Source organism: Rhodopseudomonas sp. B29 (genome assembly GCF_000333455.1).
In the GTDB taxonomy this organism is placed as follows: domain Bacteria; phylum Pseudomonadota; class Alphaproteobacteria; order Rhizobiales; family Xanthobacteraceae; genus Rhodopseudomonas.
Genome location: NZ_BADD01000456.1, coordinates 1 through 41,818, shown reverse-complemented (window position 1 = coordinate 41,818; position 41,818 = coordinate 1). Strand labels below are relative to the sequence as shown.

Annotated in this window: 34 protein-coding genes and 2 pseudogenes; 8 read left to right on the top strand and 28 right to left on the bottom strand. The window is 65.4% G+C overall.

The features are described 5' to 3' along the window. The 17 genes and pseudogenes from I5M_RS16350 to I5M_RS16280 all read right to left on the bottom strand — a co-directional run. Positions 1 to 430: pseudogene (locus I5M_RS16350) on the bottom strand (transketolase); the annotation flags it as partial. A 4-nt stretch (positions 431 to 434) separates the two neighbouring features. Beyond that, entirely contained in the window at positions 435 to 1,427 is a 993-nt protein-coding gene (locus tag I5M_RS16345) for a GDP-mannose 4,6-dehydratase (protein ID WP_022722374.1), read from the bottom strand. Positions 1,428 to 1,463: 36 nt separating this feature from the next. Then, a complete protein-coding gene (locus I5M_RS16340) occupies positions 1,464 to 2,120 on the bottom strand; it encodes a class I SAM-dependent methyltransferase (RefSeq protein ID WP_031336670.1) in 657 nt (218 codons plus the stop codon). Next, positions 2,120 to 3,415 (bottom strand): nucleotide sugar dehydrogenase, encoded by a 1,296-nt coding sequence (locus tag I5M_RS16335; protein ID WP_022722372.1) that lies wholly within the window; start codon positions 3,413 to 3,415, stop codon positions 2,120 to 2,122. The genes I5M_RS16340 and I5M_RS16335 overlap by 1 nt, the downstream gene beginning before the upstream one ends. Continuing rightward, a complete protein-coding gene (locus I5M_RS16330; RefSeq protein WP_022722371.1) occupies positions 3,412 to 4,347 on the bottom strand; it encodes a Gfo/Idh/MocA family protein in 936 nt (311 codons plus the stop codon). Before I5M_RS16330 ends, I5M_RS16335 begins: the two co-directional genes overlap by 4 nt. Positions 4,348 to 4,351: 4 nt before the next feature. Beyond that, entirely contained in the window at positions 4,352 to 5,035 is a 684-nt protein-coding gene (locus tag I5M_RS33735; RefSeq protein ID WP_244432021.1) for a PfkB family carbohydrate kinase, read from the bottom strand. Continuing rightward, positions 5,032 to 5,901 (bottom strand): adenylyltransferase/cytidyltransferase family protein, encoded by an 870-nt coding sequence (locus I5M_RS33730; RefSeq protein ID WP_244432020.1) that lies wholly within the window; start codon positions 5,899 to 5,901, stop codon positions 5,032 to 5,034. Before I5M_RS33730 ends, I5M_RS33735 begins: the two co-directional genes overlap by 4 nt. Positions 5,902 to 5,905: 4 nt before the next feature. Beyond that, positions 5,906 to 6,910 carry an NAD-dependent epimerase/dehydratase family protein gene (locus I5M_RS16320; protein ID WP_022722370.1) on the bottom strand — a complete coding sequence of 335 codons (1,005 nt, stop codon included), beginning with the start codon at positions 6,908 to 6,910 and terminating at the stop codon, positions 5,906 to 5,908. After that, the gene (locus tag I5M_RS16315) at positions 6,910 to 7,923 is read right to left on the bottom strand and encodes an NAD(P)-dependent oxidoreductase (RefSeq protein WP_022722369.1); all 1,014 of its coding nucleotides are present in this window, start codon (positions 7,921 to 7,923) and stop codon (positions 6,910 to 6,912) included. Before I5M_RS16315 ends, I5M_RS16320 begins: the two co-directional genes overlap by 1 nt. Next, positions 7,907 to 8,707 (bottom strand): transaldolase, encoded by an 801-nt coding sequence (locus I5M_RS16310; protein ID WP_022722368.1) that lies wholly within the window; start codon positions 8,705 to 8,707, stop codon positions 7,907 to 7,909. Before I5M_RS16310 ends, I5M_RS16315 begins: the two co-directional genes overlap by 17 nt. Next, entirely contained in the window at positions 8,686 to 9,264 is a 579-nt protein-coding gene (locus I5M_RS16305; RefSeq protein WP_022722367.1) for an HAD-IIIA family hydrolase, read from the bottom strand. The genes I5M_RS16310 and I5M_RS16305 overlap by 22 nt, the downstream gene beginning before the upstream one ends. Next, positions 9,258 to 9,842: an SIS domain-containing protein gene (locus tag I5M_RS16300; protein WP_022722366.1), complete on the bottom strand. Its 585-nt coding sequence runs from the start codon at positions 9,840 to 9,842 to the stop codon at positions 9,258 to 9,260. The genes I5M_RS16305 and I5M_RS16300 overlap by 7 nt, the downstream gene beginning before the upstream one ends. Before the next feature lie 302 nt (positions 9,843 to 10,144). Next, positions 10,145 to 10,903: a hypothetical protein gene (locus I5M_RS34445; protein WP_376738686.1), complete on the bottom strand. Its 759-nt coding sequence runs from the start codon at positions 10,901 to 10,903 to the stop codon at positions 10,145 to 10,147. Positions 10,904 to 11,132: 229 nt separating this feature from the next. Further along, a complete protein-coding gene (locus I5M_RS34440; protein ID WP_376738685.1) occupies positions 11,133 to 11,684 on the bottom strand; it encodes a flagellin in 552 nt (183 codons plus the stop codon). A 7-nt stretch (positions 11,685 to 11,691) separates the two neighbouring features. Continuing rightward, a complete protein-coding gene (gene flgK / locus I5M_RS16290) occupies positions 11,692 to 13,557 on the bottom strand; it encodes a flagellar hook-associated protein FlgK (RefSeq protein ID WP_031336665.1) in 1,866 nt (621 codons plus the stop codon). A gap of 38 nt (positions 13,558 to 13,595) precedes the next feature. Continuing rightward, the gene (locus I5M_RS16285) at positions 13,596 to 15,395 is read right to left on the bottom strand and encodes a flagellar hook-basal body complex protein (protein ID WP_022722364.1); all 1,800 of its coding nucleotides are present in this window, start codon (positions 15,393 to 15,395) and stop codon (positions 13,596 to 13,598) included. Between the two features lie 287 nt (positions 15,396 to 15,682). Then, entirely contained in the window at positions 15,683 to 16,057 is a 375-nt protein-coding gene (locus I5M_RS16280) for a hypothetical protein (RefSeq protein WP_022722363.1), read from the bottom strand. Positions 16,058 to 16,304: 247 nt separating this feature from the next. Here I5M_RS16280 and I5M_RS34250 point away from each other — a divergent pair. Further along, positions 16,305 to 20,540, top strand: a pseudogene (locus I5M_RS34250) (ATP-binding protein). 114 nt (positions 20,541 to 20,654) lie between these two features. Further along, positions 20,655 to 20,957: a hypothetical protein gene (locus I5M_RS16270; protein WP_307706393.1), complete on the top strand. Its 303-nt coding sequence runs from the start codon at positions 20,655 to 20,657 to the stop codon at positions 20,955 to 20,957. 11 nt (positions 20,958 to 20,968) lie between these two features. Here the strand turns inward: I5M_RS16270 and I5M_RS16265 are convergent, their stop codons facing one another. The 4 genes from I5M_RS16265 to I5M_RS16250 all read right to left on the bottom strand — a co-directional run bounded on the left by I5M_RS16265 (position 20,969) and on the right by I5M_RS16250 (position 26,490). Further along, on the bottom strand, positions 20,969 to 22,507 hold the full coding sequence (locus I5M_RS16265) for a caspase family protein (protein WP_083909594.1): 1,539 nt from the start codon (positions 22,505 to 22,507) through the stop codon (positions 20,969 to 20,971). A gap of 169 nt (positions 22,508 to 22,676) precedes the next feature. Continuing rightward, a complete protein-coding gene (locus I5M_RS16260) occupies positions 22,677 to 24,173 on the bottom strand; it encodes a glycosyltransferase family 39 protein (RefSeq protein ID WP_244432019.1) in 1,497 nt (498 codons plus the stop codon). A gap of 249 nt (positions 24,174 to 24,422) precedes the next feature. Further along, a complete protein-coding gene (gene msrB, locus I5M_RS16255; protein WP_022722359.1) occupies positions 24,423 to 24,920 on the bottom strand; it encodes a peptide-methionine (R)-S-oxide reductase MsrB in 498 nt (165 codons plus the stop codon). Between the two features lie 118 nt (positions 24,921 to 25,038). Continuing rightward, a complete protein-coding gene (locus I5M_RS16250; RefSeq protein WP_022722358.1) occupies positions 25,039 to 26,490 on the bottom strand; it encodes an FAD-binding oxidoreductase in 1,452 nt (483 codons plus the stop codon). 90 nt (positions 26,491 to 26,580) lie between these two features. On the opposite strand from I5M_RS16250, the gene I5M_RS16245 reads away from it, so the two are divergent. Next, positions 26,581 to 27,111, top strand: coding sequence for a histidine phosphatase family protein (locus I5M_RS16245; RefSeq protein ID WP_031336657.1), 531 nt, complete (start codon positions 26,581 to 26,583; stop codon positions 27,109 to 27,111). 15 nt (positions 27,112 to 27,126) lie between these two features. On the opposite strand, the gene I5M_RS16240 is transcribed toward I5M_RS16245, so the two are convergent. Beyond that, positions 27,127 to 27,726, bottom strand: a complete 600-nt coding sequence (locus I5M_RS16240) for a hypothetical protein (protein WP_031336655.1) — start codon at positions 27,724 to 27,726, stop codon at positions 27,127 to 27,129. Positions 27,727 to 27,846: 120 nt separating this feature from the next. Between I5M_RS16240 and I5M_RS16230 the strand changes: the two genes are divergently transcribed. Then, positions 27,847 to 28,287, top strand: a complete 441-nt coding sequence (locus I5M_RS16230; protein ID WP_022722355.1) for a hypothetical protein — start codon at positions 27,847 to 27,849, stop codon at positions 28,285 to 28,287. A gap of 67 nt (positions 28,288 to 28,354) precedes the next feature. On the opposite strand, the gene I5M_RS16225 is transcribed toward I5M_RS16230, so the two are convergent. Further along, positions 28,355 to 28,861: a ferritin-like domain-containing protein gene (locus I5M_RS16225; RefSeq protein WP_022722354.1), complete on the bottom strand. Its 507-nt coding sequence runs from the start codon at positions 28,859 to 28,861 to the stop codon at positions 28,355 to 28,357. Positions 28,862 to 29,301: 440 nt separating this feature from the next. Between I5M_RS16225 and I5M_RS16220 the strand changes: the two genes are divergently transcribed. Next, positions 29,302 to 30,393, top strand: coding sequence for a UPF0104 family protein (locus I5M_RS16220; protein ID WP_022722353.1), 1,092 nt, complete (start codon positions 29,302 to 29,304; stop codon positions 30,391 to 30,393). A gap of 57 nt (positions 30,394 to 30,450) precedes the next feature. On the opposite strand, the gene I5M_RS16215 is transcribed toward I5M_RS16220, so the two are convergent. Beyond that, positions 30,451 to 30,942 (bottom strand): DUF4760 domain-containing protein, encoded by a 492-nt coding sequence (locus tag I5M_RS16215; protein WP_022722352.1) that lies wholly within the window; start codon positions 30,940 to 30,942, stop codon positions 30,451 to 30,453. A gap of 213 nt (positions 30,943 to 31,155) precedes the next feature. Here I5M_RS16215 and I5M_RS16210 point away from each other — a divergent pair, with 213 nt between their 5' ends. Further along, positions 31,156 to 33,177 (top strand): hypothetical protein, encoded by a 2,022-nt coding sequence (locus I5M_RS16210; protein WP_022722351.1) that lies wholly within the window; start codon positions 31,156 to 31,158, stop codon positions 33,175 to 33,177. 107 nt (positions 33,178 to 33,284) lie between these two features. Here the strand turns inward: I5M_RS16210 and I5M_RS16205 are convergent, their stop codons facing one another. Continuing rightward, positions 33,285 to 33,908, bottom strand: coding sequence for a DUF2147 domain-containing protein (locus I5M_RS16205; RefSeq protein WP_022722350.1), 624 nt, complete (start codon positions 33,906 to 33,908; stop codon positions 33,285 to 33,287). A gap of 282 nt (positions 33,909 to 34,190) precedes the next feature. Continuing rightward, entirely contained in the window at positions 34,191 to 35,219 is a 1,029-nt protein-coding gene (locus tag I5M_RS16200; RefSeq protein ID WP_022722349.1) for an NAD(P)/FAD-dependent oxidoreductase, read from the bottom strand. A 162-nt stretch (positions 35,220 to 35,381) separates the two neighbouring features. Here I5M_RS16200 and I5M_RS16195 point away from each other — a divergent pair, with 162 nt between their 5' ends. Continuing rightward, a complete protein-coding gene (locus tag I5M_RS16195) occupies positions 35,382 to 35,837 on the top strand; it encodes a thioesterase family protein (RefSeq protein ID WP_022722348.1) in 456 nt (151 codons plus the stop codon). 149 nt (positions 35,838 to 35,986) lie between these two features. Here the strand turns inward: I5M_RS16195 and I5M_RS16190 are convergent, their stop codons facing one another. Then, positions 35,987 to 36,307, bottom strand: a complete 321-nt coding sequence (locus tag I5M_RS16190) for a 2Fe-2S iron-sulfur cluster-binding protein (protein ID WP_022722347.1) — start codon at positions 36,305 to 36,307, stop codon at positions 35,987 to 35,989. 89 nt (positions 36,308 to 36,396) lie between these two features. Continuing rightward, positions 36,397 to 36,753 (bottom strand): Hpt domain-containing protein, encoded by a 357-nt coding sequence (locus I5M_RS16185; RefSeq protein ID WP_022722346.1) that lies wholly within the window; start codon positions 36,751 to 36,753, stop codon positions 36,397 to 36,399. A gap of 401 nt (positions 36,754 to 37,154) precedes the next feature. On the opposite strand from I5M_RS16185, the gene I5M_RS16180 reads away from it, so the two are divergent. Continuing rightward, positions 37,155 to 41,818: negative regulator of septation ring formation (locus tag I5M_RS16180; protein WP_022722345.1), on the top strand; the 4,664-nt coding region annotated here is incomplete at its 3' end.

Genomic DNA, 41,818 nt, shown 5'->3' with positions numbered 1-41,818 from the left:
TATCGACGTCGCTGCGCTTCAGGCGCTCGGCATAAGCCTGCCCGACCGCGATGCCGAGGCCGTGGCCGAGCGAGCCGGTGGACGCAGCGATGCCGGGCGTGCCGTAGTCCGGATGCGCCCCGAGCCGGCCGCCGGGCTTGCAGTAGAGATCGAGATCGGCGCGCGACAACAGCCCCTGCTCTTCAAGGATCACGTACTGGATCATGCAGCCGTGACCCTTGGACATGATGAACACGTCGCGGCCGGGCGTCATGGCTTCGTTGTAGATGAAATCGGTGATCTCGGTGCAGCTGAACGCCGGCGCGATGTGCAGCGCAGTGACTTGCTGGCTGATATCGAGAATACGGCGGCGGTAGCGGCGGCAGCGCGCCCGCGCGGCTTCGTTGTCGAAGCTGTTGCGGCGGTCCGTCGTCGCTTGCGTCTCGCTCATCGCCTCACCCGCGCAACACGTAGTCGGTGGGCCATCCGCGCAGCTCATCGATGTATTTGCGGCCCCACGCCACCATCTCGGCGAGTCCCTCGTCCCAGCCGATTTGCGGCTCCCAGCCGAGGTCACGCTTGATCCGGCTGGAGTCGAGCCAGTAGCGCGAATCCTGACCGAGCCGGTCGCCGGTGACTTCGCAGAGCTGCTCGAACGGCATCCCAAGCGCGCCGGCGGTGCGCTCCACTACTTCGCGGATCGAGGTCGGCTGCGCCGGGCCGGCGTTGTAGATCACGCCGAGCGGTGCCTTCTCGGCGACGAGATGAATGGCGCGACCGAGATCGCGCGCGTGGATATAGGATTTCTCGGCGCGGCCGCCGCCATGCAGCGGCAGCTTGTTGCCGGTGAGCCCGCACCAGATCGCCTTCGGGATCACCCGGTGCAGCAACTGCCCCGGACAATACGCGTTCGACGGCCGGATGATATTCATCGGGAATTTGAGGAACTTGGCCACCGACTCCAGATACATGTCGAACGCCACTTTGGACGCAGCATAGGGGCTGGTCGGCTTGATCGGCTCGTCCTCGTTGGTCGCATGCTCGACGGAGCCGTACATCTCCGAGGTCCCGATCTGGATGAAGCGCTCGAGCCAGTCGCGCTTCATCAGTTCCTCGGTGAGACGCGCCAGCGCCATAGAATTGGTTTCGAAGAATCGCCACGAATGCTTCCAGCTCACCGCACCCTCGCCCTGCGCGGCGAAGTTGACGATCACCTGCGGCTTCTCCTTGTCGAGCAGTTCGAGCAGCAGGTCGAGCTCATAGGTGACGTGGCGGGCGTGATACACGTAGCCGTCGCGCTTTTCGATGTTCAGCGAGAACGGTTCCGGCCGCAGCGGATTGCGGCCGACGCCGATCACCTTATTGGGCTGCGCGTGATCCAGGAGATACAGCGCGGTGTGGATGCCGAAGCTGCCGCCGCCACCCAGAATGCAGTAAGTCTTTGCCATGGCCCTCGTCCGGCGAGCGCAGGCCCGCGAATCATCTCAGTCGATAATCGTCCAGTTCCAGTCCCCGGTATACCCGGCCTCGGCGAACAGCTTCAGCCACTCGTCCGGATAGTCGTGATATTCCGCCGTCAGAACCCAGCTTTCGAACACCGCCTTCTGTTCCGGCGTGTGATAGCTGTCGACGACGACGAACGACCTGCCGCGCGACACGCGCTCGATCTCCGCCATCGCCGTCACCGCGCGCGCGCGCGGCAGATTGTGGATGGTGTTGAGCGAGAGCACGCAGTCGAACGACTTGTCGGGAAACGGCAGATCGTCGGCGGTTCCCAGATGCAGACGGCCGATCACCTCGTCGGGCGCGTGGTCCAGCGCATAACGCGAGACGTCCAGCCCGAACGCCTGCAGCCCCGGCAGTTCCAGCATCAGATCGTGCACCAGAAAGCCCTTGCCGCAGCCGATATCGAGCACCCTCATGCCGGGCTGCAGCGCGTAGTGCGCGATGATGTCGCGCGCCACCGCGCGCCAGCGGCCGTCGTAGCGATAGCCGCCATAGCCGTAGTCGCGCGGGCCGTCCCAATACATCTCGCCATACTGCTTGGCCTCGGCGATCACCGCAGGATCCTTGGCGTCGAGGCGCTTCTGGATGTTGCGCTTGGGCTTCGGCAGCGACCGCAGCAGATCGATTTCGGCCATCATGCGCCTCCCCGCCTCGGCTCGTTCACGCCGCGGCCGAGCGTGTAGTACGTCAATCCGGCCGCCGTCACGGCATTGCCGTCCAGCACCGCATAAGGGTCGAGCACCACCCGGCCTGCAAGCCGCGCGGCGATGTCGCGTGGCGACACGCGCGTATACTCCGGCCACGGCGTCAGGATCATCAGCGCATTGGCGCCGTCGAGCGCGTCGAGCGGCTGCGCAAAACCCTGCGCACTCGCACGCGCGACAACACCGGCCTCGACCATCGGATCATGCAGCCGCAGCGTCACGTCCTCCGGCAATTGCGCCAGTGTCGCCAACGACGGTGAGTTCTTGATCGAGCGGGTGTTCTCTTTATAGGCCAGCCCCCACACCGCCAGCGTGGCGCGCGGATGGGCGTCGAGCACCACGCGCCGGATCGTCTGCAACGCCCAATCGCGGCGGTGCCGGCTGTTGGCCTTCCAGGCCGACACCACGCCGGCGTCTGCGCCGTGCGCCGCAGCGATGCGCTCGACGGTGGCGAGATCGCGCTCCAGATTGCCGCCGGCGATGCCGAGCCCGGGCTTCAAGTAAGCATGCGGCCCGATTCGCTTGTCCAGCTTCAGAGCCGGCACGATCTCGGCCCAGTCGGCGCCGATCGCCTCGCACAGTTCGGCCAGCGTATTGGCGACGCTGACAGACGACACCAGGCAGCAATTGATCGCGATCTTGGCGAGTTCCGCGCTCTCGTAACGCATGGGCAGCACCGGACAGCCGAACGCGCCGAGCACCGAGGCAAAAGCCGGCGGCAGCGGCGCGGCGGGGTCGGCGCAGCCGACGATGAACCGCTCCGGCTGCAACGCGCGCTCGACCGCGCGACCGAACACCAGCGTCTCGACCTGATAGTAGCGCCGCGTCGGCTCGGGCGCCGGCAGCGCCCGCGTAAACCCCGGCTCGACCTGTGACAGCACCACCATCACGGCATCCGGCTTCAGCACCGGCGCGACGCGATCGATCAGTGCGCGGATCGCGCTGACATCGCTGCGGCCCTCGTCATCGGTTGGGATATCGGGCGCGACATACACCACGTCGCAGTCCGCCAACGCAGCGACATCAGCGGTGAAGTTCAGCCGATCGCCATGATCACGCACCAGGTCGTCGAGCTGCGGCTCGAACACCGGCAGCCGACCGGCGCTCAGCGCAGCGACGAGCGAGCTGTCCGCATCATAGCCGACGACGGCGAAGCCCTTCGCGGCCGTGGCCACTGCAGACACCAAACCAAGATGCGTCATGCCGGCGAAACCGACGCGGGTCATCGCGACGCTCCGATCTGCGCGATCGCATCGTCACCGAGCCGCGCCAGCGTGCGATGCAGCCACAGGTCGGTAGACAGATCGGTCGGTGTGCCGGTTTCCACCAGCCGCTTGAAGTGCGCGTATTCGAGGTTCCAGGTCGGATCGGCCTGATTGAGCGCAATCCGCTCCTCCGGTGGCCGCCCCGCCGGCAGCACGCGGCTGCGCCGGGTGAACACCGTGGTGTCCCATTTGCACAGCGACTCGATATGCGCCGAGCCGCGCTCGGCGAGGATGTCGCAGGTGAAGTGGTTCTTCCACATCAGCATGGTCATCTCGAGCTCGATCCGCGGCCGCACGGTCTCGCTGGCGATCACCACGTGATCGGGCGCCTTGTTCTCGTAGGCGTGCGCGGCGCTCAGCGCGAACTCGCCGCCGACGTCGCCGAACCAGAACCGGCAGGTGTCGAGCAGATGCGAGCCGAGATCGGGCAGCACGCCGGCGCCGCTGTCGCGCCAAGCCGAGTCGCGTACCAGCCGCGCGGTGCCGTTGCCGTAGAACATCCGGCACGAATAGATCGTACCGAGTTCGCCCGAAGCGATCAGATCGCGCATCCGCACGAAATGCGGTTCGAAGCGATGATTATAGGCGGTGTAGAGCACCACGCCCTTGGCCCGCGCCTCGGTCTCCAGCGTGGTGATGTCGCCCTCGCTCCGCACCCAAAGCGGCTTCTCGACAAGCGCGCTCTTGCCATGACTGATACAGAAGCGCAGCAGGTCGAGCTTGGGGTCGTCCGGCGTACACAGCAGCACCGCGTCATAACGATCCAGCGGCACGTCGGCGAGCTGCTTGTAGTCGGCATCGCGGACCGGATCGACGCAGGCGACGAAATCGGCGCCGGCGGAGGCGCGACGTTTGGGGCCCTGCACACCCATGCCGACGACGACCACACGCATCGCGCTATCCGAAATCCAGATGCTTGGCGATGAGGTCGAGACGTTGATGCATCGCTTCAGCGGAGACCGGCGCGTTGCCATCGACTTCGCATTCGCACGCCGCCGCGATGGCGCCCAGCACGCCCGCAATGGCGTCGTTACCGGTCACCAGCATCGCCAGCGTCGAATAGGCCAACAGCGCATCGCCCGCGCCGACGGGATCGACGAGGCGATCGACGAAGCTGTCGATGACGTAGAAGCTGTCGAGCGCCTCGTGATTGCCGTTGCGGCACACCAGCATGCCACGCTCGCCGAGCTTGAGCATCAGCAGCCGGCATCCGGCCTTGTCGTAGAGCTGCGACGCCAGCGGCCGCACGCCGGAATCCTGATCGCCGAGCGCGAACCGCGCCTCGCGCTCGTTCGGCGTGATCAGATCGAAGCCTTCGAAATCGGTGATGTTGCCCCAGCGGCTGGCGACCTGGCTGTCGGCGACCTTGTAGACGCCGGGGCGCAGCGCGCGGATGAATTCGGGAATGGTGCGACGATTGAAGACACCGTGGCGGAAGTCCGAATAGACCACCGCCTGGGTGTCGGTGTTGGCGACGGCGTCGATCATCTCGCCGAGGATGTTGTCGGAGATCGAACGGTTGTCGAGCGTGTCGACCTTGAGCAGCCGATAGCCGCCGACCGTGATGGCGTTCTTGTTCACCGTCGGCCGGGTCTGGTCGACGATGAAATTGCGACGATGCCGGCCGCCTCCAGATCGTTGGTGACAAAATTGCACAGTTCGTCGTTGCCGAGCACCGGGTGAAAGGTGACGTCGGCGCCCGCCGAGCGCAGATGTTTGGCGACGATCGCGGCGCCGCCGACGAAATCGAGTTTGCGCTCGAACAGCACGCTCATCGTCGGCGTCTTGGTCTGGCCGCCGATCATGGCGCATTGGGTGTAGCTGTCGACGATGGTGTCGCCGACGACGTGGACTTTGCGGCCGGCCATGCCGTCGATCGTGGCGTGCAAATCGTCGAAGCCGAAGCCGTAGCGCTCCATCACCAGCTGCAGCTTCTCGTGCTGCACCGAGGGCGGCGCCAGATTGATCAGGTTCGACGATGAATACACCACGTCGCCGGGCGTGAAGATCATCTCGCCGCCGTAGCTCTCGACCACCGCGGCCTCTTCGGCGGTCTTTGGCGGCATCCCGGCGGCGTTGTATTCGAAGCCCTTGGCGAAGTAGTCGGGCCGGATCACCGCCAGATTGGCCAGCGGCTTGTCGTTATGGTCGATCACGACGTAATCGACCATCTCGAAGGCGGCCAGATTGGCGGCGCGCAGCTCCTGCGGAATATGCGGCCGGTGCGCGCCCTTGGAGATGTGGCGGTCGGCCGTCAGCGAGCACACCAGCACGTCTGCCTTGCTCTTGGCGTAGAGCAGATGCCGGACGTGGCCCGGATGCACGACGTCGAACACGCCGTGGCACATGATCACCTTGTGCTCGCGCGGCGGCGGACCGAGCAGCGCCGCGAGTTCATCGGGCGTCTTCAGCTTGTGGCGATAGCGCTCGGTGAGTGAGATCGACATCGCCTCACGCCTCGCCCATGTAGCGGAACCAGGTCTGCGTCGCCTTGGCGATCGAGGCCGGCTCCCACAGCGGAGCATCGCGCCAGCGCTCGATATCGGCCAGCATATTGGCGACGCCTTGCTCGAACGGCACGGTCGGCTTCCAGCCGAGCTGCGTGGTGATCTTGGCGATGTCGGCGTGGGTGATGTCCGGCTCACCCGGCCGCTTCGGCACGTACACCACCTCGCCGCCGAGAATTTCGACGAGCCGATTGATCGATTGCGGCGCGCCGGCGCCGACGTTGAAGCGCTCGCCGGAAATCGGCGTCAGCGCCGCCGCGACGAACGCCTCGGCGACGTCGCGCACATAGATGAAGTCGCGCGTCTGCGTGCCGTCGCCGACCACGGTGAACGGCTTGCCGGCGAGCTTCTGGCGCAGGAACACGCCGAACACGGCGCCGTAGACGCCGGTGGTGCGCACGCGCGGCCCATAGGCGTTGAAGATGCAGATGGCGTTGACCGGCAGGCCATAGACCTTGTGCCAGTGCATCACCGCCTGCTCGCCCTGATACTTCGACAGCGCGTAGGGATACATCGGCTGGATCGGATGATCCTCGCGCGTCGGCGTCGCGGCGAGGCCGTAGCACGACGACGACGCCGCATAGACCAGCTTGTCCACGCCGGCGGCGCGCGCGCATTCCAGCACCCGCACGGTGCCCTGGACGTTGACGTCCATGTACTGCGTCGGCTTTTCGATCGACGGCACGATGTCGCCGATCCCGGCGAGATGGAATACGTAGCGCGCCCCGGCGAACGCCGCGTCGCCCGGCTCCAACGTGCGGATGTCCTTCTCGATCACCGTCACCGCATCGCTCGGGTGATGCGCCAGATTGGATCGGTGGCCGCCGCTCAGATCGTCGACCACGCGCACCGCAAAGCCGCGCTCCACCAGTACGTCGACCAGATGGCTGCCGATGAAGCCGGCGCCGCCAGTGACGACCGCGACCGGCTTGGTGATCGCCTCGCCCATCATTTCGCCTGAATACGCTTCAGGCGCCGGACGTTGAAGTAGCGGTCATCCTCCATGCTGCCGGGCAGCTTGCCGGCGCGGAACGCCGCGCACAGATCGCGGACCGCGTCCTCGATGGTCTTGTTCGGCCGGAAACCGAGCACCCGCGTCACCTTGTCGGAATTGATGTGGTAGGAGCGGTTGTCGTCCGACGGCGTGGTGACGATGCCGATCGGCGCCTTGTCGGGAAATTCCTCCTCGACCACCTTCTTCACCAGCAGCGCCAGGTCGGCGATGCTCATGTTCTGGAAGCCGATGTTGAAGATCTCGTTCTGGATCTTCGCCGCCGGCGCAGTCATCAACAATTCGACGGCGTCGCAGTAGTCCTGCACATGCAGATTGGGCCGCATCTGCGTGCCGCCGAACACGGTGATCTTGTTGTTGGTGATGGCGTGGTTCGTCAGGATGTTGACCGACAGATCGAGCCGTTGACGCGGGGCATAGCCGCACAGCGTCGCGGGGCGGAAGATGACGCCGGTGAAACTGTCGTCCGTGTACTTCTTTAGCAGCGGCTCGCACATCCCCTTGTACTTGTTGTACAGCGTCAGTGGCACCAGCGGATGGTCCTCGGTGACGTCCGGATCGTCGGACACGCCATAAACCGAACTCGACGACGCGTAGACGAAGCGCTTCACGCCGGCCCGCTTGGCGGCGATCACCAACGGCTCGAAGGCATCGAGGTTGATCTCGGTCGACAGCCGCTCGTCGAGTTCGAAGCTGGCATCGTTGCTGATGCAGGCGAGATGGACGACGCAGTCGATGCCGTCCATCGCGGCAGCGAGCTTCGCGGTGTCGCGAATGTCGCCTTCGATGAGGCGGAACGCCGGGTCGTCCTTCGGCAGGAAGTCCGAACCGAAGTAACAGATGTCGTAGACGGTGACCTTGTAGCCGCTGCGCAGCAACTGCGGAACCAGCAGGCTGCCGGCATAGCCGGCGCCGCCGGTGACGAGGACGGACTCAAACAGACGGGTCATGATCGGACATTTCCTCGACGAGATCGGCGGGTACCAGGGGCGGAGACGACGCCACGCGCGGCGGAGTGGCGATGGCGAAGGCGGACGCCACCGCGTCGCGGTGGAACATCTGCACCGTCTCACGCGAATAGTCGTCGAGGTTCTTGCCGATCAGCGACAGCTTGGCGAGGACGTCGTTGGTGACGGTGATGATCTGCGCGCCGGCCTCCTGCGCATGGAAGATGTTGAGTATCTCGCGCGGCGAGGCCCACAGCAGCTCGGCGTTCGGTCGTTCCGCCAGGAGCGCCCGGCAGGCGCGCATATGCGGCACCGGATCGACGCCGGTGTCGGCAATGCGGCCGGCGAACACCGAGACGATCGCCGGCACTTGCGGATGCAGCGCCGCGGCGACGGCCTCGACCTGCGCCAGCGTCATGATCGCGGTGACATTGAGTACGACGCCCTCGCCCGACAGCGTCTCGATGACGCGCCGCGACGATCGGCCCTGCGTGTCGGTCACGGGAATCTTGACATTGACGTTAGGCCCCCACGACGCGATGCGGCGCGCCTGCGCGATCATCTCGTCGAAATCGTCGGCGAACACTTCGAACGACACCGGATAGTCCGGCACCGCAGCGATCACCTCGCGGGCGAATTCTTCGTAGCCGACGATGCCGGCCTTGCGCATCAGCGTCGGATTGGTGGTGAAGCCGCGGATCAGCGGATTTTTCGACATCGCCACGATGCCGCCGAGATCGGCGCCGTCGGCGAAGATTTTGATGGTCAGATCTTCGAGGCGAGGCATGGTGCCATTCCTTCGTGCTGATCGGCGGCCAGGATGTAGGCGGTGGCGTCCCGCAGCGAGGCTGCGGTGTAGTCCGCCTCGGCGGGCGGTGGCTCGGCGGTGTAGCCGAGATCGATAAACACGGTGCGGCAACCGGCGGCGCGCCCGGCGGCGATGTCGCCGGCGCGGTCGCCGACCATGAAGCTGCGGCCCAGCGCAATGCCGAGGCGATCGGCGGCGGCCGTCAGCATGCCCGGCTGCGGCTTGCGGCAGGCGCAACCTTCGTCCTGGCGATGCGGGCACAGCTCGATATCGTCGATCGGCAGCGCGGCACGCATGCGCGCGTGCATCTCGTCGACTACGGCCCGAGAGACGCGGCCGTTGCCGATGTCGGGCTGATTGGTGACGACGACGAGCAGATAGCCGGCCCGCTTCAAGTCTCGCAGGCACTCGGGTGCGCCGTCGTCCAGCTTGAACTGAGCCAGCGTCGCCGGCGCGTAGCTGCGGCCGTCGCGAAACTGCGGCACCACCAGGACGCCGTCGCGATCGAGAAACACCGCGCGCGCCGGGCTCACCATTTGGTGCTCCTGCGCTGCAGCGCCGGGTGGCTGACGAGGCAATGCCAGACCACCGCCTGGAACGCCTCCGACAACGGCGTGACACGGGCCGGATTGACCTGGGGAATCACCACCACGACATCGCCCTGCGCCGCGGTGTGGCCGGTGTCCTTGCCGACGACGCCGAACACGCGCGCGCCGCGCGCCTTGGCGAAATCCACCGCGCGGACGATGTTGGTGCTGACATTGGCGGCCGCATCGCCGCCGCCCACCGAGAAGATCAGGATGGCATCGGCGGCGCCGAGCCGGCTGACTTCGAGCCAGCCGGAAAAGATGGTGTCCCAGCCTTCGTCATTGGCGCGGGCGGTCAGCTCGGCGACGTTGTCGACCGGCGCGTAGGCCTCGATCCCGCACAGCTTGCGGAAATCATTGACGGCATGACTGCAATTAGCCGCGCTGCCCCCGACGCCGAGCACGAACAGCCGCCCGCCGCGCTCGCGTAGCGCCGCAAGGTCGCGCGCCAGCAGCTCGACCTTGACGAGGTCGATCGCGTCGCAGATCGCGCGCGACTCGCCGAAGAAGTCTTCCGAGTGACTCATCTGTCTTTCGTGGACGGCTCGCGCCGGCTCCCATAGCCACACTCATCACGCAGAACTCGCTTCACACAGGACTCGACTCGCACAGAACTCGATTCACGCAGTTCTCACCGCCACGCACGCTTCGCTGCGAAGCTCCCGGCGGAGGCCGAATCACCGGCGAGGCGCAACGAGAATCAAGACTTTCTCGTGCGCTGATTCGGGCAAGATAGTCGTTTTACGTGGGCCAGCAAACGCCAGAAACAATTGCCTCGGAATCCTGCGCACCCTCGTCGACGTCACGGCGATGCAGGCCCGGTCGCGCTTTAGAGGAACTTGACGAGGCTCATCTGATACAGTTGCGCGGTCGCCTGATAGGAAGCCTGCAAGCTCGTCTGCAGCGCCAGGATCTTGGTGGCGACCTCGTCATTGTTTACGCCCTCGATCTGGTCGAGCATCGTCTGCGCCAGCACCTTGGTTTGTGTCTGGCGATCGCCCGTCGCCTTCACGGCCGCCTGGGCACCGGCAAGATCGGCCTGGATGTTCTGGATCGACTGGTTGCCGGGCTGCGTCGCCAGATTCTGCGCGACACGCTGATTGAGCGAGGCGACCTTGCCGTTGGCATAGGTGTCGGTCGCCGAAGTCGTGAAGGCGGCGAAGACCGCAACGGTCTTCAATTGCTGCTGCAGCGCCTGCTCGTCGGCGCGAATGCCGTATTGAACCGAGACGCCGGTGTCGATCTTGGCCACAGCCGTGCCGCGCGCCGGGTCGGACGCGGAGTCCTGCTCGCCATTGTACCAGAACACGGTATCGGCCTTGGTGCCGGCGGTCAGCGTCGTCGCAGTACTCAGCGGGCCGCCGCCGGTCACCCGCATCGGCGGCTGCTCGAAGAATTCGTTGCCGGCCTGGATCGCCGAAGCGGCGACCATCGGACCGTTGGCCAGCGCCTTCACGGCCGTCGTCAGCGCATCGTTGAGATTCGACGCGGTCTGCGTCGGCGTCGTGCCGATGGCGAAGCTGTTGGCCGGCAGCGGAGTGGCAGACGACGCCGTCAGCGTGATGTCCTCGCTGGTGCCGTCGGGCATCTGGAACGTCAGCTTGACCTGATCGCCGGCATTCGGGATCGACGCGTTTGAGATCGATCGACATCGATTTCGTGGTCGGCGGCGCCGCCGGCTGGGTCGTTGGTGGCACCCGCGATCGTCGTCGAGATCGCCGTCAGCTTCATGCCGAAAGGCACCGCGGAAGCCGGGACCGCCGGCGTCGCATCTTGCTCGTTCAACGTCAACCGACGTCGCCGGGGTGCCGATCGCGTTAAGTAATGCGGCCGGTCCCGCCGGTGCCGAGATCGGCCTGCGCGCGCTCGGCGATGACCTGCTTCAGTCCGGCAATGCCGGCGCCGTTGCCGTTGAGGATCTGATCGGCGGCCGTCACCGGCGACGCATCGGTGGCACGGCCGCCGAACAGATAGCGATCGCCCGACTGTGCATTGAGCATGTCGACGGCGTCGTAGAAATCCAGATTGGCCGTCTTCTGGCCCGGTGTCTGGCCGTTGTTGTCGAGCGTGTTGCCGGCGCTCACCGCCGCGCCCTTGACCTCGTTGCTGATGTCGGCGAGCCGCTGCAACGACAGATTGGCGACGTTGATCCGGGTCGACACGTTGGTCATCGTGTCGCTGTAGCTGGAGATGCCGGCGATTTGCGAGCGCAGGCCGATCGCCAGGCTGCGACCGGAGCCGTCGCCCGCGTAAGTGCTGGAAATCTTGCCGCTGGAGAGCTGCTGCGTCAGCGTATCGAGCTGACTGCGCAGGTTGAGGATTCCAGAGCCGATATAGGACGTCCGTCCGCTGACACCATCGATCGCCATCGCCGCCTCACATCGACTGCATCAGAGCTTGATACATCTGGTTGATGGTCGACATCACCCGAGCGTTCGCCGAATAGGCGTTCTGCAGCTCGAGCAAATGCGCCATTTCCTCGTCCATGTTGACGCCCGACGAGGAGGAAAACTTCTGCTGCAGCGTGTTCAGCACGACGGTCTGGCCGTCGGACAATTGCTGCGCGGCCTGCGCGTTCGAGCCCTGCTGGCTGACGAACTGCTGCATGTAGCTCAGCAGCGTGCCCTTGAACGGCGCGGTGTCGGAGCCGACGCCGGTCTTGGCCGAATACAGGTAGTTGGTCGCCGTCAGCTGCTTGGTCAGAAAATCCGGCCGCGTGGTGTCGCCGGCGGCGGTGGACGTCGAATAGGTCACCAGCTTGGCGTTGTCGGTGATCAGGCCGGGATTGACCGCGATGCGCTGGGCGAAGCCGGTCATCTGCGAGCCGGACGAGCTGATCGTTCCCGAATAGGACGAGCCGCCGTCGGTGAACAGCGGCACCTCGCCGCTGCCACCGGTCAGCGACGTCACCGTCGAGGTCACCGAGGCCGAATTGATGGTCGAGAAGCCGGCGTTGTTGAGCACCGTGACGTTGGGCGAGGTGCCGGTGAACTGCAGGTTCTTGGCGTTCAGCGCGGCATTGAGCTGCGCCGTCACCGAGCCCGACAGGCCCGAAAAATCGATGCCGACGACGTAGTCGTTAGGATCGAGCGTCGCAGTCTGCGGCAGCGGCAACACGGAGGGATCGTCGACCCGCATCACGCTGACGGTGCGCTGCGACCCAGTGGTGGTGTCAGTGTAGCTGATATTGATGGTGTTGCCGCTCTTCATATTCGACAGGTCGAGCGCAAAGCCGGATTGCGTTCCGGACGTGGCCGGCGTACCGGCGACGGTCTTGTCCGACAGCGCGCTCGACAGCGAGGCTGCGAACTGATCGATTTGGGTCTGCGCCTGCACCAGCGTCTTGTCGCGCAGTTCGACATAGGCGGCCATCTTGCCCGACTTCAGCGTCGAGGTCAGGTCGATCGAGCCGCCATTGGAGTAGTTGACGCGGATCGAGCCGAGGTCGCTGAGCTGGGTGTTGGGATTCCACACCGTCTGCGGATTGACCGTACCCTGGGCGTTGAAGCTGAGCGTCGCCGCTTCCATGCCGACGAGCTGGGTGCCGGAGCCGGTGAACACCGTCACCTGATTGGCGCCGTTGGTGACGACACGGATATCCATCAGCTCCGAGAGCTGATTGATGGCCTGGTCGCGCTTGTCGAGTAGCGATGCGGTGGCGGCGTCGGTCGAGGTGCCGCCGAGCGGATTGGGCTGCAGCTGATTGTTGATCTGGGCGATCTGCTGCATCAGATTGTTGGCGGTGTTGACCGCGTCGGACAGCCCGGTCTCGCAGCCGGCGCGCAGCGTCTGGATGCCGTTCGACATCGAATTGAGCTGACCGGCGAGCACCTGTGAGGCGTTGATCACGCCGATCCGCGCCGAGGTCGAATCCGGGCTGGTCGACAGCGCCTGCATCGCCGTGGTCAGGCCGTTATAGGCGTCTTCCAGCGTGCCGGTGGAGTTCGGATTGCCGTACAGCCCCTGCAGCTGCTGCAGAAAGTCGTTCCGCAGCGACGCGTAGGACGCGCCCGACGTCTCGGTGCGCAGCTGCGCCAGCACGTAGTCGTCGAGCTGGCGGTTGACGCCGTTGATCTGGACGCCGGTGCCGGTCTGGCCCGAATTGGTGACGACCTGATCGACGGTTTTGCGGACGTAGCCGGGCGTCTCGGCATTGGCGACGTTCGACGACACCAGCGACATCGACGCCTGATTGGCGCGAAGCCCTGCCATCGCGATCGATAGTGCGTCTCCGAGACTCATGACCGGCTACCCTCTACTCTTGCGACGCCGCGCGCCGCTTACCGCATGACGTTGAGGAGGTCCTGCACCATCGTGTTTGCGGTGGTGATGACCTTGGTGTTGGCCGAATAGGCCTGCTGCGTGACGATCAGCTTGGTGAATTCGTCGGCGATGTCGGTGTTGGAGGCTTCCAGCGACGAACCCGAGATGCTGCCGCCCTTGCCGTACAGCGGCTCGCCGGATTCGTTGGTGACTTCGAACGCGCCGCCGTCGATGCGTTTGAGGAAGTTGGCGCCGTTGAAGGTCGCCACCGAGACTTCGGCGAGGTCGATGTTGCGGCCGTTGGAGTAAGCGCCGACCACGCGGCCTTCGTTGCTGACCGAGACGCTGACGAGTTGACCGGCGGCGTAACCGTCCTGCTGCAGCTGGTTGACCTGGACGTTGCCGTTGGTGTCCGAGAACTGCGTCAGACCGCCGGTGCCGAACGACATCGTCACGTTGCCGAGCGAGACGCCGGCGACGGTCAGGCCCGACAGCGTGATCTGGCCGATCGTCGGGCTCATCTGGCCGTTGGCCGCGAACGAGAAGTTGGTGTTGACGTTCTGCCAGGCCACCTGACTGCCAGTGGCGCTCGGGTTGGTCTGATAGAACAGGTTCCAGGTATCGGAGTGGCCGACGCCGAGCGTCGCCGAGTCGGTCTTGGCCCAACGGAACTGGATGTTCACCGGCGCGCCGTTGCCGTCATAGGCGGTGGTGGCGCCGCCGGAGACCGACTCGTCGAGGAAGGTCTGCACGTCGCTGCCGACCACCGTGCCTGTGCCGGTTGAGCCGCCGCCGTTGCGGATCACGTTCACCGGGCTGGTCAGGCCGAGCGACGAGAACGCCGCACTGGTCGAGGTGATGTTGAGATCGGCCGCGGTTCCGGTGTGCAGCACGATGGCGCCCGACGTGACCGTCGAGGCCGTGCCGGTGTTGCCGGAGAGCGCATCGATCTTGCCGAGGAGGTTGGTGATCGTCGAGTCGACCGGAATGTGAGTGCCGTCGTCGGTGCCGCCCGACGCGGTGAACGTGATGCTGGTCCCGTTGACCACGATGGTGTCGCCCACAGCGAAGTTGACGCCGATCGAATTGCTGGCCGCGGCGCCGCTCAGCGTGGTTGCGCCGGTGATGGCGGTGCCGGCCTTGCTGTTCATCTGCAGGCCGGTCTTGGTGTTGTCGCTGAACGGCGGCGGCGTGGTGCCGTTGACCTGCGGGTTGGTGCCGAAGTCGGCCGGGCGCAGCAGTTCGGAGCCGGGCACCGAGGTGTCGTGCTTGGTGGTCAGCGGATAGCTCGCGAGGTTGGCGCGGTAGCTGATCTTGGTGGTGGCCTGCGACGGCAGGAAATCGTTCTGGAATTTGAGGATGCCCGGCGTGCTGCCGGCCGGGTTGCCGGTGGTCGGATCGATCGCCACACCTTCCAGATAGTAGCCGGCGCCGTTGACCAGGTAGCCGTTCTTGTCGAGCGAGAAGTCGCCGCGGCGGGTGTAGTTGTTGACGCCGGTGAAGATCGGACTGTTGTCGCTGAATGATCCCGGCTTCTGCACGGCGAAGTAGCCGTCGCCATTGATCGCCATGTAGGTCGACACCGAGGCCGACTGCACCGAACCCTGGATCGTGTTGGTGAGACGCGATTCCGACGTCACCGAACCGGCGAGCTGAGCGTCGTTACCGGTCTGCGGGATCAGGTCGAGGAACGACGTATCGATGCGCTTGAAAGCCGTCGTCTGCGAGTTGGCGATGTTACCGGAGATGTTCTCCAACGCGTAGGAGTTCGAGCGCAGGCCCGCGACCGACGTGGTGAGAGCGCCGAAAATACCCATTACTCACTTCTCCCATTCGGGCCGCTGTGCCTGCGGCCGCTGTGCCAAGGTCAAGGCAATCCGGCAAACACAGCCGCAAGGCTCGTGCCAGATGGGAGAAATGAGCGATTTCAGCTATTTAGTTGCAGCGTGCGGCTTCAGGGACCAAGCCGGATTTGCCGGGTCGGGTAATTCTTGCCGACCGCGCAGATCAGAGTCCTCGCCGCACCCTGTGTAACGGGCGAGCCGTCAAAAGCTGGCGCAAAAAGCAGGCGCGTAGCGAACAGGCCGGCCAAGGCCGGCTGCGGTCAGGCGTCCAACGCGGCTCGCGCAGGGTCCGGATGAAGGTGATCTTGGGCAGCACCATCGGACGGCGCGGGACTCGTGGTGCCGGCTTTTTCGGGCTTCGGCCAGACATAGCGGACGCCGACTTCGTTGGCATAGGTCCAGTCCACGCGGCACCGCCGGAACACCGCACGCGGCTGATTGGTGAACAGCAGGTAGAACTGGGTCGGCATCGGTCCCGCGCCGACCGGCTCGATCCGGGCGCCATCCTCATTGACCTCGAGGACCAGACAATCGCCCCAGGCGCTGCGATCGAGCGAGACGTAGCGGGCCGGGCGCGGCGGATTGAAGCTGACCTGGCGAGGCTGGTCGCGTTGCTGAAGGTTCGTTTGACTCATCGTGGGCTCGTGCGATCAATCTGGCGTTTCCCCGAACCGGACTGATCGGCGGCGCGACCGGGCGGCAGCTGCCGGTCGCTGCAACTCAACGCGGTATTTCGATCCGCGCTCCCGCGCCCGCTGCGCAGATTGGAACGTGGTTAGCCGATCCTGAACGCCCAAAACGTCAATTTCATTTGACGATCACGGAACCTCGGGACCCGACCCGCGTTGTGGGGCTCGAGCGAAAGTGCGGTTGGGGAGCCAGTTGTCCGAGTTTGCAGCGCCGGAAGGTGCCTCCGGCCAAGAGCCTGCCGGCCGCGAAGGGTTGTTCCTGGGGCGGAGCGAGCTGGCGCAGATGATGCGCGGCTACGACTGGTCGGGCACGCCGATCGGCCCTCCGGAGCAATGGCCCCAGGCGCTCAAGACCGCAGTCCGCATCATGTTGACCTCGCGGCAGCCGATCTGGATCGGCTGGGGCCGTGAGCTGATCTACATGTACAACGATCCCTACAAGTCGATCATCGGCGGCAAGCACCCATGGGCACTCGGCCGGCCGACCTGCGAAGTGTGGAGCGAGATCTGGGACGATATCGGACCGATGCTGGCGAAGGCCAGCGGCGGCCACGAAGGCACCTATGTCGAGGCCCAGCTCCTGATCATGGAGCGCAATGGGTTTCCGGAGGAGACTTACTACACGTTCTCCTACAGCCCGATCCCGACCGACGACGGCACGCCCGGCGGCATCTTCTGCGCCAATTCGGACGATACCCAGCGGGTCATCAGCGAGCGGCAACTCGCGCTGCTCAGCGAACTCGCCTCGTCGGCTTCGATCGCCCGCAGCGTCATCGAAGCCTGTAGCCGGAGCGCCGGGGCGCTCGCCACTAATCCGCGGGATCTGCCGTTCGCGATGGTCTATCTGGTCGAGCCGGGCGGCGCGACGGCCGAACTCGTCGGCCTGTCGGGTATCGAGCGCGACCATCCGGGCGTAAAGGCGACGCTGTCGATGGGCGCCGGCGACGAGGGCTGGCCGATCGGGGCGGCCCAGCAGCTCGGCGCGCCCTGTGTCGTCCCCGATCTCACCGGCCGGTTCGGCTTCGAGTTTCCATCCGGCGGGTGGCGCCAGCCGCCCGAGAAAGCCATTGTGCTGCCGATCGCCTCGAGCGGCGAAACCGGCCGCTCCGGCTTTCTGATCGCGGGCCTCAATCCGTTTCGGGCCTATGACGCGACCTATCAGGATTTCCTGCTGCTGGTCGCCGGGCAGATCTCGGCGGCCATCGGCAACGGCGATGCCTATGAGGAAGAGCGTCGCCGCGCCGAAGCCCTGGCGGAGATCGACCGGGCCAAGACCGCGTTCTTCTCCAACGTCAGCCACGAGTTTCGCACGCCGCTGACGCTGATGCTGAGTCCACTCGAAGAGACGCTGGGCCAGGACAGCCTGACAGAGTCGTCTCGGGCATTGCTCGGAATTGCCCACCGCAACGGCCTGCGCCTTTTGAAGCTGGTCAACACGCTGCTGGATTTCGCCCGCATCGAGGCCGGCCGCGTCACCGCGCAGTTCACCCCTGTCGACCTCTCCTCGTTTACCGCCGAACTCGCCTCGAATTTCCGCTCCGCAATGGACAAGGCCGGTCTGCGGCTGATCATCGACGAGCAGCCGCTGCCGCAGCCGGTCTATGTCGACCGCGACATGTGGGAGAAGATCGTCCTCAATCTGCTCTCCAACGCCTTCAAGTTTACTTTCCAAGGCGAGGTCGGCGTCAGCGTGCGCGCCGCCGCGGATGGTGCATCCGCCGAAGTGGTCGTCAGCGACACCGGCACCGGCATCCCGGCCGAGGAGATCCCGCATCTGTTCGAACGCTTCCGCCGCATCGACGGTGCGCGCGGCCGCTCCATTGAAAGGCTCGGGCATCGGCCTGGCGCTGGTCCAGGAGCTGGTGAAGCTGCACAGCGGCACGATCACAGTCGACAGCGAACCGGGGCGCGGCAGCACCTTCACATCACCGTGCCGTTCGGCACCGCGCATCTGCCGGCCGATCAGCCGCGCCATGCGCCGCTGCAGGTGTCGACGAATGTCCGGGCCCAGGCGTATCTCGACGAAGCGCTGGGCTGGCTGGAAGGCGATGGCGGCGGCGACACGCCGCCGGCCTCCTCGCCCGACGATCTCGGCCTCGATACCCTGGGCGGGCGGGCTGGCCGCCCCCGCGTGCTGCTGGCCGACGACAATGCCGATATGCGCGACTACATCTCACGCCTGCTCGGCGACGGTTACGCGGTCGAAGCCGTCGCCGACGGCCAAGCGGCGCTCGAGGCGGCGTGGCGGCAGCGCCCCGACCTCGTCCTCAGCGACATCATGATGCCGCGGCTCGACGGCCTCGCTTTGCTCAAGGCGCTGCGTAACGATGCCGAACTCACCGACGTGCCTGTGATCTTCCTCTCCGCGCGCGCCGGTGAAGAAGCCAAGGTCGAAGGCCTCGAGGCCGGCGCCGACGATTATCTCAGCAAGCCGTTCAGCGCTCGTGAGTTGTTGGCGCGGGTGCGCAGCAATCTCGATACCGCCACGATCCGGCGAGAGGCGCTACGCAACGAATATGCGCTGCGGCGCGAAGCTCAGGTGGCGCGCGAGCGCGCCGAAGGCATTCTGGCGACGATCAGCGACGGCTTTGTCGCGCTCGATTTGAAATTCCGCTTCACCTACGTCAATGCCGCCGCCGAACGCATGCTGGAACGTTCGGCCAAGGAACTGATCGGCAGGTACTACTTCGACGTCTATCCTGAGACGCTGGGGTCGGACACTGAAACCCATTTCCGCCGCGCCATGGAAGAACGCATCGGCGCAGCCTACGAGAATTATCACGAGCCGACCGGTCGCTGGTACGATGTCCGGGTGTCGCCGGCCAACGGCGAAAGCATCTCGGTGTATTTCCAGGATGTGACCGACCGCCGCCAGGCCGAGGCGGCGCTGCGCGACCTCAACGAACGGCTCGAAGAAGAAGTCGCCCAGCGCACCGCCGAGCTGCAGCAGAAAGAAATGCGGCTGCGCTCGATCTTCGGCACCAGCTACTCCTATCAATGCTTCGTATCGCTCGACGGCACGCTGATCGATTGCAACGCTACGGCTCTCGCAGCGATCGGCGCCACCTCCGAACAGGTGTCAGGACGCAAATATTGGGAGACGCCGTGGTTCACCGGCACCCCAGGCGTGGCCGAGCTGATCCGGGACAAATTTGCCCAAGCCGCGCGCGGCGAAGTGGTCCGGCATGAACTGCACGTCGAATTGCCGGCGCACGGCTGGCGCTGGCTCGACTTCCAGATGCGCCCCGTCCTCGCCGCCGACGGCAAAGTCCTCGCCATCGTGCCGGAGGCGATCGACATCACCGAACGGCGCAAGGCCGAAGACGCGTTCCGCCAGGCGCAGAAGATGGAAGCGATCGGCCAGCTCACCGGCGGCGTGGCCCACGACTTCAACAACATGCTGACGGTGATCCGCTCGTCGGCCGATCTGCTGCGCCGACGCGAACTGCCGCCCGACCGGACGCGTCGCTACATCGACGCGATCTCAGATACCGCCGACCGGGCCGCCAAACTAACGGCGCAGCTTCTCACCTTTGCGCGTCGCCACGCCCAGAACAAGCAGGTCTTCGACGCGGCCGAACGGCTGGAGCGCATCGCCGAAATGCTCGAGACCGCGCTCGGCTCGCGCGGCACCCTCACGCTCGACCTGACCGAGCGGCCGCTCGCGGTCGAGGCCGACGTCAATCAGTACGAAGCGGCGCTGGTGAATCTGGTCGCCAACGCGCGCGACGCACTGCCGGGGCGCGGCTCGGTCACGATCAAGGCGGCCCGCGTCGACAGAGGCGGAAGTGCCTGCGTGGCGATATCGGTCACAGACACCGGCTGCGGCATCCCGCCGGAGCAGATCGAGCGCATCTTCGAGCCGTTCTTCACCACCAAGGCCATCGGCCACGGCACCGGGCTCGGGCTGTCGCAGGTCTACGGCTTCGTGCAGCAGTCCGGCGGCGACGTCCGCGTCGATAGTGAGGTCGGACACGGCACCACTATCACACTGCTGCTGCCGCTCAGCGACAAGCCAGCTCAGCCCGACGACGTCGCCACGCGTGCGGAAACGCAGCCGAACCAGCGCGGCCGGGTGCTCGTGGTCGAGGACAACGCTGAAGTCGGGGAGTTCGCCACGCAACTGCTGCACGACCTCGGCTATCAGACGGTGCTCGCCACCTCGGCCGAACAGGCGCTGAAACTGCTGGACCACGACGCCGGACGCTTCGATCTCGTCCTCAGCGACGTGGTGATGCCCGGCATGGACGGCGTCGCGCTGGGCCGCGAGATCCGCAAGCGGCTGCCCGAGCTACCGATCGTGCTCAACTCCGGCTACGCCCATGTACTGGCCGACGACGACAGCCACGGTTTCGAGCTGTTGCACAAGCCGTATTCGGTCGAAGACCTGTCCAAGATCCTGCGCCGCGCCATGACGGCGCGGGCGTGACGGCCTGCTCAAGGATTTGTGTCTGCCGGCTTGAGGCAGATCATGACCGGGCGCCCGGCCCGCGTGGTAACGGACTGATCTGCGTTCCTGGTCCCCGCCGAGCCAAGTTCCCCAATGCGAGCATCCCTGCAGCGTCAGCGTGAGATGAGCGAGGCCGAGATCGCCGAGCAGGTTTTGTGCTGCCTGGAGCAGGCGGCAGAGGCCGAACCGCAAGCCGCGGTCGGTGCTTTGAAGCACCTGATCGTGTACTTCCACGGCAGCCGGCAGGCGCATTCCTGCGCGGTCGACGAAGCCCGCTCTTCGACCTTCATGGCGATCTGCGAATACGCCAAGGCGCTCAACCGCGGCCAGCCCGCCGACCGGCTGCGGCCGATGGCGATCGAAGCCGCGGAAAAGTGGCGCGCGCTTGCCCAATAGCGAGCATGCGCCTAACGGGCGACGAAGAAGTAATCGCGGCTTCCGGACAATGACCCGTATGTGAAAGGTTGCTGCTTCCCACGGGTGGAGGTCATCACATCGTCCCGGACCAGATCGAACAGCCGACGAATTTCCAGGTGGGGCGTACCGATCCGATCCAACATCGCCTTGACGAACGGGCTGTTACTGCCTTCGCCATCGAAGGCGACTTCGCCATGTTTCGCCGAATAGACGATCAGAGTTCCGGCATCCGGCTCGATTCGAGCCAGACCGCGCCCGATGGAGCGACTGGCGAGGCTTCGTCGCATCTGATTGGCGAACGGATTGTCCCGGCAAGCATCGAGAATTACCAATCGCAACCCTTTGGCACCCTCGATCGCACTCAGGACTTTTCCGACTTCCACGGCTTCGAGGTCAACATCCCTATCGAGGCGCAGCTGTGCGTCGACAGGAATCATGTAGTTGACGCCACCCAACTCTATTCCGTGCCCGGAATAGTAGACCGCGGCCCAATCGGCGGAATCTGCGGCGGCGGCAAACTCCCTGATCGCGTCGACGAGACGTTCGCGAGTGAGGTTCTCCTTCACCAGGACTGTAGTGAATCCCAGTTGCCGCAGAGCGGCCGCCAGACTCAACGAGTCGTTCTTCGGGTTGGCCAATGGCGGTACGTATCGGTAATCGGAATTTCCAATGATAAGGGCGACCCGTGTCTCCGGAGCGACGGTCGCAGAAGATGCGGCACTCGCCTGCTTCTGCATTGCCGGCGGCGGCGTGCTTAGCTTCAAGCGATTTATCGCAGAAGCCAGCTCGGAGTCCTCGGGTAACCATCGCCGCGCGATTTCAAGATCCGCGGCCGCCCTCTCGAAATTCCCGGATCTCTGCCAGAACATCCCTCGCTGACGAAACGCCCACCAGAAATCTGGTCTCGAGGCCACTGCCTTGTCGTAGTCCGCGGCCGCCATCTCGGGACGACCGGCGAGCTCGTAGGCAAGAGCCCGATCCAACAGCAGATCGGTCCAGTTCGAATCCAAAACGAAAGCTTGGGAGAAATCCTTTATGGCAGAATCGTATGAGCCCATCTCTCGATGAGCCCGTCCGCGCGCTGCGTAGCCGAAGGCGGCCTTAGGGCTCATCGCGACCGTTTTCTCCGCGTCGGCGAGCGCGCGGTCGTAGAGCCCCAATGCAAAATACGCCGATCCCCGATTGTCGATGTATCCCGAATTCGTCCGATCCAACTCGACCGCTTTGGAAAAGTCTCTCAATGCGGCCCCGTAGTCCTTCAGAGCCATGTTGGCCAAGCCGCGGCTGTTATACGCGCGCTCCTTCTGCCGCGCCGCCCCATCCGAGTTCAAAACACGCGTGCAAGCCGCGCGCTTGTCGGCAGGGTCCTTGGCGCCGCGGCACTGCGCGTAGTCGAAACTCTGTTCGCCGGCCCAGGCCGGTGACATGAAGAACAGCGCAGATAGCACGAGCGCAAGTGCCGGCGACAAAAGGCACCGCAACTCAGAACCCCGGCTGCAAAAAAGCAGACCAAAACGATCGCGAAACATGGGTAATCCGCTAAAAATGGAGGCTTGATCTAAACGGCCTGACGCCCCCGAAATCAAGCTGGAGTTGATGGCCGGTCGAGCCAAGGGATGCGAACAGGAACGATCAGCCGGTCGCGGCCGTGGAGAAAATAGCGTGAAAGGCCCGGAGCGGAGTGGTCGGACGGCCGGTCTAGTTACGGCAATCGCCCGGCGGCACGAAGCGATAGGTGTAGGTCTTCGTCTTGCCGCTCATCGTTCGAAGTACCGGCAAGGTAATCTGCCGTTCTTTGCCGATCTTGATCTCCGGGAAGAGCGCGGCGAACTGATCGGGCACGCTGGGCAGCGAGTAGACCAGCACGGCTCCCTTCGACAGTACGATTTCGGGATCGAACCACGGCGTCCGCGGGATGTACTCGACCGCCAGCGAATCGATCTTCGGCTCGGCCGCGATGCCGACGCCGTAGACGGTCTGGCGGTCGCCAAGGATGTAACCGGGTCCGCAGTGATAACGACTATTCCAGTCGGCCATGATGGCGCGGGCCGCCGCCGCGGTCGGCTCTTGCAGTCCGCTGTGCGAGAAGAACCCCAGATAAGCCACGCAGGCAGCCGTCGCCGCGACAGCGTAGAATCCGCCGAGCGCGACTGCGGTGTGACGCTCGCCCGCGATCTGCCGCCCGGGCCGCCAGTCCAGCATCGGCGCCAGCGCCAGCATCGCCATCTGGGCGAACGGCGCGCCGTAACGCACGATGTATTGGAGGCCGAGCAGCACGACGAAGACGAGCAGCAGCAGGAACATCGCGATGTTGACGAGGACGAGGAATTTGACCTCGTCGCGCAGCACCGCGAAGCGCTGCAGGCGCAGCGCCAGCGCGCCGCGCCAGCACCCGATCGCCACCACCAACGCGCCCGGCAGCAGCATCGGCAGATAACCGAGCAGCAGGCACCCGACCCGCTTCGCCGTCTCGAGCGGCGAGCTCAAGCCATGGAAGTGCTTGCTGCCGTAGGTCAGCGTGGTGTGAAACCGGTAGACCATCAGCACATGCGGCAGCAACAGCAACCCACAGATCAGCGCCGCCGCGTAGAACCCCGGCCGACGGAGTAGTACACGAAACGTCGGCAGTGCCAGTAACGCGCAGGCGATGCCGAAGAACAGCACGAACGCGTTGTATTTGGTCAGCGCCGCCGCCGCCGCCCAGGCGCCCAGCAGAATCCAGTGCAGCCAGCGATCGGTGCTGCGGGCGCGTAGCAAATGATAGATCACCGCCGGCCACGAGGTGAGCTGAAGGATGTCGGCATTCAGCGCCCAGGACAGCGGTCCGACGACCGCGTACAGCGAGGTTCCGGCCAATACGGTCGCGAAGGCGGCGATACCGCGCTCGGTCACGAGCCGGAGCACGCCATACGAATAGGCCAGACCGACCGCGAGCAGCAGCTGCCCGACCAGCACCATCGCGATGCCGGACGGACCGGCAACCGCATCGACAAGCCCGCCCACCCACACCATCATCGGCGGATGCACCGGCGTGATCCACGGGAAGTGCCGCCCCCAGGCGATCAATTCGCGCGTGTCGTACAGCGGCGTCGGGAACGCCAGCGCGGACAGAGCGACCGGCAGCAGCACCGCAGCGACCAGAACCGACAACAGCCCGATAGAAAAACCGGATCGGGAGAGGGTTCGTTCGATCACGCCAGCCGCCACATTTCCAAATGTTAATGTGGCGGCTTGATGCGGGCGCTTCTCAACAATGTCAATCGGCGTCAGGCCTTTTGGCGCTGACGCCGCCGCCGTTGAGACGCTTGGACAAAAAAATGATTCAGCGTTGTGCCATCGGGGTTTCCGCTACTCACCGTCCGGCTCGAGCGACCGCGGAGGCGAAAGGAACCGTACGGCAAACGACAACAGGCGACCGCCGGAATGCTTCTAACGATGTCTGCGTCAGGTTGCGTTCGACGTCGCAGGCTTGAAGCTGAGCGCAATGCCGTCCATGCAATAGCGCAGGCCGGTCGGCTTCGGGCCATCGTCGAACACGTGGCCAAGATGACCGCCGCAGCGCCGGCAATGCACCTCGGTGCGCACCATGCCGAACGTTGTGTCGCGACGCTCGCCGACCGCGTTGGGGAGCGGCTGCCAGAAGCTCGGCCAGCCGGTGCCGCTGTCGAATTTGGTTTCCGAAGAGAACAGCGGCAGGTCACAGCCGGCGCAGGCGAAGGTGCCCTTGCGATGTTCGCTGAGCAGCGCGCTTGTAAACGGGCGCTCGGTGCCCTCCTCGCGCAGGATATGATACTGCTCCGGCGTCAATTGCGCGCGCCATTGCTGGGGCGTCTTTTCGATCTCGAACTTCTCGGCAGCGTGGGCCTTCTCCGGCCGCAGCCAGCGGAAGCCAAAGGCGGCGGCGAGCGTAACGGAAGCGAGCAGCAGGCGGCGGTCGATCATGGCGGCTCCGTGCGAGCGATGAACTGATACGTCCCAGATACGCGGCTGTGATCGTGACGTTACAGCGCCGGCAACGCCGCGGGCTCACATTGTCGCGAGCAGGCCACCCGCCCCTCAACTATTCGGCTGCGTCCTGACCGCCCTCGCCCGGATGCGGACGTGGCGCCGGCCGCGGCACCCGCGGCATCACCGCCCGGCGCTTGGCCGCCTCGAGCCGAGCCTCCTTGATCCGTGCCCGTCCCGCGGCGCGCTCGCGGTAACGCGCGAGCACTCCCGCGGCCAAGGCGCTCTCCCGCGCCGCCAGAAACACGCCCTGCCCGACCACCCGGCCGACCTCGCCGCCGGCCCAAACCAGTTCGAACGGCGAGAACAGCTTCCAGCGGTCATCGCCGTCGACGATACCGTTGGCGATCAGCCGCCCCGCGACCGCCGTGGCCGCCAGACCCTGCCGGCCAAAGCCGCTGGCCACCCACAGGCCGCGGCGCAATTCGCCGATCTGCGGCATGCCGTGCACCGTCTGGCCGACGACGCCGCCGAACGTCTGGCTGATCTCGACCTTGCCGAGTTGCGGAAACACCGAACCGATACGCCGGCGGATGATCCCAGCGAGCCGCCGCGGCGCCATCTCGAACGTCGTTTCGCCGCTCGCCCACAGCAGCCGGTCACCTTCGACGATGCGATAGTGATCGACACCGTCGGTGTCGGCGATCGAGCCGGCGAAAGCGATGGCCTCGGCCAGCCGCTCGCCCAGCGGCGCGGTGACGGCCGCGTAGCGCCACACCGGCAGCAGCGTGTCGCTGAGCCGCGGCGCAGCGGCGCCGAGATGCACATTGCCGGCGAGCACGACATCGGCGGCGCGCAGCTTGGCATTGGGAGTCGCGATCCGCTTGCGCACGCCGGAGTAATCGATGCCGATGACCGCCGTCTCTTCGAAGATCCGCACCCCGGCCTGGCGCGCCATGGCCTCGAGGCCGGCGATGTAGCGGCGACCGTCGATCTGAAAAGCATTCGGATAGGAGATGGCGTGGAAGTAGCGGTCGGTCTTGAGCACGTCGCGGACCCGCTCGACCTGCCAGCCTTCGACATCGGTGCCGAATTCGGCTCCCAGTGTCTGCAGCCGCGCGATCAGCCGGTCACCGATATCGACATTGGAGACTTCGAGCGCACCGGCCGACTGCATCACACCGGCCATCGCCGCCTCCGCGGCGCGCTGGCGGACGATTTCCATGCCGCCCAGCGACAGCACCCACAGCTTGCGGGCATGATCCGGCCCCACCCGGTCGATCAGCTCGTCCAGCGGCACGCCGTAGCCGGGGGTGACGCTGCCGAGATGATGAGACGAGGCGTTCCAGCCGACGCGGCGCCCTTCCAGGACGGCGACGCTGAGCCCGCTTTGCGCCAGCTCGAGCGCCACCGACAGGCCGGCCAGACCGGCGCCGACCACGCAGACGTCGACGTCGAGGTCGAACGTCAGCCGGGCGTGCGGCTCTTCCGGCCGCTCGGGGACCGGAGGCAGCTCGGGCACCGAACCGTCTGTTCCGTCGTTTGGGTCTGTCGCGGCGGCGGTCATGTCGTGTCATATCGAATTGGCGCGGCGCTTGTCACCTTGTCGCCGCCGCGCTTCTCGATTAATCCGCAGGGCGTCGCCCGAAAGGACCCCATGCGCCGCCTGATTTTGCTGCGTCACGCCAAGACCGAAACCGACGCGCCGAGCGGCAAGGATCACGACCGCCGCCTGGACGAACGCGGCCGTCTTGATGCTGCGGTCATCGGCGGCTGGCTGGTGCGGCACCATCTGCTGCCCGACGAGGTGCTTGTTTCGACCGCGGCGCGGACCCGGGAAACCTGGGACATCATGTCCGGCACGATGCCGACGTCGTACGAGCCGCAGGTCGAGCATCAGCAGGATCTGTACAACGCCAGCGCTTCCGAGTTGCTGCAGGCCATCCGCAGCATATCGGCCGGCATCAACCGGCTGATGCTGGTGGCACATAACCCCGGCGTGCACGAGCTGGCGCTGGGGCTGACCTGCATGGGCGACAGCCCGGACCGCCGGGTGCTCGCCGGCAACATGCCGACCTCCGCGGTGGCGGTGATCGACTTCCCGATCGCCGACTGGGCCGACGCCGGCTTCGGCGGCGGCAAGCTGCAGCACTTCGTCACCCCGAAGCTGCTGCGCGAGGCCAAGTAGCGGCGACGAACGGGACTAGGGCAGCAGGTCTGCCGGCAGCATTTCAAACGTGTAGTTGCGCGGCCGGTTGCGGCGGATGAAGCCGCCGACTTGCCAGAGAAACAAGCAGGCGAAGCCGATCAGGAAAACCGCGCCGCCCCATTGGCCGGTCGCGACGGCGCGCGCCAACAACCCTAACAGCGCCGCAGCCACAAGTGCGACACCGACGAGGCCGAACGTATGCTTCAACGGCGGCAAGCCACCGACCAGCTCGGCGCGGCTACCGGCGGCTTGCATGCGCCGATGCAATTCGACGATGAAGGCGCGATAGGCCTGATCCTGCGGCGCCATCAGTGCCACTGTCTGCCAGGAGGTCGACAGGATCCGCAGCTTGTGGCCCGCTTGATCGACCAGATCGGCCCGAAACCGGCGCGACTGCATCGACACCGGCCGAAAGCTCAGCCGCACCTTGGCGATCGACCCGTAGGGCCACAACCCGGAGCGACCGCCGATCTGCCACGACAGCCCGGCTTCGGTGAGTTCGTACTGCTGAGCGGCCCCGACCAGCGACGCCCGGTAGGCGTAGCGGGGAGTGGATAATTCCATATCATCGGTCGGATCGGTCGACGGCTTCATCATCTGGCTATTGCAGGGCGAACGCAGCGATGCAATGCGCTTGCTTCGTCGCTGGCATGACGAAGCTGAGTTGCCCCCCGGCCTTGTGCTCCATAAGCTCACGGCCGATCGCGAGACCACATGGCACAATCCGACACCTTCACCTTCCCGCGCCGCCTGATCCTGGCGGGCGCCGTGATCATGGGCGTGCTGCTGGCGCTGGCGCTGCACATGCTGGGGCAGCGCGTCGGACTGGATCTCGGCGGGTTGTGGCGCTCCGACATGGCTGAGATCATGCCGATCGGCGCAGCGCTGGCCTGGTGGCTGATCGCGACCGCGGGTTTCGCCGGCGGATATCTGACGGCCACGCTGATGCACCACGCCGCCGCCGGACAAATCCCGCCGCGCATGCGCCAATTTCTTGTGGTGATCGGAGTGGTCGTGCTGGCGGCCGCCGGACAGGCGGCTTCAGCACCGACCACCGTCCCGTTTGCGGCGGGGGTGATCGCAGGGCTCGTGACGCTGGGGCTCGGCGCTTTGACGGCCTTTTGCGGCGCTTATTTTGCACTGCGCAGAGGCTGAAATACGCCAACGCCGCGCCAGAGGCTGGCGCGGCGTTATGCCTCAGGTCGAACGGTACGAGCCTCGATCAGCTCGCGGCGCGCAGGTTGATCCTGCTCTCGGCGAGTTGCGTCAGCTTGCCGTCGGTGGCCTTTTCTTCATCGAGCGTCTTCTGCAGGATGGCGGCGCAGTCGTTGCGGCCAAGCCGCTTGGCCCATGCCACGAGGCTGCCGTAGCGCACGATCTCATAGTGCTCCGCCGCCTGCGCGGCGTTGATCAGCGCGGCATCGAGCACGGTCTTGTCGGCGACTTCGCCGGCGGTCTCATTGGCTTCCTGGATGATGCCGTCGATCGCCGGGCAATCGACCGCCTTGGCCTTTGCGCCATGCATCTGGAACACCTGTTCCAGCCGCTGCACATGACCCTTGGTCTCGTCCAGATGGGTCAGAAAACCCTGCTTGAGCTGCGGATCGCTGGCCTTCTCGGCCATTTTCGGCAGCGCTTTCACGAGCTGCTGCTCGGCGTAATAGATGTCCTGGAGCTGGTGAATGAAAAGGTCATCCATCGTCTTGATATCTTTGGTGAAAAGTCCCATTGCGAGGCCTCTTTGATTGCTTGATCGGGGAATGTTCTGCGGACTGTGCGCTGCGCTTCGAGCGACGCTGCCGCGAGCTGCACATCGTTAACCGGGCAATGCAGTGCCCGTTCCTTGGAACGCACCGGCTGATTTGCACGTGTAGCGGGAACGGAACGGCTGCCTATATGCGCTGAACAGGTTCGCATTCGCGAGCGCGCGTCATGCCGATGCCGGGAAACAGGTTTCCGCTACCTCCTTTGCGCGAGGTCAAGGGCACCGGAGCCGGGCAGTCTCATTGATAAGCGCCTGCTGACGTGTCGCACGGATCGCGACGGTCAGATGGATTGCGTCACAGGGCGATTTTGCCCTAAGGGATCGGACGTAAGAGGAGCCGGACGGTACGTGATGCTTCACGCACGGTCGTCTCAAAGGTTTGCCGCCCCCTGTCGGGAGGACGAATGCATCGACTGCTGACCGCGATGGGGCGGGGCTTCAAGAGGTATATCGGCTGGAAGCGTGTCGGCATCGCCGCCAGCATCCTGATCATCGGCTTCGCAGTTTCGTCGCTGATCCGCACCCTCAAGGGCGTCGACGCCAACGTCATCCTGACCGCGCTGACCGACAAGTCGCCGGCTCAGATCGGACTCGCAGCACTGTGCGTCGTCGGCGCATTTTGTACGCTGACCTTCTACGATTTCTTCGCGCTGCGCACGATCGCGAAGCTGCACGTGCCCTACGGCATCGCGGCGCTGTCGGCCTTCACCTCCTATGTGATCGGCCACAATCTCGGTGCCACGGTCTTCACCGGCGGCGCCATCCGCTTCCGCATCTATTCGGACTACGACCTGTCGGCGATCGACGTCGCCAAGATCTGCTTCATCTCCGGCCTGACCTTCTGGCTCGGCAATCTGTTCGTGCTCGGCATCGGCATGATCTGGCATCCGGCCGCGGCCAGCTCGATGGATCTGCTGCCGAACGAGATCAACCGCCTGATCGGCGTCGCCTGCCTGCTCGGCATCGCCGCCTATTTCGTCTGGCTGGCCACCGGCAAGAAACGCCGCGAGCTCGGCCAGAACGGCTGGAAAGTGGTGCTGCCGTCGGCCAAGCTGACGCTGGTGCAGGTGCTGATCGGCGTCGTCGATCTCGGCTTCTGCGCGCTGGCGATGTACCTGCTGATGCCGTCGCAGCCCTATATCGACTACGTCTCGCTGGCGGTGGTGTTCATCCTCGCCACGTTGCTCGGCTTTGCCAGCCACGCGCCCGGCTCGCTCGGCGTGTTCGACGCCGCGATGCTGGTGGCACTGCCGATGTTTCCGCGCGAGGATATCATCGCCACGCTGCTGATCTACCGCGTGCTGTATTTCCTGCTGCCGTTCGGCGTCGCGATCTCGATCATGGGCGTGCGTGAAATCTGGCTGGGCGTCATCAAGCCGTGGCAGGAGCGGCGCAATGCCTGCGGCGCAGACCACCAGCACACGGCGCACAGCCATCACTCCCCTGCCGCCGCGCCGGTGCGCCAGGCCGTGCCGCAGCGCTCCTCGAAGCTCTGAGGCGGATACGCTGACGTTTCAAATCAGCTGTCTTTTGAAACGTCGGACCGATCCGGCTCAGCAGTTCTCACCAGCCTTCGCCCATTTCCTGGCGAGAGCCTCGACATGTTCGTAGAGCTTAGGATTATTCATGGTCTGTCGCCGCTGCACCACCCAGGGCTTGCAGGCGATCCAATCCCCGACCAGCGTCGACCGCCCGTAACTGTGGTAGACACGGGCGTTCAGCGTCTTCTCGCGAATGCCGATGGCGATCAGTTCGTAGCGATTGAGCGTCGCACGAAGGACCGCTGCTTCCTCACTCGTCATCTGATCCGACATCGCATACTTGACGAGCTGGCCGTCTCTTTTGAGCGCGAGAAACTTCTTCCTGAGCTCGATCATCAATTCGGTCGTTTGCTCGCTCATGATCAAGTCGAGCGTGGCGCGGCGGCGGGCGACCCCGCGGGTGACCATGGCGGAAATGATAACGCCAACGAAACTCAAGAAAATGGCCCCTGACTGGAGCCAGAGGCCGTAATTTTGGACCTGATCTTGGGTCAGCCAGGGCATCCTAGCCCCCACCGTCACCCTCGGCGATCCTGCAATGTGTCATCGCGGTCTCCATCGTCTCGTGTTTGATGCGGCCCGGTTAACGACCGGTCAATGCTGCAATAAAAGTAGTCACGGCGACTTGCACGGTCAATGGTGGCACGAAAGCTTCAATCTGCGGACACACACCCTTTGTACCCATATTTTCGCCCCAAGGGCAGCGTCAAAGGCCGCATGTCCAAGCTGATCGCGTTTCGTTTGCCGGCCGTGCTGCTGATCGTGGCGGCTGGTCTTTGCGCACCCGCTGCCGCCCAGGTGCAGCCGCCCACTCCGCTGGTCGACCCACAGGCTCCGGCTGCGGCCGCGCCCACCGGGGCGGCCCCGACTCAAGCCCCCGCATTGGCTGCGGTGCCGGTCACCGATGGTTCGATCCAGATCAGCTGGGAGGTGCGCAACCGCTTCCGGCTGTTCCGTGAAGAGCGTGATTTCCGCGAGCAGGTCGAGGCGCTGTCGGGGCTGACCGTGCTGGCATCCGAGCAAGCACTGGAGGGGCAGAGCGAAGGCCGAGGCTGGGCTCGCAATGTCGTCAACCGGCTGTGCATCGATCTCACCGGCAAGATCAATCAGCCCTGCACCCGCGACGGCGTCAAGGAAAGCTATCTGACCCCGACCGAGCATCCGGTGACGGTGCGGCTGACCGGTGCCATCCCGGTCGGCGCGGTCTGCGCCTGGACCTTCGATGATGGCGACGGGCCGCGCAACTCGACGCAGGACTGCGCCGAACCGATCAACTTCCGCGCCCGCTATGGCAAGCCGACGATCGCCACGGTCGACATCACCGCCGGGCCGGACGCGCCGCTGCGCGTCACGACGCCGATCGAGGTACGCGACCTGCTGGTCGCCGGCCTCGGCGACTCGATCGGCTCGGGCGAAGGCAATCCCGACCGCGCCATCGCGCTGTCCGACGACGGCTTCTGCTTCAAATCCTACATCGGCAGCAGCGTGCCGCAGTTCTACAGGCCGAGCCGCGCCGGGTTCAAAGGTGGCCGCGCCTGCGAGGCGCCGGACACCCTGGCGAACTGGCAGAAGCACTCGGCGCTATGGTTCAACGCCGCCTGCCATCGTTCGCTGTACAGCTACCAGACCCGCACCGCGCTGGCACTGGCGGTGCGCCACCCGCATATCGCCGTCACCTATCTGCCGTTGGCCTGCAGCGGCGCCACCATCACCGACGGCCTTTTCGGATCGCAGTCGGCGCGCGAATGCTTCATCCCGCGGCCGGGCGCCGCCTGTCCCACCAGCGTTCCGGGTCAGCTCGGTGAACTGCGTGACGCTCTCGCCGCCGCGCGAAAACGCCAGCCGTCGCGCAATCTCGATCTCGTCCTGCTGTCGATCGGCGCCAACGACATCAACTTCTCCGGCCTCGTCGCCGACGTCATCGTCGACTCACCGACCGAGCGCGCACTGTTCCGCCGCTCCGGCGTCATCGGCTCGCTGGCGGATTCACGGACGGCACTACGCCAGGTTCTGCCGCAGAATTTCGCCAAGCTGCGTGGCGCATTGAAGGGCATTGTCGACGATCTGTCCCGCGTGGTGTTCGTCACCTATGCGGACCCGGCACTCGCCGGCGGCCAGCCCTGCCCCGGCGGCGCCGCCGGCTTCGATATCCATCCCTCCTTCAACGCCGATCCGACCCGGCTCGCCGCCGTCACCTCGTTCGTCGACAATGAATTCCTGCCGCGCCTGAAGGATCTGGCGCAGTGCACCGGCGGGGTGCTGTGCCGCGATCCGCAGAGCGAGCGCATGAGCTTCGTCGATGCGCATCAGCGCGCCTTCGCCGACCACGGCTTCTGCGCCCGGGCGCAAACCGATCCGGAGTTCGACCGCACCTGCTTCTCGCCGACCGGCGACAGCTTCGAGACCGACATCGTGCAGGCCGCAAACTCGCCGATGAAATGCGGCTACGGCGCCAGCAACTATCGCGCCTACCTGCCGCGCGCGCGCTGGATCCGCGACGCCAACGACAGTTACTTCGCAGCGATGACCTATCCACAAGGATTGTCAGCCGCAGTCCAGCCGGCCGATATCCACGACGCCACCTGGGGCGTGGTCTCGGCCGTGTATGGCGGCGCCGTGCATCCGACGGCGGAGGGTCATGCCGCCATGGCCGACGCCGCGGTCCCGGCGGCCGAAGCCGTGCTGCAGCTCGACGCCGGGCCGGACGTCGTCACCCGGCCGCTGCCGCCGCCTCAGTGAAGCCCGTCGCGCGCAGCGGCCGCGACCGCCAGCCTCGCGCCCAAACAGAAAACGCCGACCCGAGGGTCGGCGTTTTGCGTTGTGGTCTCGCGGAGCGACGGGCGGCGTTACCTTGCCGGCGCCATCGTCCCCTTCGGCACCATCGGCGCAGCCTTGGGTTTCGCCACGGCCGTCGTCGCCGCCTTGGGAGGCACGCCCGCATCGGCGGCGCGCTCCGGCATGAATTTGGCGACGATCGCCGGATCGATCTGCGCGACGGCCGTATCCGGCAGCCGCTTCCAGGTGTCGTCCTGGCCCAGCATCGGCGTGCCCAGATAGCCGCGCAGCGTCATCGTCTGGTTGTCGGGGCTGATGGTCAGCATCGCGCTCCAGACGTCGCCATTGCGCGGATCGAGGATGGTGCCGCCCTCGTATTTGCGGCCCTTCCGCTTCATGTCGCGGATCAAGGAGATGCCGAGGATCGGCTGATCCTTGCGGTCGTCGCTGCATTCCCGGCAGATGGTTTCGCCCGGCTTGCCGCTCGCATCGGGGAACGTCTTGACGACGACACCCTCATAAGTGTTGTTGCCGCGATCCAGGATCAGCACCCAGGTCTGCGGCTTCTCCACCCGCTGCCACAGCCCAACGGCGGTGGCTTCGCCAGCAGCGGGCTGCGCAGCGGCCGCAGTGAGCATGGCAAGGCTGGCTGCGAACGCCATCGCTACCAGGCGGATCGGTCGAGCAGTCATCATGAGAAGCACCTAAAACCTCGGGTTGTGCCAAACATAGGGCGGAACAGTCCGGTAATCCAGCGCGCAACTCACGTTGCGATGCGCGCGTTTTTATGACGGCGCGGCGGCGAGTTTGGTTCTTTAGGGCGAGGCACCCGTCCGATCGCGCTTCTCGCCTCAAAGCCGTCCGCCTGCCGGGTATCTCCGCCGAACCGGCAAGGCCAGCCACAGTTCCGGTTCTTCAAAAACAAAAGGGCGTGCCGTCTGCACGCCCTTTCATCCATCGCATGGTGTGCCGAATGCTTAGTTCACGCCGAGCTTCTTCTGCAGATTGGTCGACGAGGTCGTGTACTGGAACACGACGCGCTTGTCCGGGTAGACGTATTTGACGGCCTTCTGGGCCATCAGCGCGCCTTCGTGGAAGCCGGAGAGGATCAGCTTCAGCTTGCCCGGATAGGTGTTGATGTCGCCGATCGCGAAGATGCCGGGGACGTTGGTTTCGAACGTGCCGGTATCGACCGGAATCAGATTGTTCTCCAGATGCAGGCCCCAGTTCGCCACCGGGCCGAGCTTCATCGTCAGGCCGAAGAACGGCAGCATCGCATCGCACTTGATCTGCGCGGTCGTGTTGTCGTTGAGCTTGATGGTCGCGCTCTCCAGCTGACCATTCGCCCCCTGCAGCTCGGTGATCTGGCCGATCTTGAGATCGAGCTTGCCGCTGGCCACGAGCTGGCGCATCTGCTCGACGCTGTGCGGCGCGCCGCGGAAATCGTCGCGGCGATGCACGAGAGTCATGCTCTTGCAGATCGGGTTGAGGTTCAGCGTCCAGTCGAGCGCCGAGTCGCCGCCGCCGACGATCAGGATGTCCTTGCCGCGGAAGTCTTCCATCTTGCGCACCGCGTAGTGCACCGATTTGCCTTCGTAAGCCTCGACGCCAGGCACCGGCGGCCGCTTCGGCTGGAACGAACCGCCGCCGGCGGCCACGACCAGCACCTTGCACTCGAACACGGTGCCGGCGTCGGTGGTGACGCGGAATTCCGGATCGCCGATCTTCTCGACCGTCTCGATCATCTCGTTGAGATGGAAGGTCGGGTTGAACGGCTTGATCTGTTCCATCAGGCTCTCGGTGAGCCCGTGGCCGGTGATCATCGGAATGCCCGGGATGTCGTAGATCGGCTTTTCCGGATACAGCTCGGCGCACTGGCCGCCGACCTTGTCGAGAATGTCGACCAGATGGGCTTTCACATCGAGCAAGCCCAGTTCGAACACGGCGAACAGTCCGCACGGGCCCGCGCCGACAATCAGCACATCGGTTTTGATCGCTTCAGTCATCGTTCGTTCTTTTCGGGTTGAAATGTTCGGACGCGGACGGTCCGGGCGCCGGCCTGTCTAGCCAAGCCGGGCGGGGGAGAAAAGCCACAAAACGGCTGAGACACCTTGTTCTAGCTCAAGAACTAGGCTCAATGGAAGGCAAAAGCCCGGAGCAACAGGCCCTTGACCGCGCGTTCCAAAGACACTGCCCAGCCAGTCCTCGACGACTTTCCCTACCGACTTTCGGACAATGTGCGGTTCGCCGATCTCGATCCGAACAACCACGTCAACAACGCGGTCTATGCGAGCTACTTCGAGACCGGCCGGGTCACTCTCGTGAAGGATCCGTCGCACGCGCTGATCCCCGACGGGCTCAGCTGGGTGCTGGTCCGGCTCGACATCCACTTCCGCGCCGAACTGCATTGGCCGGGCAAGATCGAACTCGGCGTCGGCGTCGTCAAACTCGGCCGCACCTCGGTGCACTTCGATCAGGTGGTGTTTTCGGAAGGAGCCTGCGTCGCCTCGGCGCGCGCCGTCACCGTGCTGGTCGATCTGCAAACCCGCAAGCCGACGCCACTGACGCAGCCGCTGATCGCCAATTTCGCGCGCTGGTGGCTGCGCGGCGTGGATCGGGTGTAGCCACTAAGAACTGGTGGGCGCTAATTTGTTCGTCATGGCCGGGCTTGACCCGGCCATCCACGTCTTCCTCGCGACGTCGTCCAAAGAACGTGGATGCCCGGGACGAGCCCGGGCATGACGGTCTTTGCGCAGGAGACGCTGCGGCTGAATTAAGCCTGACGCTCCGGCGTCGAAACCACGAGACCGTCGAGCTCCGGGGTCATCTTGATCTGGCACGACAGCCGCGAGTTGGGTCGCACGTCGTAGCCGAAGTCGAGCATGTCTTCTTCCATCGGCGACGGGCCGCCGAACTTCTCCTGCCAGGCTTCGTCGATATAGACGTGGCAGGTCGCGCAAGCGCAGGCGCCGCCGCATTCGGCTTCGATGCCGGGAATGGCGTTGCGGATCGCGGCTTCCATCACGGTCGCGCCGTCCTCGACGTCAACAGTGCGGGTCTCTCCGGATGAATCGACAAAGTTGATCTTGGACATGATGGCTCGTCGGACGCTCACGCTCGTTCGGGATGGGGGTGATGCGGCTCCTATAGCGGGTCGGCCGGCGTTTCGCCAGCACCGCCACGTCAAAAGCCGTCGGGCCGGTCCAGCCGTTCGTCGATAGCGACGCGGGCGTGGTCCACCGCCGCTTGAAGCACCGCGAGCGCTTCCGCCGCCGGTTCCCCGCGGCGCAGCGCATCCTCGAATTCGGCAGCCGCCTCAGCCACCGCGGTCGCGCCGATCGCCCTCGCCGAGCCTTTGAGGGTGTGAGCCAGCGCCGCGGCATCAGCCGGCCAGCCGGCCAGCCGGGCGACGAGGTCTTCGGACTGCGCGGCGAACATGGTCAGGACTTCGCGCTGCAGGCGAGTGTCGCCGAGCGTCATGGCGTCGAGATGCGCCTCGTCGATCGGCGCATAGTCGGGCACCAGCGGCGGCGAAGGCATCCAGGCAATCCCGTCTAGTTGCAGCGACAATGGCTTTCCCCGGCGGCTCGAAATGCTCGATTTCGGGAAGCCAACCATGGAAATGGTTAACGAAACGTTTCAGGCCGCAATCGCCTCATTGGAGGCGAATTTTCGGCAATTTACCCGCGTCCATCGCCGCCCACAGGTTTTTCTACGTTATCCGAAAGGGTTAGCGGGAACTCCCGTTAACGATGATTAAGAAAGTCTTAACCGGAACCATTTCATTCGCCGGACTGAACCAATAGGATGTTGGAGGAAGTGGCGGACAAAAGCACGGCGGCGACGGGGTTCAATTGCGCCGGCTTTTTGCACCAGGCGGGATTTGCGGGCTGTGGGGCCGGCAGCCCAGTGGCGTGCGTAGGACAAGGGCGTAGACCGACATGGCGAACAATCCCAAGAAGATCAAAGATCCGACCGAAGTCGCGCTGTCCGCAATTCAGGAAGCCCTGAACATCAGCGACGCGCCGCCCGGCGACGATCAGATCTCGGTCCGGACCGACGACGCGCCGGTTTCGGCTGCGTCCGACCTGTCTCAATCGGCTTCCGACCTGCGCATGGAGCGGCCCGGCTTCGCGCCGTCTTCCGACCTCGATTTCGCTCGCCGTCCCGCCAATGACGACCGCGAGACCATCGGCCAGCTGCTGCAGGCCCTGCAGAAGGGCCGCCCTGCCCGCAACGTCTACACCGTCGCCAGCATCTTCGCCGGCGTCTGGATCTTCGGCGGCATCATTCTGACCGTCAGCTTCCTGCCGTCGCTGCAGGCTTTGGTCGGCCAGGGCTCCGGCGGCGCGCTGGCGCTGGCCGGTCTCGCCGCGCTGTTCTTCGCCCCCGTGATGTTGTTCTTCTTCCTGGCAAGCCTGGTGTGGCGCGGCCAGGAGCTGCGCATGATCGCGCAGTCGATGGCCCAGGTTGCGATCCGCTTCTCCGAGCCCGAAATCGCCGCCAGCGATTCCATCGTCACCGTCGGCCAGGCCATTCGCCGCGAAGTGGCGGCAATGGGCGACGGCGTCGAGCGCGCGATCGCACGTGCCGGCGAACTCGAGACATTGGTCGCCAACGAGGTCTCGGCACTGGAGCGCGCTTACTCCGACAACGAAGTCCGTATTCGCGCGCTGCTGCAGGACATCGCCCATCAGCGTGACAATCTGGTCGGTCAGGCCGAGCAGGTGCGCAGCGCGATCAGCGGCGTGCAGATCGATCTGCGCCAAGACATCGCGCTGATCTCCGACGCCATCGCGTCGCGCGTCGACGACGTCGCCAAGAGCATCACCAGCGCGCTGGAAGAGCGCGGCGCCCACATCACCAGCGCACTCAGCCACGCCGGCGACAACATGATCCTGGCGCTCGGCGAGCGCGGAGGCGATCTGCTCGACCGGCTCGAAGAAGCCAGCGGCGAGACCACCCGCGCGGTGCTGGAAGCCAGCGAGCGTCTCACGACCAGCCTCAACTTCAAGACCGGTCACGTCCACGACGAGTTCGTCGAACTCGCCGACCGCGTCCACGAAATGCTCAACGAACGGCTCGATCGCATCACCAGCGAATTCGAGCAGCGTTCGTCGAGCATCGTCGACGGCATCTCCGAGCGCACCGAGCAGGTCCACGACAGCCTGAAGAACTCGTCGGACTCGCTGCTGCTCGAACTCGAGCTGCGCAGCGGCGATCTCGTCACCAAGATCGACGACGCCGGCCACCGGCTCGCCGAGCAGGTGCTGACCAGCGGCGACAAGGCCAGCGAAGCGCTCGACGTCACCGTCAACACGCTGGTGGCCAAGGTCGTCGGCCAGACCGAGAATGCGCATGACGCCCTCAGCGTCCAGATGAGCGCCTTCGACGATCTGGTGAAGCAGCAGGGCGCCGAACTCGCCGAGCGCTTCGCCCGCGACTCCGGCACGCTGGGCGCCCTCATCACCCGTCACATCTCCGAATTCGACCGCACCGTGAAGACGTTCGGCGGCGAGATCGTCGAGCGGATGGGCCAGCGTACTCAGGATATCTCGGAGACGCTGAAGACCTATGTCGACAATTTCGACGAGCGCGTCAGCGCGAGCGGCCAGACCCTCACGGCGACGCTCGACGAGCGTCTGATCCGGCTCGAAACCAGCTTCGCCTCGACCGTCGAGAGCCTCGACCACACGATCGGCGGCAAGGTCGCAGCGTTCGACGACCAGATCGCCGGCCATGCGCGCGCGATCGAGACCACCGTCGATCGCCTTGAGGGCTCGGTCGGCGGCAAGATCGCGGCGTTCGACGGCCAGATCGCCGGCCATGTGCACGCGCTCGAAACCAGCGTCGATCGTCTCGAAGGCTCGATCGGCCACAAGGTCACCGCGTTCGACGATCAGGTCACGAACCATCTCCGCGCTTTGGAAGAGAGCTTCGATGGCCGCACCCGCTCCGTCACCGAAGTCATCGATACGCGCATCGAGCATCTCACCACGACGCTGACCACCGGCGCGGTACAGGCGATCGAGTCCATCGACTCGCGGCTGACGCACCTCACCAACACGCTCACCGAAGGCAGCGCCCAGGCGATCAGCGCGATCGGCCAGCGCATCGGTGCGGTGACCGAAACCATCGACCATCGCAGCAACGAACTCGCCGCGACCGTCACCGCCCGCTTCCAGGAGATCCACGAGGGCCTGGAAGGCCGCGTCGCCGCCGTCGTCAACGACATCGACACTCGCGTCACGCAATTCGAAGACCTGCTCGGCTCGCGTGTCGAGGCCGTCGCCGGCCGCTTCGAAACCACCGGGCGCGAGGCCAGCGAACTGCTCATGGCGCGTGCCGAGGAATTGTCGTCCGGCATCAAGGCGCATGTCGCCGATGCCGAACGCTCGCTCACCGGCCTGATCACCAGCACCAGCGAGACCATCCAGATCGGTACGCGCTCGGCCCGCGAGTCCATGCTGTCGGTCTCCAACGAGGTCGGCACGCAGCTGCAGCTCACTTCGGCAGAGATCGAGCGCTCGCTGACCACGGTCGGCGCCAACGCCGCCAATTCGGTCGTCTCCAGCGCCACCGAAGCTCAGGCGCGGCTCGTCGCGGTTTCGAGCGAAGCGGCGGCCCAGATCAAGTCGCTGTCCGACGATGTCGAGCGCACGCTGTCGGCCGCCGGCACCGCCACCGCGGCGTCGGTGCTCGCCGGCGCCCGCGAGGCGCAGACCACGCTGATGGTGACCTCCTCGGAGATCGCCGGCCAGATCAAGTCGCTGTCGGCCGATATCGAGCGCACCTTGACCGACACCGGCGGCACCACCGCGGCGTCGGTGCTGCACAGCGCCCGCGAGGCCCAGACCACGCTGGTGTCGACGTCGACAGACGTCACCAGCCAGATCCGTTCGCTCTCCAGCGAGATCGAGCGCACGCTGACCGACGCCGGCACCTCGACCACCGCCTCGCTGGTGTCGGGTGCCCGGGAAGCGCAGACCGCGCTGGTCTCGGCATCGAGCGAGGTTGCGACCCAGATCCGCTCGCTGTCGTCGGATATCGAACGCACCCTGTTCGCCGCCGGCAACACCACTGCGGATTCGGTGGTGAGCGGTGCCCGTACCGCGCACAGCACGCTGATCGCCGCCTCGGAAGAAGCGTCGGAGAAGGTGAAGTCGCTGACCGCCGATGTTCAGCGCACGCTGGCCGAGGTCGGCTCGTCGACCGCCGGCGCGCTCGTCGCCGGTGCGCGCGAGGCGCAGCAGACGCTGGTGGCCAGTTCGACCGAGGCCTCCAACCAGGTCAAGTCGCTGGCCCTCGACGTCGAGCGCACGCTGATCGCGGCCGGCCGCAGCACGGCGGAATCCGTGGTGTCGGGCGCCCGCGAGGCGCAGACTTCACTAGTGAGCGCGTCCGAGGAAGCCGCCTCGCACGTCAAGTCGCTGGCGCATGACGTCGAGCGCTCGCTGGTCGCCGTCGGCCAGGCGACGGCTGCGGCCATTGCCGGCAGCGCCGACGACGTTCGCAGCACGCTGACGACGAGTTCGGCGGATGCAGCGAGCCAGATCCGGGCAGTCTCTGCCGACATCGAGCGGACGCTCGCGACCGTCGCTGCCAACACGACCGACAACATCCAGGTCAGCGCCCAGGCGGCGCAGACCACGCTGGTCGCGACCTCGAACGAGGTCAGCGCCCGCATCAAGTCGACCTCCGCGGAGATCGAGCGCTCGGTGTTCGCCGCCAGCGGCAGCTTCGGCTCGACCATCACCGCCAAGAGCGACGAGATCGTCAACTACGTGCAGCAGCAGGCCGAGCGCCTGGCGCAGATCATCGACAGTAAGCGCGGCGTCCTGGTCGAAGCCATCGGCGGCAAGACCAGCCAGCTCACCGTCGAGATCGACCGCGTCACCTCGGCGGCGCTCGGCGCCATCGAGAGCCGCGGCAAGGCGTTCTCGACCTCGATTGTCTCCAACGGCACCGAGGTGGCGCGTACCATCACCGGCGCCGGCGATCTCGCCACCGGCGCGATCAACAAATCGCTCAAGGACCTCGAACTGGCGTCACGTTCGGCGATCGATCAGTCCCGCCAGGTCTCGATCGCGGCCGTCACCGAAATGCAGGAGACCAGCAAGATCCTGCGCACCGACACGGTGGCACTGTTCGAGCGGCTGCGCGAAGGCAACATCCTGCTGCAGGAAGTCCTCACCGGCGCCCACGAGAACCTCAACTCGCTGGAACGCGCGCTGGTGACCCGCGTCGCCGACTTCGTGACGACCATGAACGAAGTCAACGCCCGCAGCGGCGCCACCACCCAGGCGCTCGACGATCAGCTCACCGCCTTCCACGGCAAGACCGCGCAGGCGCTGGAAGATCTCGGCGCGCTGGCGACGCAGTTCGACGACCACGGCAAGGCGCTTGCCGACGCCGCCGCCCTGATCGAGCAAAGCAACAGCAATGCCGCGAACTCGGTCGGCGACCGCAAGGAAGCGCTGGAATCGTTGATCACCACCATCGATCTGCGCACCGCCTATCTCGATCAGCGGCTCGGCCGCTTCACCTGCATGCTCGACGAATCGCTCGCCGCCTCCGAGGATCGGGCGCTCGACATCGACCGTAT

Excerpts from the sequence above, each read along its gene's own strand:
- I5M_RS16265 (WP_083909594.1), bottom strand. The coding sequence starts at position 22,507 with ATGTTTCGCGATCGTTTTGGTCTGCTTTTTTGCAGCCGGGGTTCTGAG.
- I5M_RS33730 (WP_244432020.1), bottom strand. The coding sequence starts at position 5,901 with ATGTCGATCTCACTCACCGAGCGCTATCGCCACAAGCTGAAGACGCCC.
- I5M_RS16225 (WP_022722354.1), bottom strand. The coding sequence starts at position 28,861 with ATGGGACTTTTCACCAAAGATATCAAGACGATGGATGACCTTTTCATT.
- I5M_RS16220 (WP_022722353.1), top strand. The coding sequence starts at position 29,302 with ATGCATCGACTGCTGACCGCGATGGGGCGGGGCTTCAAGAGGTATATC.
- flgK (WP_031336665.1), bottom strand. The coding sequence starts at position 13,557 with ATGAGTCTCGGAGACGCACTATCGATCGCGATGGCAGGGCTTCGCGCC.
- I5M_RS16340 (WP_031336670.1), bottom strand. The coding sequence starts at position 2,120 with ATGGCCGAAATCGATCTGCTGCGGTCGCTGCCGAAGCCCAAGCGCAAC.
- I5M_RS16205 (WP_022722350.1), bottom strand. The coding sequence starts at position 33,908 with ATGATGACTGCTCGACCGATCCGCCTGGTAGCGATGGCGTTCGCAGCC.
- I5M_RS16245 (WP_031336657.1), top strand. The coding sequence starts at position 26,581 with ATGCGCCGCCTGATTTTGCTGCGTCACGCCAAGACCGAAACCGACGCG.
- I5M_RS16310 (WP_022722368.1), bottom strand. The coding sequence starts at position 8,707 with ATGCCTCGCCTCGAAGATCTGACCATCAAAATCTTCGCCGACGGCGCC.
- I5M_RS16305 (WP_022722367.1), bottom strand. The coding sequence starts at position 9,264 with ATGGTGAGCCCGGCGCGCGCGGTGTTTCTCGATCGCGACGGCGTCCTG.
- I5M_RS16215 (WP_022722352.1), bottom strand. The coding sequence starts at position 30,942 with ATGCCCTGGCTGACCCAAGATCAGGTCCAAAATTACGGCCTCTGGCTC.
- I5M_RS16345 (WP_022722374.1), bottom strand. The coding sequence starts at position 1,427 with ATGGCAAAGACTTACTGCATTCTGGGTGGCGGCGGCAGCTTCGGCATC.
- I5M_RS16330 (WP_022722371.1), bottom strand. The coding sequence starts at position 4,347 with ATGCGTGTGGTCGTCGTCGGCATGGGTGTGCAGGGCCCCAAACGTCGC.
- I5M_RS34440 (WP_376738685.1), bottom strand. The coding sequence starts at position 11,684 with ATGGCGATCGATGGTGTCAGCGGACGGACGTCCTATATCGGCTCTGGA.
- I5M_RS16190 (WP_022722347.1), bottom strand. The coding sequence starts at position 36,307 with ATGTCCAAGATCAACTTTGTCGATTCATCCGGAGAGACCCGCACTGTT.
- I5M_RS16315 (WP_022722369.1), bottom strand. The coding sequence starts at position 7,923 with ATGACCCGTCTGTTTGAGTCCGTCCTCGTCACCGGCGGCGCCGGCTAT.
- I5M_RS16300 (WP_022722366.1), bottom strand. The coding sequence starts at position 9,842 with ATGAGTCACTCGGAAGACTTCTTCGGCGAGTCGCGCGCGATCTGCGAC.
- I5M_RS16285 (WP_022722364.1), bottom strand. The coding sequence starts at position 15,395 with ATGGGTATTTTCGGCGCTCTCACCACGTCGGTCGCGGGCCTGCGCTCG.
- I5M_RS16250 (WP_022722358.1), bottom strand. The coding sequence starts at position 26,490 with ATGACCGCCGCCGCGACAGACCCAAACGACGGAACAGACGGTTCGGTG.
- I5M_RS16280 (WP_022722363.1), bottom strand. The coding sequence starts at position 16,057 with ATGAGTCAAACGAACCTTCAGCAACGCGACCAGCCTCGCCAGGTCAGC.
- I5M_RS16240 (WP_031336655.1), bottom strand. The coding sequence starts at position 27,726 with ATGAAGCCGTCGACCGATCCGACCGATGATATGGAATTATCCACTCCC.
- I5M_RS16335 (WP_022722372.1), bottom strand. The coding sequence starts at position 3,415 with ATGACCCGCGTCGGTTTCGCCGGCATGACGCATCTTGGTTTGGTGTCT.
- I5M_RS16210 (WP_022722351.1), top strand. The coding sequence starts at position 31,156 with ATGTCCAAGCTGATCGCGTTTCGTTTGCCGGCCGTGCTGCTGATCGTG.
- I5M_RS16230 (WP_022722355.1), top strand. The coding sequence starts at position 27,847 with ATGGCACAATCCGACACCTTCACCTTCCCGCGCCGCCTGATCCTGGCG.
- I5M_RS34445 (WP_376738686.1), bottom strand. The coding sequence starts at position 10,903 with ATGCCCGACGGCACCAGCGAGGACATCACGCTGACGGCGTCGTCTGCC.
- I5M_RS16270 (WP_307706393.1), top strand. The coding sequence starts at position 20,655 with ATGCGAGCATCCCTGCAGCGTCAGCGTGAGATGAGCGAGGCCGAGATC.
- I5M_RS16200 (WP_022722349.1), bottom strand. The coding sequence starts at position 35,219 with ATGACTGAAGCGATCAAAACCGATGTGCTGATTGTCGGCGCGGGCCCG.
- msrB (WP_022722359.1), bottom strand. The coding sequence starts at position 24,920 with ATGATCGACCGCCGCCTGCTGCTCGCTTCCGTTACGCTCGCCGCCGCC.
- I5M_RS16185 (WP_022722346.1), bottom strand. The coding sequence starts at position 36,753 with ATGCCTTCGCCGCCGCTGGTGCCCGACTATGCGCCGATCGACGAGGCG.
- I5M_RS16320 (WP_022722370.1), bottom strand. The coding sequence starts at position 6,910 with ATGGGCGAGGCGATCACCAAGCCGGTCGCGGTCGTCACTGGCGGCGCC.